This is a genomic window from Sphaerisporangium fuscum (genome assembly GCF_018531465.1).
Lineage (GTDB): Bacteria > Actinomycetota > Actinomycetes > Streptosporangiales > Streptosporangiaceae > Sphaerisporangium > Sphaerisporangium fuscum.
The window spans coordinates 230,687-288,357 of the sequence record NZ_JAHDTF010000011.1 but is presented as its reverse complement, the minus strand read 5'-3'; the positions used below and the strand labels follow the sequence as shown (position 1 = coordinate 288,357).

The window sequence follows — 57,671 nt, the reverse complement described above, 5'->3', positions numbered from 1 at the left end:
TACACCGGCACCCGAGGGCGCCGGCGTGCCCGCGCCCGGCGACGGCGCGGCGACGGGGGCGGGTGGGGGTCGCTCAGAAGGTCGCCATCTCCTCGCCGGTGAGCCAGGATGCGCGGACCAGGGCGTGTTCGGTGGCCGCCAGGTGGACGGCGGCGGCCAGCCACGCCCAGGCGTACCCGTCGGCGCCCGGATCGGTGAGCCGTCCGAACACGTCGCGGCCGCGGCGATCGGCTTCCGCGGTGAACGCGGTGGCCAGCCGCGCCGCGGTCGCGAACCCGGCGCGGCGCAGCTGAGCAGCCTGCGCGTCGGCCTCGCCGCCCCGGGCGGCCTCGGCGGCCGCCCGGCGCCCGCCCGTCACGGCGAGCTCCACCAGACGGCGGACCCGCCAGAGAGGGGAGTCGGCCAGCGGGTCCTGCTCCGCCCCGGCACCGGCCGCAGGCGGCGAGCACGCGCCGGGCGACGGGAGGTGCGCCCCCTGCAGCCGGTCGTACCCGAGGTCCGCGTGGCCGCCCAGTTCGGGAGGAAGGCGCAGGGTCGCCTCGGCGCCCGGCACCGGCCCCACCGCGAGCGGACGCAGCGTGGCGGTCCGGTCGGGCTCCAGCCAGCCGACGACCCGCACCAGCAACCCCGGGCACGACGCCAGCCGGCGAAGGTTGGCGACATGGGCGAGATCCGGATGGGAACTCGCCGGCACCAGCCGCACCAGCGGCCCGCCGACGACCATGTCCTCGCCGTCGAGCACCGCGTGCGTCCCTCCATCGCCGGGCGCCGATGTGCCCTGTGCGCCTGGCGGGGACGGAAGAGAGCCGGCGGGACGGCCTCCGACCGGCGTGGCCGTGGCGGGCAGGACCTGGCGGGCGAGGACGTGGCCGCCCGCGGCACCGAGGATGACCAGATCACAGCCCAGCGGTTCCCGCGCCGTCTCGGCCGTCTCCGAATCGCTCCACGACCGCGCCGAAAGCCGCTCGGTCACCACCTCGCCGAGCGGGCGGGTGAAGAACGTGGCCAGGGGACCGGCGGACCACGGCAGGCCGGGAACGGGGGTCGCCCGGACGCCGCGGCCCGCTCCGAGACGGCCGTCGGCGGACACGGTGGCTCCGGTGACCAGGAGCCCGCCCCGGGCCAGCCCCGCGTGGTCCACGGTCGCCGAGCCGATGGCCACCGTGGCGGCCCCGGCACCCCTGGCCCTGGCGGAGCCGCCCGGCTTGACGTCGGCGATCGACAACCAGCGGCCGTCGTCGGTGACGAGGTGGGTGACCACGCCCGCGTACCCGGTGGCGCTGATGACAGGCTCACGGAAGACGCCGTGCACCCGCAGCGCTCCGCCCGGCTGGTAGCTGCGGCGCGCGGTGCCGATCAGCGCCGGGTCGGGGTCGGCGGCGGCGAGCATGCCCGCGGTGAGCAGCAGTTCGCGTAGCGCGGAGACGAGGTCGGCGAGGCGGTGGCCGTCGTGGCGGGCACGGGCGGCGCGGACGCCGCGTACCACCCGGAGCGCGGCGGCCTCCGCCCGGACGAGTCCGGCCAGCCGAGCGGTGTGCGCGGCCCTGAGCAGCTCGGCCTGCGGAACCGCCCCGGCGGCCGGCAGTCCGGCCGAGAGCAGTGCCGCGGCGGCTCTCCACAACCCGGCCGCGGCGGCCACCTGCGCCGCCGTCGGAGCCGAGCCCAGGCCGTTCCCAGAGGATCCCCGCACCTCCACCCCGGGCCCGGCCCCGCTTTCCCCGCTCGCCTCCGCCGTCCGCCCGATCCCGCCTTCTCCGCTCACCTCCACCGCCGGCTCGGTGCCACTTCCTCCCGCCGCCGCCTCGGCCCCGCTTCCCCCGCTCGCCTCCGCTGTCCGCCCGATCCCGCCTTCTCCGCTCACCTCCACCGCCGGCTCGGTGCCGCTTCCGGCCTCCGCTCCCTCTGCCGGGGGCGTCCCCGTGCGGTGTCCTTCACTTACGTCCCGTTCCGCCTCGGCGCCGGCGGCTCGGGGATCCTCGTCCGGATCGGGGTCGGCCGGTGGCGCGTCGGCGACGGGACAGGCGCTGAGAACGGCCGCCCGGTGCAGGCAACGGGGCGCCAGCAGGCAGCTGCACCGCACGGCCTCGTCCGAGGCCACCACACCGGCCGGCCCCGGCGAGAGGGTCACGACCGCGTCCTCGCCGCACCGCACGTGGACGCCCTCGTCGTCGGTGACCGGTGGCACCGCGGCGTACTGCTCGACCGCCGCGTCCAGCTTCTTGCGCAGCCTCGTGGTGAGGCCTTCCACGGCGGCGGCCACCACGTGCGGCAGCGCCGGGGGGAGGCCGGCGGCCGGCGGAGTGTCGGAAAGAGAGGAGGTCAACGGGGCTCTCCACGAAGGCGGTCGCCCACCCATCGGGCGAGGGCGACGGGGCTGAGTGCGGCGACCGGCATGCCGGCCGCGACGAGTTGCCGGGCGACGGGAACGGAGTAGCGAGGCACGCCGCCGTCGTCCAGGGCGGCGCAGCCCAGCAGGTGGACGCCCGAGGCGGCCAGCGAGCGAACCTCGCCGAGCAGGCCGCCGAGCGGATATCCCTCCTCGAAGTCGCTGACCACGACCATCAGCGTCCGGCTCGGCACGGTCACCAGCGAGCGGGCGTGGGCCAGCCCGGCCGCGATGTGGGTGCCTCCGCCGACCCGCACCTCCAGCAGGAGCGACAGGGGGTCGGCGACCTGATCCGTCAGGTCGATCACCTGCGTGGAGAAGGCGAGGAAGTGCGTGGACAGCGACGGCACCCCGGCGAGAACCGCCGCCGTCAGCGCGGACCAGACGACCGAGGCCTCCATCGAGCCCGACACGTCGACCACGAGCACGAGCCGCCAGTCGGCCTCCTGGCGGGCGCGCGTGCTGAACACGGGCCTTTCCGGGACGACGACGATGCGGCCGTCGCCGAGGCGGCGCGTGTACGGGAGGTTGGCGCGCAGCGTGCGGGGCAGGTCGAGCCGGCCGCCCGGACGGCGGGTGGGCCGGGGCGTCGCCAGCCCCGTCAGGGCGGGACGCAGGCGCGTCGCGAGCTGCTTGGTGAGCTCGGCCACCAGCTGCCGGACGAGGGGGCGGAGCTTGGCGAGCCGCTGCTCCGGCAAACCTCCCGCCAGGGACAGCACCGAGGTCAGCAGCTCCACCGACGGCCGTACGGCGCGCGGGTCGAGCTCGGCCAGCACGTCGCTGCGCCCGGTGTCGGCCGCCGTGGCGAGCACCTCCTCGCGGACGTCCTTGCCGAACAGCGCCTCGAGCTCCTGCGCCCACTCTCGGGCGGTGGGGAAGGACTCCCTCTGGCCGCCGCGGTCGCCCGTGCCGTGCCCGAAGTCGGCCGCGCCCTCGCCACGGCCCGAGCCGTACAGCTCGTCCAGGGCCCGCGCGTATCGGCGGGCATCGGACGGCAGCCGTTCGGGCTCCCGGCCGAGCAGCAACCGCCAGCGGTCGGCGGAGGCGAGCCGCCGCTCCCCCGCCTGTGGTCCCGCCCCGCCCTGGGATCCCCCGGCGGAGAGGGAGCGGCCCGCACCGGCCGGGCCGGCCGGCGGCGTGACGGTCCCGGGCGCACCGGCGGGCAGAGGAAGCCGCAGGGCTTCGAGGGTGGCGAGACCAGCGGCGTCGGCGGCGGCCCACATCGCCAGCAGCCGGGGCGGGGCCGCGAGGGTCAGGTCGGGCCGGTCGCCGAGGCGTTCGGCGACGACGTCCATCAGGCGGGCCCGGCCGGCGGGGGCCAGGGTGTCGAAGCCGCCTCGCAACGCCGGCAGCCGCTCCAGGAACGCCTGGTCGCTGAGCCCGTCGACGCGGTCCAGCAGCGGGCCGAGCGCCGCGGGGGCGGACTCCAGCAACGGCCCGGCGGCGGCCAGCACGCCGGCCAGCAGGCGGCCGAGGCGGCGGCGCCCCTCGGGCCCGGTCGCGGTGTCGACCCACCCTGCGGCGCGGGCTCCGAGGGCCTCGGGAGGCTCCAGGTCGAGCAGCACCCTGGCCGCCAGGGCCGCGCCCTGGACGAGCGGCGAACCGGTGCGGACGAGCCCGGCGAGGGCGTCGTCGATCCGCAGGCCGAGGCGCTGTTCGCCGGCCTTCGCCGCGAGGGCGATCAGGGCGGCGGCGTCCTGCTGCTGGTCGCTCCCGGCGAGCCCGGGAAGCGCGCGGACGACCGCCTCGAGGAGGGCGACCGCCAGTTCGGCCGCCTGGTCGCGTGCCTTCGCCGTGGCGCCGGGAAGGTGGCCGCGCCGCAGCGCCTCCAGCAGGTCGAGAGCCGCGAGCAGCTCGGCCGGCGTGGCGGAGGCGGGAAGTACGACGGCGGCGTCGGCGAGACGGTCCGAGACGAGCTCGGGCAGGTCACAGCGTGCCGCGGCACCCAGGGCGTTCAGGATCAGCGCACAGGTGGGGCCGCCGTCGGCCGACTCGCGGCGGAAGGTCTCGCCCAGCGTCCCGGCGGCCGCCTGGGCGGCGGTGACGCCTCGCACGCCGGCGAGGTCGAGCAGGGCGGGGACCGCCGGTGTCCAGCGGAGCCGCCAGCGCGTGGTGAGGGCGGTCGAGTCGCCCGTCGCCGCGACCTCGACCGGTTCGCCGTAGCCGACGCCGCAGACCAGCAGTCGTTGCAGCAGGATCTCGCGGCGGGCGTCCAGGTTGGACCGCAGTGGGTCGAGGCGTACCTCACGTGTGCCGGGATCCTCCGGGCACGGCAGCCGCAGCGCGGTGAGTTCGGCCTCGACGGACGGACCGAGCCCGGAGCGGGGCGTACCGGGCGCGGTGCGGCCCCGGCGGTTGCCGACGAGGATCGTCTCCAGGGCCTGGGCGATGGCCCGGCCGCGCCCAAGAGGCTCACCCTGGCCGAGGACGGCCGTGATCGCCTCCAGCAGCTCACCGCGTCCGGGCGCGGGCAGGCCGCGCAGTCGTGCGAGGTCGGAGGCCATGCGCAGGGCCTCCGCCGCCTCGCCGGTCCCCGCGGTGTGCCCGGCGGACCGCAGCTCCCGGCAGATGTTCGTGATCGCCGCGGCGGCGGCGTCCCGCACCCGGACGGGGTCGCCGCCCGCCTCGAAGACGGCCTGCTGCCAGAGTGGGTCGCGGATTCCGGCCGGGTACCCGGACCGGGAGTCGAGCAGATCGAAGGCGTACGGGACGAGCGAGGTGACAGGCGAGGCCCCGCCACGCTCGGCGACCGCCGCGTCTCGCCCGCGACGCCCCGCCCCCCTCAGCCCGTCTCCGGCTTCCGGCCCCCGCGAATCCGCCCGCTCGGACACACCGGCCGTACCCTGCTGCGAAGGTGGGCGAGCGTCGGCGAATGCGGGGTGGGGATCGACCAGGGCCGGGGCGTGGAAGGCGCCGATCACCGCGGCCACGCGGCGCCCGCCCGCGGCCGCTCGAGCGACGACCTCGCGCATGTGCGCCTCGCGGGCGAGGTCGACCGCCGGCACGCCGCCTTGGTTCTCGGCGTCCTGACGCAACGCCCATCCGACGCCGAGCGCGGCGCGCCGTACGGCCTCGGGTTCGCACCCGGGGGCGCGCACCTCGACGGCCCGGTCCCACAGGTCGTCGCCCTCGCGGCCGGTGCCCGACGCCGCCAGCGCGTCGGCGAAGACGGCGCGTGCCGCCGGTCCATCCCCTGCCCCGGCCGTCGGTCCATCCCCTCCCCCGGCCGCCGGGCCGGACGCGTCCCCAGCCGCCTGGCCGGACGCGTCCCCGGGCGTCGGGCCGGACGCGTCCCCGGCCGTCGGGCCGGACGCGTACCCGAGGGCCTGGTCGGGCATGTCCCCGGCCGCCGGGCCGCTCGCGTTCCCAGCCGCCGGGCCGGACGCGTCCCCGGGGGCCTGGTCGCCGGACGACGGGGACGGCGTGCCGGTGGCGTGCCAGCCGGGATCGGACAGCGGCAGGTCGCAGCACAGGACCTCTGCTCCGCGCTCGTAGGCCCAGCGGATGGCCGCCAGCTCCGGAGAGAAGTCGGCGAAGGGGTAGAACCCGAGGCGCCCGTCCTCGCCGGCCCCGGCCAGCGCGACCGGTGCTCGGGTGCCGGGATCGGCCAGATGCGGCAGCCATCGCTGGAAGTCGGCCGGTAGCTCCACACAGACGGCCTCGGCTCCGGCGGCGTCCAGCAGCGCGGGCACCACCGCGGCCAGCGCGGGACTGTGATGGCGCACCCCGATGAGGTACGGCCGGGGCGAACCGGCCAGCGCGTCGACGGCCTGGCGGGGGTCGTTCAGCGTCGTTGTCACCGCAGGGTCTCCCGGAGGTCCCAGAGGCGGCGCCACATCGCCGAGCCGTCTTCGGCGCGGCGGCGCACCGGGCCGTCCCAGTACCCGAGCAGCCGGCCGTGGTCCGCCGGGTCGTCCTTGCGGACGACCCCGAGGAGGTGTCCGGGCATCAGGTCGAGGACGTCGCCGTTCGGGAGGTAGGCGGCGGCGACGCCGAGTGAGGCGGCCACCTGGACGGCCTCGGCCGTCGACATGACGGTGCCGGGCCGTTCGACGTCCCAGCCCTCCGCCGACCGGCCCGAACGCAGGTCGCGGAAGACGGTGACCAGCGCGTCCAGGACGGCGTCGTCGACCTTGAACGCGGCCCCGGCGCGCTGCACGACCGCGGTGGCCTGGCGGCGCACCAGGGTCATCTCGGCGTCGGCGTCCGCGATGGGCTCGATGGTCTCGAAGTTGAACCGCCGCTTGAGCGCGGCCGACATCTCCGACACGCCCCGGTCCCGGAGGTTCGCCGTGGCGATGACGGTGAACCCGGACGTGGCGGCGACGTGGGCGTCGGCGGTGCCGGCGAGCTCGGGGACGCTCAGCCTCCGGTCCGACAGGATCGACACCAGGGCGTCCTGCACCTCGGGGAGGCAGCGGGTGATCTCCTCGACCCGCGCCACCCGTCCGGTGCGCATGGCGGTGAGGACGGGCGAGTCCACCAGCGCCTGCCGGCTCGGGCCCTGTGCCAGCAGCATCGCGTAGTTCCAGCCGTACCGGAACGCGTCCTCGGTGGTGCCGGCGGTGCCCTGCACGGTGAGCGCGCTGGTGCCGCAGACCGCGGCGGCCAGGAGCTCCGACAGCATCGACTTGGCCGTTCCGGGCTCGCCGACCAGCAGCAGCCCGCGCTCGCCGGCGAGGGTGACGACGCACCGCTCCACCAGCGCGCGTTCGCCGACGAACTTGGCCGGCACGGTCAGCCGGGCGGGCAGCGTGTCGTCGGCAGTGGAGCGGCGGTTCTTCGGCAGCTGGAGCGCCTCGCCGTCACTGCCGCAGATGAAGGTGACCACCGCGCGGGGGGTGAGCACCCAGCCGGGTGGCCGGGGCCCGTCGTCGTGGGCGGCGAGGAAGGCGATCTCGGTGGCGTACCGCTCCTCGGCGGACAGCACCTGCGGTGCCGGTGAATGCTCGGTCAAAGTCATCGTGTAAACCTCGTGGTGATCGGAGTTGTCGGTCGCACCGCCGGCCCGCCGGTTCGGTCGTGTCCCGTACCGGCAGGCCGGGCGTCCCGCACCGTGGCCGTCCGCCGCCCGAAGCCGGACGCACCGGACGGCCCTGCACAGCGCCGGGTCGAGCGGACGGTGGCCCTGCCGCGCCGGGACCTCCGGGAACCCGGGTGGCCATGGGCGCGGGGCCGCTGAGCGGCCGGTGACCCGCCGCCCGGAACCGGACGGCTCTGGGCGGGGGCCGGTGACCCGCCGCCCGGAGCCGCACGGAACCCGGACGGCCCTGGGTAGGGGCCCGTGACCCGCCCCCCGGAACCGGACGGCCCTGTGCGGGGGCCCGTGCCCCCCGGACCGACGGCCCTGTGCGGGGGCCGGTGACCCGCCGCCCGGAACCGGACGGAATCCGGGCGGCCCGGCGGGCGGACGGGGGCGTGGGGCAGGAGAGGCGGATCAGCGGCGCCGGGGGCGTTTCGTTCTCAGCTCCTCGAAGCGCGGGCCGTCGCCGTCGCGGACCCGTTGCCACGCCCTGTGGTACAGCGCGGCGGCGGGCTCGGCGGGCAGGATCACGCCCAGGGGCGCCGACTGTCCGGCGACGAGGTCGAACAGGGGAAGCTTCCACTGCTCCAGCGGCAGCCGTGGCGCCTTGAGGTCGACCCAGCCGCCCGGGAGGAACAGCGAGCGTCCGGCCCGGGTGCGGGCGGCCTGGACGACCAGGTCGGTGGCGGCCAGCTCGGCGCGGGCGGCCTTGAGCCGGGCCGGTCTCCAGCCCGTCCACCGGGCGACGGCGCGGTCGGTCGGATCGGGCATCGCCAGCAGCGTCAGGTAGAGCGCGGCCGCGTCCTCGCCGAGGCCGTGCTCCTTGGCCGCCTCGCCCACGAGCTCGGGAACCGAGCGGGTGGGGTCCTGCGGCCACCAGGTGCCGTCGGCGTCGCGCCGCCCGGCGAGCGGGGCTCCGGGGTCGGCCAGCAGGGCCTCGAACCGCGCGTCGCGCGCCACGCGCAGCGCGAGCTCGGCCGGGAACGGCTCGTCGGTTCCGTGGACGGCCCGCAGCGCGGGCAGGTAGGGGTCGTGACCTGCGGCGTCGAGCAGGGCCGTGCGGACGCCGGGTGCCGGCCGGTCGTCGTAGGTGGCCATGATGACGGCGCCGTAGCGCTCGAAGCCCTCGCCGACCTCGGTGGGCGCTCCGGCCACCTTGCGGAATTCGGAAAGGCTGACGTAGGGGCCGAGGTCGAGCATCAGGCCGGGGTTGTCGAGCCGCCGCCTGATGGTGGCGAGCGCGACCGGCAGCGCCGAACGCAGGGCGTGCCCGGCGGGAAGCCGGTGGGCGAGCCAGGCGGCCATCGCGACGGCCGCTACCAGGGTGCCTGAGGTGAATCCGGTCGCGTCTTCGTCGACGGGACGGACGCGGTCGCCACGGACCGCCCACACCAGGTCGGTGCCGAGCTCGGGGTCGCTCTGCGGGTCGAGCAGCGCGGGCAGCGCCCGGGACGGCACCCAGCCGGGTTTGACGGCGGACGCGGCCTCGGCGCGCAGCCATTCGGGTACGGCGACCCGGCGCCCGACCTTGTCGTTCCACAACGTGGCGGCGGCCGCGACGTCCGGCCCGTCGGTCCACAGCCGGGCCGGGTCGGCGGGGAGGAGCGCGGCGACGAGCGCGCGCCGCAGGCCGACGTCGAGCTGCCGCAGCTCGTCCTTGGCGATCGCCGCTTCGGCGACCTTCAGCCCCAGGGTGGCGCGTGCCGCCTTGGGCAGGAAGTTCTGCTCGTAGCCGCCGATGTTCGGCAGGCCCGCGGTGACGAGCCGGGCGAGGGTCGCCGAGACGCCGGTCAGGCGGGCGAACTCCTCCGCCGCCTCCGGCCGCCACGGGGCGGGGCCGCGCGCGGCCAGCTCGCCGAGGGACGCCGACAGCCAGCCCGCCTCGCGGCCCTCTCCCACGGGGGACGACGACCGGACGACGTACGGCTGCGGGACCTCGAAGCGCCCGGCCGGGTCGTGGAAGAGCGCGGCGAAGTCGCTGCCGCCGTTGTCGCTCGCCCAGGTGTCGACGAAGGCGATGAACGCGCCGTCGTCCAGGGGGAGCACGCCTCGCCACGCCGGTGTGCGGTGGGCGGCCCTCCGGGGATCGAGGTGGCGCACGTCGAGGTGGAGGAGGAACCGGCGCCAGCGGGCGGGCTCGGCGTCCGCGAGACCCAGCGTGTCGATCAGTCCCAGGATCTCGGCCAGGGCCTGCCGGTGAGGCGGTTCGGTGAACTCCGAGGCCGCCCGGAAGGCCAGGGCCGCGCACTGGTCGAGCAGGGACGCCCAGTCGACCGTCGAGTTCGGCAGCGGGGGCCCGTCGAGGTGCAGGCCGGCGGCTCCGCCCGCAGTGCCGGCGGCACCCCCCGAGGCCACCCCATCCGCGGCGCCCACCGCACCCCCGGCGGCGCTCCCGGAGGTCATGCCGTCCGCGGCCGCCGTGCGGGGCTGACCGGCCGCGTCCGCGACCGGCTCCTCTCCGGGGCCGCCCGCCGGACCGGCGGCCGCCCGGCGCAGGGTCTGCAGCTGGCGGAACGCGCCGTCGGTGTCACCGCCGTACCGGGAGTAGCCGCCGACGAGGCCGTCGAGGGCCTCGGCGAGGGTGCGGTCGGCGGGCCCGGCCTGGTCGTGGTGGTGCTCGCCGGTGAGGGCTTCGGCCAGCCGGACCGCGACGGCGTCGAGCGCCGCCCGCTGTCCAGCGGCGAGCCGCGCCACCCCGGCGATGCCGGCCACCAGCGCCTCGTCGCCGACCTCGGGGAACAGGGCCCGCACCTGGGCGTGCAGCGCCTCGTCGCCGGGGGCGTCGGCGGCGGCCTTGAGGAGAGCGGCGGCGGTGTCGTGACCGACGTGGCGCAGGGCCGCCGATCCGCGCGGGTCACGGGGGCGCAGGAAGTGCCAGAAGCGCAGGGGCGGCAGGATCAGCGTGCCGGCGGCGAACGTCCCGGGCGTGTCGTCGGTGCGGGCCTCGGAGGTGACCACGCCGTCGGTGTCGGCCAGGTGAACGCGGTAGGAGCCGTGCAGCACCGCCCGGGGCCGGTCGTCGCCGGGGAAGGTGAGAGCGTGCACGGGAGGCGCCGTGTCGTTCCCCAGGGTCATCACCCGCCCGGCGAGGTCCTCACCGCGCAGGGATCCGTCGGGCAGCCGGACGACACGCCAGCCGAGCAGGCCGTTCGCCGGGACGGCGGCGGGGGTGGCCTCCGCCGTAGGGGCCGGGAGCATCCAGCCGGAGTGGAAGTCGCTGCCGGCGGGGACGTCGCGCAGCGCTTCGGCCAGGAAGGCCGGCTCGCTCCTGCGGCCGAGTGCGCCGCCGGCCGGGTCGTATTCGTACCATCCGGGGGCGGCGCCGCCGTGGCCGTCCCAGCTCCACAGCCAGGAGGTGACGCCGTCGCTCACGAGCGGTCGCTCGTCGGGGATCGCGGTGTCGCCGGGGTGCAGGACCCCGGTGCCGGTGGTGCGCCCACCGCCGGGCAGCGGCAGGGTGGCGGGCTCGTTGGCGCGGTACCAGCCCATGCGGGTGCCGCGTGGGGCGCCCTCCAGCGGCTGCGGCCGGTCGGCGGAGGTGTGCCAGTAGCCGAGCAGCCCGCCGTCGCGCCGGCTGGACCTCCAGTAGACCAGCAGCTCGCCGTCGACGTAGTGGAAGCTCGGATCGCCCCAGGCGTCGTCGGCGGGGATGCGCAGGTCGTGGGTGAGGACGACGCCCTCGGGGCCGATCACCCTGGCCTGTGCGGGGCCGGCGACGATGAGGTAGGGCCAGGCGTCGGCGACGACGAGGTCGTCGACGTCCTTCCCGGCGATGAGGGTGGCGGCGGCGTCCTCCCAGTCGGGCCAGCCGAGCTCGTCGAACAGGCCGGCCCTGAGCGTGCGGGCGAGCACCGGCGCCAGGTCGGCCCTGGCGGCGTCGCGCACGGCGTCCTCGGCGAGGACCAGCGCCTCCCCGGGCAGCCACCCCAGCCGCCGCAGGGCCCCGGGCAGGCCGGGCAGGCCGGCCGCGGACGACGCGCGGGCCACCTCGCGGACCCATTCGGCCAGCATCGGCCGCCCGCCGGGCGATGCGGCGAGGTGGCGGAGGGCACGATGACCGTCGGTGTCGTCGCTGAAGCGGTAGGCCGCCCTGTGGAAGGCGGGCCGGAACCGCGGGTCGGCGGCGAGGGCCAGCAGGTCACGGCGTTCCTCGCCCTCGGCCCACTCTTCCAGCCACAGGAAGGTGCGCTCGCCCGGGTCGGCGACGGGGATGCCGAGCGCCAGCAGCAGGTCGAGCAGGTCGACGTCGTACTTCACCGTCAGCGCGTGGCCCCGCCCGGCCAGCTCGGCGCGCAACCGACCGGCGAGCCGTTCGACCAGGGAGTACAGGGCGGGCAGGGCCGGAGGAACGCCCGGCGCCGAATCGCGGGCCGTCAGGAAGCGCTCGAGCCACCCGGAGGTGCCGTCGGCGGGCCGCTCCTCCTCCGCCGCCTCGCCGCCCAGCCCCGCCAGGGCGCCGCACGCCCCGAGAAGATCGAGCCACACGCCGGGGAACTCCTTGCCGGAGAAGCGCGGCATGATGTCGAGCAGCCTGCCCCGCACGGCGGGGTCGCGGTGGGCCAGCCGGACGACGGCCGGTGTGTGGGCCTTCCACCAGGCCGCGGGGGCGCGCAGGGTGGCCGGCAGGCCGAGCAGCTCGTCGAGGTGGGCCTCCTCGACGGCGTCGGCGTCGGCTCCGGCCGCCCGGGCGAGTCTGCGCAGGTCGGTGGCCATCTGGGCCGACGGCGGCAGCCCGCCCGCCGAGCGCCGTAGGCACAGCCGGACGTAGCGCCGCAGGGCCTCCTCGGCGCCCGTGCGGGCGGCCAGCTCCTTGGCGTACGCCGACAGGACCTTCACCGGCAGGGCGCCGGCCAGCGCGAACTCCAGGAACACCGCGTCGAGCCGGTCGTCGTCGACGGCGAGCCCGTGCTCGGTCTCGGCCCTGCGCGCGGCCGAGAACATCTGCGCGGCGTAGGTGGCGTTCTCGACGGTGAGGAACACGCGCCCGGCCTGCTCGTAGAAGGTGGGCAGGAAGTGGGGGACGGCCGCCGCGAGCCGGGCGGCGAGCGCCTGGTAGGCCTCCAGCGCCGCCTTGGGCTTGGTCTTGGCCTGCCGGGCCGCCCGCTCCAGCTCGGGCACCACCGCCAGCGCGTGGTGGCCGTCGCCGGGGTGGTGCACCAGCACCCACTCGGGGAACCCGAGCGAGCGGCGCGCGCCCAGCCCCACGACGACCGGCTCGCCCTGGGGCTCCAGGCCGAGGAATCCCGCCGCGAGGTCTTCGGCGGCGCCGAGCTCGTCCGCGACCAGGCGCACCACCACGCGTCCGTCGAGGCCCGGATGCCGGTAGGCGCGGGCCGTCAGGGGAACCGCGCGATCTCCGCCCTCGGCTCCCGGCGGCAGCACCGCCCCGGCCTTCAACAGCTCCTCGGCCTCGGCCGCCAGACCCGTGGCCGCGGCCCCGGCCTCCGGCGGCACCGTCGCGGCGTGGGGCCGCTGCGCCCGCTCCTGTGACGTCGCCCCGCTCACGCGTCCTCCCCCTTCTCGATGTCGCGGCCCGCGTACAGCGCGGCGGCCATGCGCATGCCCTCCGACCAGGCCACCGGCCCGACCTCGCTGAGCGGCAGCGACCGGCCGCCGGCGTCGTGCCAGGTGAGGGCGCCGGTCGCCACCCCCTCGTCCCAGTAGGGCTCACCGATCCACACCGCCCCCTCGACGGTGCGGCCGGCGTCGCGCACGCGGCAGGTGGCGTAACCTCCTGACACGCGGTAGCCGAGGGACGTCGCGCGGGCCGCCAGGCCGAAGCGGGAGCCGAACCTGCCGCCGGAGAACTCGGTGACCTCGGTGGCATTCGCGGGCAGGTCGCCGGGTCCGCGCCACACGGCCCGGTGGATCTGCTCGACCTTCTGCGTCACACCCAGCTCGGCGGCGAACTCGCGCAGGTCGTCGAGGTCGGGCAGCAGCACCGGGTGTGGCAGCGTCACCGTCACCGGCGACAGCCGGACGGTCTCGCCGTCGAGGTTCACCACGCGCAGCTCGCCCTCGTCGGTGGCGTCGCGCAGGAAGCCGGCCTCGTCGGGATCGTCGCCGACGACGACCATGTCGCGCAGCGCCGACCGCCAGGCCTCGTCGGGCCACACCCGGGCCAGCAGCACGGTGGGCACCGGCAGCGACGACACCATCCAGGCGTCGACCTGCGCGACGCAGGCGGCGGCGTGCCGGTCGAGCCACTCGGCGAAGCGGCGCAGCCGATCGACCTCGGGATGGTCGCGCAACGCCTTCGGCAGCGACTTCAACGGCCGCCCCGCCGCGCGGCCGGACGTCGCCCGCGCGGCCACCCGGCCCTCCAAGAGGGCGACTTCATACCCCTCGCCCACCGACAGCCAACCCACCTGTCCCCCACCTTTCACCGGACATGGTTCATCGATTCCACGAGGCGTTTCGAAGATCTCGCCGACGTGATTGCGCGGAACGTTAGCGGCGGCCACCGACAAACGGCCACACCGCGATGACGGGCCCTTCTCAGGCCCCGTCCCGCGCGCGGCGGTGGCGCCGCGGCCACCGGTCTGGTGAGCGGAGGGTCACCTGGTGGGCGGGGGGATCTCGCCGGAGCCGCGGACGACGAGCTCGATCGGGACCGACACCCGGCGGCTCGGGCGGGAGGGGTCGCGCAGCCGGGCGAAGAGCAGTTCCACGGCCGCGCCCGCCAGGCGGGCGATGTCGTACCGCACCACGGTCACGCCCGGCCTGAACACCTCCGCCATCTCGAAGTCGTCGAACCCGACGAAGGCCGGCGCGGGCCCGGGGTGGTCGCGCAGGGCCTGCAGCAGCCCGATCGCGGCCCGGTTGTTGGTCACGAAGAACGCCGTCGGCGGCTCGGGGAGGGCGAGCAGCCGCAGCACCTCCTGCTGGACCCGCCACGGCTCGAACACGCCGGTCACGCACAGCACCGGATCCACCTCGACGCCGGCCGCGCGCAGCGCCGCCCGGTACCCCTCGGCGCGGGCGTGCACCGAGCTCAGCGGGTCGTTGTCGGAGATGAGGGCGATGCGCCGGTGGCCGTAGGCGAGCAGGTGCTCGGTGGCCATGCGGCCGCCCGCCTCGGCGTCGAGCAGCACGGCGTCGACGTCGGGCAGCCCCTCGGGCACCCGGTCGACGTACACGGCGGTGAGCCCGCCCGCCATGTACTCCTTGAGCCAGCCGTGGTCCCCGGCGGTCGGCACGATGACCATGGCGTCGACGCCCCGGCCGTACATCGTGTCGACGAGCATGACCTCGCGCTCGGGCTGCTCCTCGTAGCTGCCGAACACCACCAGGGCCTCGTGGGCGGCGGCCGCCGTCTCCACGGCCTTGGCCAGGCGGGAGTAGAACTCGTTGGAGATGTTCTCGATCACCAGGCCCAGCGTCAGGACGGAGCCGCCCCTGGCGAGCCTGCTGGCGGCCTCGTTGCGCCGGAACCCCAGCTCGGTGATCGACGCCTGGACGCGCCGTACCAGGTCCTGCCGGACGTGCGGCTCCTGGTTGACCACGCGGGAGACGGTCTTCAGGCTGACCCCTGCGTGGCGTGCGACGTCGGCCATGGTGGCCCTTCGGCGGCTCATCCCACTCCTTCACGACGGCGGCGCGGGCGGCCCGCCTGAGGCATGTTGTACCTTGCGCAGTTATGTACGAACACATGGATGACGCGTGGATCTGCGGCCGGCTCGGCGAGGACGAGTCCTGGCAGCTCGGCGCGGTGAACCCTCCGGTCTACGAGACCTCGCTGTTCACGTTCCCCACGGCGGGCGCACTCACCGAGGGCCTGTCGGCCGAGGACGAGAACTACGTCTACTCGCGCGGCACGAACCCGACGGTCGACGTGCTGCAGCGCAAGCTGGCCGCGCTGGAGCGGGCCGAGCGGGCCAAGTGCTTCGGCTCGGGCATGGGGGCGATCTCGGCGACGATCTCGTCGCTGGTGTCCGCGGGCGACCACGTGATCGTGCTGGGAGCGGTCTACGGGCCGACGACCCAGTTCCTCCGTTACCTGGAGAAATTCGGGGTGTCGCATACGACTGTGCACGCCGATAATCCTGCCGCTCTTGACAGCGCTGTCAAGCCCACCACCCGTCTCCTCTACCTCGAGTCGCCCTCCTACATGCGCTACGGCATCATCGACATCCGCGCCTTCACCGCCTGGGCCCGGGGGCGCGGCATCACGACGGTGATGGACAACACCTGGTCCACCCCCATCTTCCAGAAGCCGCTGACGATGGGCGTCGACCTCGTCGTGCACTCGCTGTCGAAGTACATCGGCGGGCACAGCGACCTGGTGGGCGGCGTCGTGGCCGGGCCCGCGCGCCTGGTCAGGCCCATCGCGCAGACCGAGTACCAGCTGCTGGGCGCCGCCCTGTCGGCCCACGAGGCGAGCAAGGCGATCAAGGGGCTGCGCACCCTGCCCCTCCGCATGCGGGCCCACCAGGAACGCGGCCTGGAGGTCGCGGAGTTCCTGGCCGGGCACCCCGCCGTCCGCGCCGTCAACCACCCCGGGCTGCCCTCCCACCCCGGGCACGCGCTGGCGCGCACCCAGATGACCGGTTTCTCCAGCGTCTTCAGCGTCGAACTCGGCACCGAGGACCTCGCCACCGTCGCCCGGTTCGTGGACGGCCTGCGCCACTTCCGCACGGGCGTCTCCTGGGGCGGATTCGAGAGCCTCGTCAACGCGCCGGCCCTGACCACCCAGGAGTCGGTGCGCGCCACGATGGGGATCCCGCTCGGCCTGGTGCGCCTGTCGGTGGGCCTGGAGGACGCCTCGGCGCTCGTCGCCGATCTGGCCGGAGCCCTCGAGACGTCTTGACGCCTCACCGATGGCGCGATGTAGCATCCCCGTCATCCACAGCGGTGACAGCGCTGTCAAAACCGAACGCCCCCCGATGAGCCAACCCCCTGGGGAGAGGCATGAGAACATCCCACAGGCTCGCCGCCCTGCTGGCCGGCGTCCTCACCATGACACTGGCCGGCTGCGGCGGCTCGGACGACGCGCCCGGCACGGTCCGCCTGCGCATGATCGAGAGCCTGACCAGCCCCGACCGTACCAAGCTCATCAAGAGCATGATCGCCGACTTCGAGCGGCAGAATCCGGGGGTCAAGGTCGAGCTGATCTCGCCGCCGCTGGAGAGCGCCGACCAGAAGATCACCCAGGTGCTGCAGACGAAGAAGAACCTCGACGTGCTGGAGGTCCGCGACCTCACCGCCAAGTCGTTCTCCAACAACGGATGGCTGGCCGAGATCCCCGTCGGCTCCTGGCCCGGCTGGAACAACCTGACCGACCTGGCGCGCAAGAAGGCCACCGAGGTGGGCGGCAAGCCGTACCTCATCCCGTACGGCTTCTACGAGAAGGTGCTGTTCTACCGCTCCGACCGGCTGCGCGAGGCGGGTGTCGCGCAGCCGCCCGCCACCTGGCAGGAGTTGTACGACACGGCCAAGAAGCTGACCGACAGGAGCAAGCACCGCGCCGGCTACTCCTTCCGCGGCGGCAAGGGCGCCTTCGACTACGCCGTCCTGATCGTCAGCGCCTTCAACGGCGACAAGGTGAACCCCGAGAAGTCCTTCTTCCTCAAGGACGGCAAGACGATCTGGTCCTCCCCCGAGGCCGCACAGGCCATGGACCTGTTCGTCCGCCTGTTCAAGGACGGCTCCCCCGCCGACTCGGTCTCGTGGAGCTACCCCGAGATGGTCCAGGGCTTCACCTCGGGCGTCACGGGCATGCTGATCCAGGACCCTGAAGTGATCAAGACGGTCGAGGAGAGCGGCGTCCCCAAGGACGGGTGGAGCACCGCGCCGATCCCGAAGGGCCCCGGCGGGTACGCCCTGCAGCCCGTCGGGTACGCCGGCTGGGGCGTCACGTCGTTCAGCGCGCACCGGAACGAGGCCGCGAAGCTGGTGGAGTTCCTCAGCGAGAGCGCGCAGAGCACGAAGTTCGCCAAGGGGAACTCCCTGATCCCGATCTCCAAGGACGCCCAGCAGGACCCGCAGTTCTCGCAGGGCGCCTGGAAGGCCTACCTCGACGCCCAGGGCGACGACAAGCAGATGATCACCATCCGCCCGGTCGACTACCCCGGCTGGAGCCAGTGGCAGCAGACCGCCGACAAGGACGTCCAGGCCCTGCTGACCGGCGGCAAGACGGCCGCCGACGTCCTTCGCGAATGGGACGCGTTCTGGACCGACCAGGCGAAGAAGGTGTCGTGACCGCCGTCAGGCGGACGGGCTCGCGCGGGCGGACGGCCGCCCGCGCGGCCCTGCCGGTCTTCAACCGGCGGCGGGCCCGCTTCATCGCGCTGTGCCTGCTGCCCGGAGTCGTCTTCGTCGCGGTGTTCACCTACTACCCGATGATCCGCGGCGGCGTCATCGCGTTCCAGCGGTACGACCTGTTCGACCTGACCTCCACGCCGTTCACGGGCCTGGCGAACTTCCGCGCCGTGCTCGCCGACGCCCAGTTCTGGACGGCGCTGCGCAACACCGGCACCTGGGTCGCGGTCTCGCTGCTGCTGCAGTTCACGCTCGGCTTCGGGCTGGCCCTGCTGCTGCGCCGGCACTTCCGGGGCCGCGGCCTCTACCAGGCGTGGGTCTTCTTCCCGTGGGCGATGTCGGGCTTCCTCATCGGGCTGCTGTGGCGGTGGATGTTCAACGGCGAGTTCGGCGTGGTCAACGATCTGCTGGTCAAGGCCGGGCTGGTCGACGAGCCGATCGGCTTCCTGTCCACGCCCGGCTGGGCCATGACGGCGATCATCATCGCCAACGTCTGGTACGGCGTGACGTTCTTCGCCATCATGATCATCGCAGCGCTGCAGTCGGTGCCGCGCGAGCTGTACGAGGCGGCGGCCGTCGACGGCGCCTCCCGGTTCGGGCAGTTCCGCAACGTGACGCTGCCGTCGATCCGCACCACGCTGGTGCTGATCGTCCTGCTGCGCGTCATCTGGATCCTGAACTTCCCCGACCTCATCTACGCGATGACGGGCGGTGGCCCCGCCGGGAGCACCCACATCGCCACGACCTACCTCATCGAGCAGGTGCAGAACGGCGACTACGGCAAGGCGGGCGCGGTGGGCGTCTTCGTCCTGGGCCTGCTGCTGTCGTTCAGCATCTTCTACCTCACCGCCACCCGGTTCGAGAAGGCGAGGGACTGACCCGTGGACCGCCCGGCTCCCCTCATCGCCCGGATCGCCAAGGCCGTCGTCCTCGGCGTCTGGCTGCTGATCACGGTGTTCCCGCTGTACTGGATCGTGGTCACCTCGCTGAAGCCCACCTCGGAGATCTTCGCGGTGCCGCTGCGCTACCTGCCCGGCGCGGCCACGCTCGACCACTACCGCGAGCTGTTCTCCTTCTCCAGCTTCGGCACCTATCTGCTCAACAGCCTGGTCGTCTCGCTGGTGTCGGCGGTCGTGGTGACCGCGACCGGCGTGCTCGGCGGGTACGTGCTGGCGCGCTTCCACTTCCCCGGACGCGGCGCGCTCATGCTCGCCTACCTGGTCACCCAGATGATCCCGCTGTTCATCGCGCTCGGGCCGCTGTACCTCATGATGTCCCGGCTGGACCTGCTGAACCGGCTCGGCGGGCTGATGCTGGTGTACGTCGCCATGCTGGTCCCCTTCTCGACGATCATCATGCGCGGCTTCTACGAGCGGGTGCCCGCAGCGCTGGAGGAGGCCGCGATGGTGGACGGCTGCTCCCGGCTGACGGCGATGCTGCGCGTGGTGGTGCCCGTCATGCTGCCGGGCATCACCGCGACGTTCATCTTCGGCTTCGTCCAGTGCTGGAACGAGCTGTTCCTGGCGATCACCTTCATCGACAGCGAGGACTTCAAGACGATCCCGGTCGCGATGAACTCCTTCATCACCCAGTACGACATCGACTGGGGCCCGATGGCCGCCGCGACGGTGGTGTCGGTCATCCCGACGCTCGTCCTGTTCTCCTTCGCCCGCCGCTACATCGTCGAGGGCCTGACCTCGGGCGCCGTCAAGGGGTGACCCCGCGTACGTGCTCTCCGGGCAGCGAGAGGCGGACGCCGGTGAGCCGCTCGGACTCCTCCCACAGGCGGGCGGCCACACCGGTGTCCCGGGCGTGCCCGGCGACCGGCACCTTGCGGGGAAGTCCCTTCACCTGGCCCACGCCGTCCGGTCCCACGACGTCTCCCCCGCCGGCGCCGGGGGCGGTGGCGGCGTACAGCGTCGGCAGGGCGCCGCGCTCGGGGGTGTTCGCCATGACGCGTTCCAGCATGCCGACCAGGACGTTGCCGCTGGGGTTGGTGGTGGCCCAGCCGGGATGGGCGGCGAGGCTGCGCAGGCCGAGCCCCGCGGCGCGGGCCCGGCGCGCCAGTTCGAGGGCGAACACCAGTTGCGCGAGCTTGGAACGGCCGTAGGCGCGCGAGGGGCGGTAGCCGTTACGGCTCTGCAGGTCGCCGAAGTCGAGCCGCGCCTGGCGGTAGGTCAGGCTGGTGACGGTCACGACGCGGGGCTCGGGCGCGGCCAGCAGCGCCGGCAGCAGCAGGGCGGTCAGCGCGAAGTGGCCGAGGTGGTTGGTGCCGAACTGGGCCTCGAACCCGTCCGCCGTGGCGCGCCATTCGGGCACCATGATCGCCCCCGCGTTGCCGACGAGCAGGTCGATCTTCTCCCGGTTCGCGACGGTCTTCGCGGAGAACTCCCGCACCGACGCCAGGCTGGCCAGATCGAGGAGGCCGGGCTCCGCTTTCGCGTCCGGCACCTCCGCCCGGACGCGGGCGACGGCGGCCTCGGTCCTCTCCAGGTCACGGCCCGCCATCACGACGTCCGCACCCCTGCGGGCGAGTTCGAGCGCGGTGACGAGCCCGAGCCCCCGGTTCCCCCCGGTGACGATCGCCGTTCTCCCCCGCAGATCCGGGATGTCGTTCGCCGTCCAGCCAGACATGATCTTCCTTACCGCAAGGGGGCAGAGGCTACAGATGATAGTGGGGTATCACTTAGCTCGCGCGTGCCGCACGCCCGGTACGCCTGGCGGGTTCGCCACCTTGCCGCCCCTTGAAGGCCGGCGCGCGAAGTGCGGGCGTTGAATGCCATATCAGCCAGAATGCAATCCATCAGGGAAAGACCCCGCATTGGCACCACGATGCGATAGCGCCTCGAAGACCAGCCTCGAATTCGCGCTGGCAGCCCATCTATTCATCCCAAAACTCCCAGATCACTCCTTAGTCGTGAATTGCGGATAATACCCGCCATACCCAGCAGAAGTAATCCGCTACGGCGGACATGACGACGCCTTTCATGGTTCACTTTCCTGTAAATGATCCTTTACAGGCGAGAGGACTTCGATGCGGGAAGAAAAGCCCGCACCTCACGAAGAGGTGCTCTATCTGACCGCCGGTTTAGGCGATCTTCTGGTGGAGGGGCTGCGAGGCGTGACCCGTCGTCTCCCCGGCCTGAGCCAGGTGCGCCACGAACTGCGCGCTCGCGGCGAACTGGCGGTCAAGCGCATGCGAACGACACCGGAGCCGCATCTGGAGCTGCTGGCCCGGCAGGTCGTCGAGCGCGGTCCGCATGAGTGACCTTCGGCTCCGGGTGGACCGGGCGCTGGAGCGGTTCGTCGAGGGGGAGATCGCCGAGTTGCTCGCACTGGACGCCGAGCTGACCCCCGTCGCCGAGCAGGTGCGCGTCTCGGTCGCCGGAGGCAAACGGATCCGCCCCGCCTTCTGTTACTGGGGATGGCGAGCGGCGGGCCAGCCCGACACCGACGCGATGGTCCGCGCCGCCGCGGCGTTGGAACTGGTACACGCCGCCGCCATCGTCCACGACGACCTCATCGACCGCAGCCCGCTGCGGCGCGGCCGGCCCACGGCCCACGAGAAGCTCGGCGACGCCCTGGCCGTCATGATCGGCGATCTGCTGACGGCCTGGGCGGGGCAGCTTTTCCACACCTCGGGCCTGCCGCTGACATTCCTGGCCCGGGCCGTGCCTCTCTGGACGGCCATGGGCCGCGAGCTGGTGGCGGGTGAGTGCCTGGAGATCCTGCGCACCGGAGGTCCCCCCGACCTCGCGCGGTCGCTGACCATCGTCCGGTTCAAGACCGGCTCCTACACCGTCGAGCGGCCGCTGCAGATCGGCGCCGTGCTCGCCGGCGCGGACCCCGCGACGCTGAACACGCTGGCGGCCTACGGGCGTCCGCTCGGCGAGGCGTTCCAGCTACGGGACGACCTGTGGGGCGTGTTCGGCGACCCCGAACGAACCGGGAAATCGGCCCTCGACGATCTGACGGGCCGCAAACCGACCGCCCTGCTGGCCCTGACCGTGGAACGGGCGCCCGAGCCCGACCGGCGGCGGCTGCGCGACCTGCTCGCCGGACCGCCCACCCCGGCCGGCGCGGCAGAAATACGGGACGTCATGCGGCGGTCAGGAGCCGTCGCCGCGGTACGGCGGATGATCGACGAACGCGCACGGGCCGCTCGGGCGGCGATCGACAAGGCACGGCTGACGCCGGAGGCCGCCGAAGCCCTGACCCGGCTGATATGCGAGGTGATCGCGGATGCATGACCACACCGAGGAGTACATGGACGGGCTCCGCCTCCAAGGCGATCGGCTGGCCGACGCGACCGTCGAGGCCCTGTTCGCCGGCGGTGACGTGGGCCGGTTCAACACCCTCATGCGCTGGTTCACCGCCTCCGGTCAGGCACTGCCCGAGGGCCTTCCCGACGCCGCCCGCGACTACCTGGAAGCCACGGCCACGCCACCGGAGTGGATCGACTGGACGGTCATGGAGCAGGCCCGGCGGTTCTTCATCGACAACGACGTGCACATCTCCACCGCCCTGTCGTTCGCGGCGATGCCGGCGTGTTACATGATCCCGCAGGTGGCCAGGCTGCTGTCGGCGACGCACTCGCTGGCCTACCCTTCCCGGCGGATGGCCGAGACCGGCCAGTTCACCGTCTACCTCATGCGGCCCGACGCGTTCCAGGCGCAGGGGCGGTTCCTCCCGGCCGCGCAGAAGGTACGGCTCCTGCACGCCTCCATCCGCCGCCACCTCAAGCAGGAGGGACGGTGGCCGGAGCCCGTCCCGATCTGCCAGGAGGACATGCTCGGCGGGCTGATGATGTTCAGCCTCCAGGTGCTGGACGCCCTGCACCGGATGGGCGTCCACATCAGCCCTGACGGGGCCGAGTCGTACTACTACGCCTGGAAGGTCGTCGGCACGATCCTGGGCATCGATCCGGCGACCATCCCCCCGGACCTGGAAGCGGCCCGCCGGTTCTCCGACCGGTACATGCTCCGTCACATGGGGCCCTCTCCAGAAGGGGCGCACCTGACGCGGCAGCTGATCGACATGTACGAGCAGGTCGTCCCCGGAACCTTCCTGGATCCTGTCGTCCCCGCCCTCATCCGCTTCCTGATCGGCGACACCGCGGCCGACTGGCTTCAGGTCCCCCGCTCCCGCTGGGACTCCATGGTCAAGATCGGTCCGCTGCTCCTGGACGCGCTCGAACGGTTCGAAGACAGCGGTCCCTGGACCGAGCAACTGTCCGACCGGCTGGGCCGGTTGGCCACGAAGCTGGAACTGTCGTCGCTCACCCGGGGCCGCGTCATGCACTACGCCATCCCCGAGGAGCTCAAACCCGACTACGGGATCGCCCCACGAGCAGCGCGCTGGACCCCGCCCGCCCCGTCCGGCCCCCCGCAGAGCACCCGCGGGTAGACGGGCGATTCGGTCAGGCGCGGTCCAGCCAGGCCCGCAGGGCCATCCACCAGCGCATCGCGTGGCCGAGGGCGTCGTCCGGGCTGGACGGCCCGCCGAACGAGGTGATCTCGGCCAGCCGCCGCAGGCGGTACTTCACGGTGTTCGGATGCACGTGGAGACCGGCCGCGGTGAGGTCGGCCCGGCTGCCGTGCATGAGATAGGCCAGCGCGGTCCTCGCCAGCTGGCGATGGGTCTCGTCGGCCGGGTCCAGGCCCGCGAGCAGGTCGGCGGCGAGCAGGTCCGCCAGGCGCGGATGGCCGTCGGCCATGACGGCCGTGGCGAGCTCGGTGAGCGGGCGAAGGCCCGTCAGGCCCCTCTTGCAGGCGGCGCCGCGCGCCAGGCGGCACATGTCGTACACGCCGGGCAGCTGGTCGGGACGTACGCGCGGGGCGGCGACCACCAGGACGCCCTCCAGCGAGGCCGCGTCCGGCAGCCGCCCCGTGACCGCGCACAGGTAACCGTCGACCATGCCGGCCAGCCCGTCCAGCGCGGCGAGGACGGGTTCGGCGCGCCGCGCCTGCCGGGGGTCGCTGACCCCGGTCACCAGGCAGTGGTAGCGCTGCGCCGGGTCGAGCCCGGTGTCGGCGATGCGGGAGGCCGGCCCGTCGTGGAGCAGGATCCGCAGCGCCTCCAGCCGTGCGGCGTGGGCGGTGCGTGTGAGGCTCAGCTCGGTCTCCCGGTAGGCGTGGATCAGCCGGTTCTGCATCTCGTTGGCGTAGGCGTCGAGTTCGATGAGGGCGTCGATGAGGTGGCCGGTGGGCACCTGCCGCGCGCCGGCCCGTTCGACGACCTGCCGCAGTACGTAGATGCGGCCGGCCTGGAAGCCTTCGAGCAGCGCCTCCAGGGGGATGCCCTGCATCGCCCGGTCCACCGCGAGCCTGTCGGCGGCCTCGACGTCGGCGGGGGCCAGCCCGGTGGAGTCGATGAACGCCGAGGACACCGCGGCCAGCACGGGGGCGATGCGCCGCTGCACCTCCTCGCGCGGCAGCGCGGCGACGGACGGCGCCTTGGCCCGGGCCGCCTCCACGACCCCCTGCAGGGTGTCGGGGTCGGCGCGCATCTGCTCGATGAGGCGCCGCATCGCGGTGCGGCCGACGGCATCAGGCACCAGGGCCTCCTGCGTTCCTCGGCGGCGGTGACCGGTCTGGTGGGCCTCGAGCCGGTCCGCCTCCGTTCTCGCCATGAGGGAGCCATGGCGGCGTCGCTGCACCGCCGCCATGGCAGGGAAGGTATCAGCCCGCGGCCGGGGACAGGGAGTCCAGCACGTCCTGGGGGACCCTGCCCAGGCGTTCACGCTGCGGGAAGGCGCCGACCCTGACGCGCGCGACCTCGGTGGCGGTCCGGTAGTCGACGACCGACACCGCGTTCTGCCCGCTCAGCGTCACCAGGCAGTGCTGCCCGTCGGCGCTGCTGGTCGCCCAGTAGGGGATGCTGCCGATCGGGTAGGTGACCGTCCCGGCGGTGGTGAGGCCCGGGCGGGAGATGACGGCGGTGTAGTCGTCGATCGTGCCGACGTCGCACAACCTGCTCTCGTCACCGGACAGCGCCATGCCGTGGTGGGCGGAGTTGTTGGGGTACTTGTCGGGCGCCAGCGCCGCCCCCGCCGCGCTGAACGGCATCTGCACCGTACGGACGATCTTCCCGGTGGCGAGGTCGAACTCCACGAACCCGTTGAGGTACGACAGCTGGATGTAGGCGGTCCTGTTGTCCCTGGTGAACGCCGCCGGCCTGACGCCGTGGCCGAAGGTGTAGGTCCTGATCACCCTGAACGTCGCTGGGTCGACGACGGTGAGCTGCCGGGCGCCCTTGAGGGGCTCCAGCACCTGCGACAGCGCGGTCACCCCGATGCTGGAGTTGTAGAGGTACTTCCCGTCCGGGGAGTAGTCGTTGGCGTGCGGATAGGTGCCGGTGTGGAACTCCGCCGCGAGCCTCCCGGTCGCGGTGTCGATGACCTGTGCCTTCTCGGCCGTGGTGGCGGAGACCGTCAGGCGGGTGCCGTCCGGTGACAGGGCGGCGTGGTCGGCCTTGAACCCGTCGACCTGGAAGCGCCACAGCATCTGCCCGCTCGCGATGTCGAACGCCGCCACGTCGTCCAGGTTTCCGCGCGAGACGTACAGACTGCGGCCGTCCGGGGAGACGTAGACGTCGTCGGCGAACCGGTCCCCGCCCTCCTGCTGCTTGACGACCTCGTAGGCGGCGCGCTGGACGACGTTCATCGCGTCCAGCCGCTGCTTCAGGTCGGGGATCACATTGAAGGAGCCGAGGTTCTGGAACGTGCGGCCGTCGAGGAAGCTGACCGTGCCCGAGGCGCTGTTGCCGACGAGCACGACGTCCCGCCCGCCGTCGGCCCGGACGGGAGCGGCCCCGACGAGCGCGAACCCGCTGATCGAGGCGACGAGAGCAGCCACACCCTTTGCCAATCGGTTCACGTTTCCCGCTCCTGTCTGGTCGGCCGGTGAGCTGCGTCAAGTCTGGGAAACCCGCCCCCCACCGGCCAAGAAGCCGACCGCCAACGTTCCCCACCCCGACTGTCGCCGACCGACAACACGCGGCGCCCTCCGCAGAAGCCCGCCCCAAGCGGGCCGCTAACGCTCCTTAACTTCGTGCCAAGCGGTGGTTCTTACCTTCTCTACGGGTGTCCGGGCGGACGCCCGAAGAAGTTCGGATTCGTGAAGGAGACACACCATGACGTCGATGAAGTCCCGTGCGGTCGGTCTCGCCGTCGCCGCCGTCGTCAGCGCCGGAGCGACCGGGGTGACCGCGGGCGCCGCGCGGGCGGACGAGGCGCCCGTCTCGACGAGCGTCCAGTACACCTGGGGCACCACCAAGAGCACCCTGTCGAGCGGCTGCGCGAGCACCGAGGTCTGGGGGGTCGCCGCGCCGGGCTCCCCCGAGCGTGAGCGGGGCAACTACCAGGTCTGCCACTACCTCAGCAGCGACGTCACTCTCGGCTCGCTGGACGGCCTGGACGAGCAGACGACGCAGACCATCAAGGGCGAGGTGCGCCGGGGCTTCCACGGTGAGTCCACGGCGAGGGAGTGGCTCGGCTACTGCACCTACTGGCTGCCGGCCGGGCCCGACCGGGCGGCGCTGATCACGTACACCACCCAGCCGGTGGGCATCAAGGTGACCTCGCGGTACGCCGACGGCCACGTGGAGGAGAGGAACGGCACGGGCCTGTACCAGAGCCAGCCGATCATCAGGTGGACGCCGAGCTGCTCGACCCGCTGACACGGGCGGAGACGAGAGACCACCGCCGGCCTCCCTGCCTCTGACCAGCCACAACAGTTCTCGACAGCCGGATAAATGAGTTGTGGGGCGGGGGGCCGGTTGTTGTAATTGTCGCCGGCAGCCGATCGAGCTAGGAGGAGAAATGCGCACTGCGTTCATGTCCCCACTGGAAGCAATCCTCCGCCCACGACAAGGACATGACGCTTCGTGCGAACTCTCAACCTGGGGATCCTGGCTCATGTAGACGCCGGTAAGACAAGCCTCACCGAGCGGCTGCTGTTCGCCGCCGGTGTGATCGACGAGGTCGGCAGCGTCGACGACGGCAGCACCACGACCGACTCCCTGGCGCTGGAACGGCAGCGCGGCATCACCATCAAGTCGGCGGTCGTGTCGTTCACCCTCGGCGACGTCACGGTCAACCTGATCGACACTCCCGGCCACCCCGACTTCATCGCCGAGGTGGAGCGGGTGCTCGGCGTGCTCGACGGAGCGGTGCTGGTGGTCTCCGCCGTCGAGGGGGTCCAGGCGCAGACCCGCGTCCTGATGCGGACGCTGCGACGGCTGCGCATCCCGACGCTCATCTTCGTCAACAAGCTCGACCGCGGCGGCGCCCGCCCCGAGGACGTGCTGCGGGACATCGCCGCGAAGCTGACCCCGGCCGTCGTCGCCATGGGCTCCGCCCGCGGGCCCGGCACCCGCGACGCCCGCTTCGTCCCGTACACCGAACGCGACCACGGGTTCGTCACGCGCCTGGCCGACGTGCTCGCCGAGCACGACGAGGGGCTGCTGGCGGCGTACGTCGGCGACGAGGCGAGCGTGTCGTACGGACGGCTGCGCCGCGCGCTGGCCGCGCAGAGCGGGCAGGCCCTGGTGCACCCGGTGTTCTCCGGGTCGGCCATCACCGGGGCCGGCGTCGACGCCCTCATCCGCGGCATCCGCGAGCTGCTGCCCGCCGCCGAGGGCGACGCCGGGGGGCCGCTCTCCGGCACGGTGTTCAAGGTGGAACGCGGCCCCGCGGGCGAGAAGATCGCCTACGTCCGCCTGTTCTCCGGCACCCTGCGGACCCGCGACAAGCCGCGGTTCGGCGGCGGCGACGAGGCCAAGGTCACCGCGATCGGCGTCTTCGACGCCGGTTCGGTGGCGCGCCGCCCGTCCGTCACCGCCGGCCGTATCGGCAAGGTGTGGGGGCTGGCGGACGTCCGCATCGGGGACACCCTGGGGACGCCGCGGGGGACGCCCGGGGAGCACCATTTCTCGCCGCCGTCGCTGGAGACGGTCGTCGTGCCGTGCCGTGCCGGTGACAAGGGCGCCCTGCACACCGCCCTCACGCAGCTCGCCGAGCAGGATCCGCTGATCGACCTCCGTCAGGACGACGTCCGCCAGGAGATCTCGGTCTCGCTGTACGGCGAGGTGCAGAAGGAGGTCATCCAGGCGACGCTCGCCGCCGACTACGGCATCGACGTCACCTTCCGCGAGTCGACGACCATCTGCGTCGAACGGCCCGTGGGCACCGGCGCGGCCTTCGAGATCATGAAGGGGGACGGCAACCCGTTCCTCGCGACCGTCGGCCTGCGCGTCGAGCCCGCGGCCGAGGGCAGCGGCGTCGGGTACCGGCTGGAGGTCGAGCTCGGGTCGATGCCGTACGCGTTCATGAAGGTCGTCGAGGACACCGTCCGGGAGACCCTGGCGCAGGGGCTGCACGGCTGGGAGGTCGTCGACTGCACGGTGACGCTGACCCACTCGGGGTACGCGCCCAGGCAGAGCCACGCGCACCAGGGCTTCGACAAGAGCATGTCGAGCACCGGCACGGACTTCCGCGGCCTGACCCCGCTGGTCGTCATGGAGGCGCTGCGCGAGGCGGGCACGCGGGTGTGCGAGCCGATCCACCGCTTCCGCCTGGAGATCCCGGCCGAGCGCCTCGGGCAGATCCTGCCCGTGCTGGCGGGACTGCGCGCCGTGCCCGGCCCGGTGGAGCCGCGCGGCGCGGTCTGCGTACTGGAGGGCGAGATCCCGGCCGCCCGGGTGCACGAGCTGGAGCAGCGGCTTCCCACGCTGACGCACGGCGAGGGCGTCCTCGAGTCGGCGTTCGAGCGCTACCGGCCGGTGAGCGGCCCCCCGCCGTCCCGCCCCCGGTCCGACCACAATCCCCTCGACCGCAAGGAGTACCTCCTGCGCGTCCTGAGGGGGGTGTGAGGAATGGCCGCGAACCCGCGCGGGGGCCGGGCTGAGGCGCGAGGATCGGGCCGGGTGGGAGCGGTACGGGCCGGGGGCGGCGGGTCTCAGGGGCGGAAGGCGGCGGCGTGCTCGGCCGCCCACTGCCCGAACGTCAGCCCCGGGCGGCCGGTCACCTTCTCCACGACGCCGGTCACGGTACGGCCCGCCTCGTGGTCGCCGCCGTACACCCGGAGGAGGAACTCGACCATCTCCCGGGGTCCCACCTCGGGATCGTCGCCGAACACCTTGAACAGGAGCATCTCCGGCGGCCTGCCCTCCTCGGCCCACTGCCTGCGCGTCTGCTCGGGGGTGAGCTCCTCGAACCGCAGGTCGCGACCGGTCGCCTCGGCGAGGACGCGGATCTTGTCTCGCGGGGTGAGCACCTCGGGGCCGGTGATCGTGTACGTCCGGCCGGCGTGGCCGTCCTCGGTCAGGGCCACCGCCGCCACGGCGGCGATGTCGGCCTCGTGCACGGGCGCGCTCCGCCGGTCGCCGTACGGCTCCCGGATCACGCCCTCGGCACGGAGGCGTGCGGCCCAGTCGTGCAGCGTGTTGCCCATGAACTCGCCCGGCTTGAGGTGGGTCCACTCCAGTCCGCTCTCCCGGACGGCGGGCTCGAGGGTGCCCTCCTGCCAGCCGCCCAGCAGGGTGACCCTGCCGACGCCGGCCCGTACGGCCGCCTCGGCGATCCGCGGCCCGTTCGGCAGCGGCCGGTAGTCGCCGCCGAAGTTGATCAGGTGGGCGGCGGCGACGCCGTCGAAGGCCGCCGCCAGGGTGGACACGTCGGTCAGATCGCCGGCGACGACCTCCGCGCCCGCGGGCAGGTGGGCTCTGGAGGGGTCCCGGGTCAGGGCCCTCACCTTGTGTCCCTCGTCCAGCAGGCGCCGGACGAGACGACTTCCGACGGTGCCGGTGGCTCCGGTGACCAGAACGATCATGACGACACTCCTCGCGATGCCTTGGGGGCGGTCCGCGCACCCCGGTCGCCATCCAAGAGGGCCGGGCGGCGGGTGTGACACCGGCCACCGCGACTGAGACGCAGGTCACACTCTCCGCCCCCATGTCACACTTCGGAAGGCTCACGCCTCTCGGAAGGGAGCAGCCGACAGAAGGACCTCTCATGCCCCAAAGCCCCGCAAGCACCGGAAGCACCGCGGACGACGCCGCCACGCGGGTGTTCGCCGACCATCGCGAGCTGCTGTTCTCGATCGTGTACAACCTGCTCGCGAACGTGGCCGACACCGAGGACGTCCTGCAGGACACCTGGATGTCGTGGGCGTCCAGGAACCGGGCGCCGGCGGAGGAGGTCGCCAGCCCCCGCGCCTATCTGGTGCGCGTCGCCGTCAACCACGCGCTCGCCCGGCAGACCGTCATCCGCCGCCGGCGCGAGACGTACGTCGGGCCGTGGCTGCCCGAACCCCTGCTCACCGACACCACCCCCGACTCCGCCGAGCCCGCGCTGCGCGCCGAATCGGTCTCGATGGCGCTGCTGGTCGTGCTGGAGACCCTCACTCCGCTGGAGCGGGCGGTGTTCGTCCTGCACGAGGTGTTCGCCTACACCCACACCGAGATCGCCGGCATCCTCGACCGCACCCCGGCGGCCGTACGGCAGCTCGGCCACCGGGCGCGCGAGCACGTCCACGCCCGCCGTCCCCGGTACGAGGCCGACCCGCGCGTCCAGCAGGAGGTCACCGAGCGGTTCCTCGCCGCGGCGCTCGGCGGGGACCTGGACGCCCTCATGCTGATCCTGGCGCCGGACGTCACCATGTGGACCGACGGCGGCGGCAAGTCCCGCAGGGCGAGCCTGCGCCCCGTGCGGGGCCGCGACAAGGTCGCCCGCATGATCACCGGCGTCACCTCGCGGGCGCCGGAAGACCTGGAGGTCCGCTACCGGACGGTCAACGGGGACCCCTCGGCGGTGCTGTTCTCCGACGACGCGCCCTTCGCCGTCATGGTCCTGGACCTCAGCCCGGACGGGGAGCGGGTGACGGGCATCTACTCCGTTTCGAATCCGGACAAACTTCACCGGATCCAGGATCCGCCGGAGGCCGAGGACGGCTGATCAGCCGCCGACCACACCGTCGACGTACACCCAGGCGCCCTCGTGCCGCTCGAACCGGCTCTTCTCGCGCAGCTCGCCCGGCTGCCCGCGGTAGGCGTAGCGGGCGCGGAAGGCGACGGTGCCGGCGGTGTGGAACGAGGTCCCTCCGGAGACCTCCTCGATCTCCAGACCGGTCCACCGCATGCCCCGCTCGAACTCCACGCGCGGCGGCCGGGTGCCGGGATGCCAGGTGCGCAGCAGGTAGGCCTCGTCCTCCACGGCGAACGCCGCGTACCGCGACCGCATGAGCGCCTCCGCCGTCGGGGCGGCCTGCCCGGCGTGGAAGCGGCCACAGCACTCGCCGTAGGAGGCGGGCAGCCCGCAGGGGCAGGGCTCGGCGCCGGCACGCGACGCCGTACGACGGGGACGGGAACCATCTTTCACCCTGCCGAGGCTATCCCGCCACGGGCCCCGGCTCTGAAAGTTGCACGCCGCCGCCGTCGTCGGGCCAGCTCAGGCCGCACCCACCGCCCGGGCGCTTGACCACGTCGCACACCCCGATCACCATCGCGGCACATCAAGATCCTCCCGGAGAGGGACCTTCATGAGCACGAGCAGGCTCCGCGCCTCCAGGCTGCGCACCGCCCTCCTGCTGGGCGCCGCCGTCCTGACCCCGATACTGGCACCGGTGAACCCTCCGGCGGCGAGCGCCGGCACCGCGGGCGTCACGGTCACCGTCGACACCAAGGCGGCGCTGGCCACCGTCTCCGACACGGCGGTGGGCGTCAACCACGCCATCTGGGACAGCGCGCTCGGCACCGACGACACGGCCGACCTGCTGAAGAGCGCCGGCGTGAAGATGCTGCGCTATCCGGGCGGCTCCTACGGCGACATCTACCACTGGAAGACCCACACCGCGCCAGGCGGGTACGTCGCCCCCGGCACCGACTTCGACACCTTCATGGGCGCGGCCAGGCGCACCGGCGCGCAGGCGATCGTCATCGCCAACTACGGCACCGGCACGCCCCAGGAGGCCGCCGACTGGGTCCGGTACGCCAACGTCACCAAGTCGTACGGCGTGAAGTACTGGGAGATCGGCAACGAGAACTACGGCAACGGCCACTACGGCTCCGCCTGGGAGGCCGACGACCACGCCGACAAGAGCCCGGCCGAGTACGCCCGCAACCTGGTGGCCTACGCCGACGCGATGAAAGCCGTGGACCCTAGCATCAAGATCGGCGCCGTGCTGACCACCCCGGCCAACTGGCCCGACGGCATCGTCGGCGGCGGCGATCAGGCGACCTGGAACGACACCGTCCTGTCCGCCGCGGCGTCGAAGATCGACTTCGTGATCGTGCACTGGTACCCGGCCGACAGCGGCGTCGCCGACGTCCTCACCAAGCCCGGCCAGATCGACGACATGATCTACCTGGTCCGGCGGCAGATCGCCCGGTACGCCGGGTCCCGGGCCGGGGACATCGGCATCGCGATGACCGAGACCAACAGCGGCGTCGCGCCGAACACCCAGCCGGGCGCGCTGTTCGCCGCCGACGCCTACGCCGGGCTGATGGAGAACGGCGTCTTCACCGTCGACTGGTGGAACGTCCACAACGGCGCCGGCACGATCTCGACCGTCGAGGGGCAGACCGACTACGGCGACTTCGGGCTGCTGTCCAGCGCCACCTGCACCGGCGAGACCTGCGAACCCCCGCTGAACACGCCGTTCGCGCCCTACTACGCGCTCACCATGATCAGCACCTTCGCCCGCCCCGGCGACCAGCTCGTCCGCGCGGCCACCTCCGAGCCCCTGGTGAGCGCTCACGCCGCCCGGCGGCCCAACGGCGACCTCGCGCTCCTCCTCGTCAACCGCGACCCCGCCTCGTCCCACCCGGTCACGATCGGCTACACCGGCTTCACCCCCGCCGCCGAGGCGCCCACCGTCTACTCCTTCGCCAACGGCGCGACCTCGGTGACCAGCGAGCGGAGCGGCAGCGCCACCGCCCGGACCCTGCCGCCGTACACGCTGACCACCCTCCTGCTCCACCCCGCCTCGGCCGCCACCGGCGCCCCCACCGCCCCCGGGCAGCCCACCGCGAGCGGCGTCACCGACCGCGCCGCCACCATCGCCTGGCCCGCCTCCACGCCCGGCGGCCACCCCATCGCCAAGTACGAGATCCACCGGCAGAACGGCGCCGTCACCGAACAGCTCGGCGAGACCACCGGCACCTCCTTCACCGTCGGCAACCTCACCCCCGGGAGCCGCTACACCGTGAACGTCGTCGCCCGCGACACCGCCGGCGCCGTCTCCTGGGCCTCCCCACCGCTGACCTTCACCACCGGCACCCCCGCCCAGAGCACCTGCACCGTACGCCTGAAGGACGTCAACGACTGGGCCAGCGGCTTCGTCGGCTCGATCGACGTCACCAACACCGGCCCGGCGGCCCTCGACGGCTGGACCCTGCACTTCACCTGGCCCACCGCCTGGCAGACCGTCAGCAGCGGCTGGAGCGGCACCTGGACGCAGGACGGGACCTCGGTCACCGTCACCAGCACCCCCGACAACGGGAAACTGGCGGCCGGCGGCGGCACCACCTCGGTCGGCTTCGTCGGCGCCTACAGCGGCCCCAACGTCCTGCCCACGGCCTTCACCCTGAACGGGACCGTCTGCACCGCCCTCTGACCCTCGACCGGCCGAAGGGGGTTCCCGCGAACCCCCTTCGGCCGGTCGACGACGGCGGGCCCCTGCCGTCCGGCGAGCATCCTCCGGCCGCTGACATCACCGGCCGGACGCCCTAGGATCGCCGCCCGTACCCGAGCTTTCGGATCGTCCCGAAAGGCCCGGGAACCAGAAAGGCAGGCCCCCCTTGATTCCCGATAGACGGTCCGCGCCGGGTGCGGAAACCCTGGCGTCGTTGCCCCTGGAAACCCTGCTCAGCAGGGATTACGACGTGAGCCCCGCGCTCGTCCACGAACAGCTGCGCGCCAGGTACGGCCCGGTGGCCCCGATCGACCTCCTCGGCGTGCCGGCCTGGTTCGTGCTCGGCTACGACCAGGTGCTGTCGGTCATGCAGAACGTCGGCGACGTGTGGAGCAAGCGCGTCGACACCTGGCGCGCGTACACCGAAGGACGCGTTCCCGCCGACTGGCCGCTGCTCGCCCTCCTGCAGGCCGACAACATGGGTTTCGACGACGGGGAGAGACACCACGCGCTGCGCGCCGCGTGGGACGCGGCACTGCGGCCGTACCAGGACCCCGCCCACCCCCAGGCGCAGATGCTCGAACGCGCCATGCTGGGGTTCTGCGACGAACTGATCGGCGTGATGACGGACGGCACGTCGGCCGGATGGGCCGACCTGTGCACCCAGTACGGGCGGCCGCTGCCGCTGATGGTCGCCAACCGCATGCTCGGGGTCACCCTCGAGCGCGGCGAGGACATGATGATGGATCAGTGGCGCCTGCTGGACGGCCCCGACTCGGCCGGGGCGTACCAGCGGCTGTACGCCGCCCTCCTGGAGCTGGCGACGGCCAAGCGGCATCAGCCCGGCGAGGACCTGCCCTCCTACATGCTGGCGGCCAAACCCGACCTCACCGACGAGGAACTGGCCCGTGATCTGTTCATGCTGCCCGGCTTCCTGGACTTCACCGGCAGCCTGATCTGCAACGTCATCGTCGAGCTCATGACCAACCCGCAACTGCGGGCGGGCCTGCCCGCGGGGGCGGTCGAGGAGACGGTGAACCGCGTCGCCCTGCTCAACCCGGCGCTGGCCAACCTGACCTTCCGCTACGCCAGGACGGACGTGCGGCTCGGGCGCTTCACGATCGCGGCCGGCGATCCCGTGATGCTGTCCATCGCGGCCGCGCACGCCGACCCCCGGTTCGCCGACGCCCTCAGCCGGGACCCCCTGCGCAGCACCCGGGCCCACCTGGCATGGGGCGCCGGCGCGCACGGCTGCCCGAGCCGGCGGCTGGCCACCAAGATGACCACGATCGCCGTACGGCGGCTGCAGGAGCGGTTCTCGACCCTGAAACTGGCCCTCCCGGCCGACCAGCTCCCGTGGCGCGCCTCCCCCTTCGTGCGCGCGGTGCGCACCCTCCCCGTCCAGTACGAACTCAGCCCCGGCTTCACCCCCACGGCCACCCCCACCGCCGCCCCGGCCGAGGACGCCGGCGAGGGACGGCAGCCCTCCCGCTCCGGCTTCTGGACGTTCCTCCGAAAGCTCCGCCGCACCCAGTGAGCCCTTCCCGCCCCCTCCCCTCCACGACCGGGCACCCCCTCGCCCCCAAGATCGGGCACCCCTTCGACTCCAAGATCGGGCACCCCTTCGACTCCGAGGCCGGGCACCCCCTCGTCTCCAAGATCGGACACCCCTCGCTTTCAACGTCCGCAGCCCTGGACGGCTCCCGCCCTGAGCCCCCCGGAGACCGGTCCCGTAGGCCCATCCGGCCTACGGGACCTCCTGATCAACGAACCCCCCACTCACCGGCCGTGGTAGTGTTTACCTCGTTCGAAGGGACGGGAACACCGCCCCAGACGAGCACCGGGACGTAGCGCAGCTTGGTAGCGCACTTGACTGGGGGTCAAGGGGTCGCAGGTTCAAATCCTGTCGTCCCGACCAGATACACGCTGGTCGTAGGGGTTTCGGAGCTTCTCCGGAGCCCCTTTTCCGATTTTAGGGAGCCAGCCAGAGTCAAGTGCACTCAGGATGTTCGCGTGTGGCGGGTTGCTCGTCCGAATCTGTCCGATCTATCCGGACTCTTGGCCTGTGATCGGTAGTCGAGCATCGACGGCGCTGGTTGCCGCGGTTCACCAGGTCCTTCAGAGACCTGACGGGTGTGTGGACAGCCAGGTGGGGTGCCGGTCCTTGAGGGCATCACGTTCGGCACGCGTGGGCAGGATTACGTCGGCGCCCCCATTGTAGGGGTGGTACAGCCAGCGGAGATCCGCAGGGCCGAGGAGCACGTTGCTGATCTCGTCGTCTGCGATCGCTAGAAGGCTGCAAAGGTTGCTGACCCCGACCGCTGAGGTCGACGCCGCAGCCGAGGGCTTCATCACCTCGTTGGCGGCATTCGAGGTGAAAGTCACGCGTTGTAAACCACCGTGCCCCACGGGCCGACCGGTCAGTAGGTTGCGCCGACGCTGAACTCGGCGCACGGGGCGGTCCGCGTGCGTCTGGAGCGGGGTCGCGGTGTTGATGACCGAACTGGAGGCCGTCGGGCACGTGACGTTCGGTGGACGGCTGGCGAAGGGGGCGCGGGGCTTTCTCGCCTCGCTGCTGTCGAAGTCCATGGCGGGTGACTACCGCGACCGCAACCAGGTCACGACCTGGGCGAAGAGCATCTCGGCCCAGCTCGGCTGACCGCCCGGCCGAAGACGGATGGACGGCGCGGCACGCGGGATGGCGGCCGGCGCCCGAACCGGGAGAGAAGTGAGATGAGCGTCAAGCGAATCGTCATCGGGATCGATGGCAGCGCGGAGTCGCGCCGAGCACTGGCCTGGGCGGCCGCGGAGGCATGTGAGCGCGACGCGGAGCTCGCCGTCGTCCACGCCGCGCCGTACGCGCCGGTCCTGCGACGTGGTCAGGAACGCCAACGGCTCGCCACGGAACTGCGGCCGTCGCAAGAGGCCGTCTCCGCCATCGAGGAGCGCTACCCACATCTACAGGTCCGCCGCTACATCGCCCTCGGCAATCCCGCCAAGGAACTGCTGCGTCATAGCCAAGGCGCCGAACTACTGGTGCTCGGCTCGTCCGCGCCACGAACCCCGGATCGGTATCTCGGTCCGGTACTGCTCGCGTGCCTCCCGTGCACCTTCTTCTTCTCCCTACCCGTCACTGAGCACCGGATCAGCGACGACGAAGTCCGCCGGCCAGCGTCCGGGACGCACAGGTTGAAGATCGATCTAGCGGTGCGCCGCCAGGGTGTAGGCGCCCCGGGTGCAGCCGGTGATACGCCAGCCGCCGGGTGCCTGCCGGGCGGCGACGCTCGTGATTCCGGTACTACGGACGACCGGCCGGGTGCCGCCGGGGAACCAGACGTCGAGGCCGCACCCGATGCCCTCGCCCTGGGCCGTGAGGCTCACCTGATCCGACATCAGGCCGATCAGCCGGCCGGGGGCGGAGCGTGGGTAAGGACGTGAGAGCTCGGCGACGTATTCGGGGGTCGGCGGCAGGTCCTTCCCAGTGGGGCAGTCCTCGATCATGAGGTTGCCGCCGGTCTTGGATCCGGCTTCGGCGTGGGCGTCGCCGCAGGACTGTTTCCAGACCCAGAACGCGCCGCCGATGCGGCGCCGGTCCTCTTGGTCGGTGTACCTCCTGATCGGGGCCGAGGTGGCGTCGCCGAACCAACCCCACTCCCCCGACCAGAGCCCGGCGCCGTAGTACGCCGCCGCTCGGCTCGCCAGGTCGAAACCGCGCTCGATGCTGGTGATGGTGAGGCCGGTGCCCTGGTCGATGGTGATCGATTCGTTGTAGAGGTGGGGGGCGAAGACGAGCAGCCGATCGTCGGTGAAGTCCTTGGGCACCGGAACCTCGAAGCCGAGACCCGACCAGAGCACGGACGGCTCGAAGAAGATCAGGTGCGGAAAGCCCCGCTTCTCTCCCGCCCTGATGGCGTTGATCGCCCGGTCGTAGTAGCGGCCGAGCAGGACGCCGGATGTGATGGGCGGGGCCTCGCCGAACCCGGGCTCGTTCAGCAGGTCGTATCCGGCGACCATCGGCTCGCTCGCGAACCGCTCCGCGAGCATGCCCCAGGCGGCGACCAGGCGGGTCTGGATACCGTCTCTGTCCTGGTAGAAGTTGGTGAAGGCACGGGCGACGGCCGGAGAGATGTCGCGTCCGGTGAACTCGCACCTGGGGGCGCCGTCGAAGCGGTCGGCCCAGGTGGGGGCGCCGTCCCAGCCGTGCATCGGGGAACCGTTCTCGCAGGTGGTGCCGGGGGCGGCGTTGACACCCTTGCCCCAGGCGTCCTGGTGCATGTCGATGACCGTGCGCAGGCCGTGATTGGCCGCGGTCTCGACGGCCCAGGAGATCCTGGCGAGGTAGGCCGGGTCGTAGTGGCCGGGCCGGGGTTCCAGAGCCGACCAGGACAGGGCGAGGCGGATGACGTTGAAGCCCATCTGTTCCATGCCGGCGAAGTCGCCCTCGGTGAGCGGTCGTGTCACCGCCTTGTCTGGAAATCTCTGGAAGTAGTCTTCGAGCTGATTGACGTTCACACCGCGCAACAGCACCTCGTTGCCGTCGGCGTCGACGATCCTGCGGTCGGCTGAGAGCGTCAGGCCCTTGGTGCGTGGTGGCTGCGCGACGGTGGTGCCGGGCCGCAGGAGCGGTACGGCCAGCGCCGCCGCGGTCACGACGGCCGCCACCCCTCTCGGCACGGAAAGGGCGACGCCCTTACGTGCCGGGGGGAAGGCGGGTCTTGGTGCCGGCAGGGTGGCGGGGAGGAGTGCGACGAGGGCTGCCGTCACGGGGGCGAGGAGAGCGCCGAAGGAGAGCGCCGGGGCGAGGCGGAGCATGATCGCCGGTGCCCAGAACGTGTCGCCGCCCGCCAGGTCGCCGGGGAGTCCGATGGCCACCTCGAGCAGGCCCAGTGTCGCGGCCGCTCCCAGCGCGGAGATCCCGGCCTCAACGGCCCGCGGCGAGGTGGTGGTACTGAGCCGGCGGTTCAGCGCCCACGTCGTCACGCCCAGCAAGGTGACGGCGGCGAGGCAACCCAGCGGTCCTGCCTCGGGCGCCGGGGCCAGTGGGGAGTCACCGATGGCGTACCCGACGGGTGAACCGCCCCACCACACTCCACCCACCAACGCACCCAAGACCACGGCCACCCCCGCCGCCACCGGCCCCGAAGCCGGCGGGAATAACGACACCGAGGCCACAGCGGGCTCAGTGCCCGCCCCTGGTGAGGACGATGCGGTCGAGCTAGAAGGGGGTGAGGTGAGGCGGCGGCGCAGGAGCTGCGTGAGCCAGGTGGCCGCCAGGACCGGCAGGCCGAAGACCGCCGCCTTGACGCCGGTGAAGCCGGTCGACCATGTCAAGTAGACCACGTCGCCGAAGGCCATCACCAGCGACATCCCCAGCTTGGCCGCCATGGCGGACCACACCACCGCGCCCCACACCAGCAGCGCCGTACGCAACGGGGCGTTCCCGCACGCGACCACCCACGTCAACACCCCGACCCCGGCCAGCAGCAGCGGCACATAGACGGCCGGCGCGGCCACCTGCCAGAGTCCGGCGACGGGTAGCAGGTCGGCTCCCGTCCACGTGTACGGAGCGGCCAGTCCCGACGGGTCGAACACCGCTCCCAGCACGATGACGGCGGCCAGCACCACGACGGCGATCGGCGACAACCAGCGGTTCCTCATAGTGCCAGCGACCATACATGAGCCCTACTCGCATATGAAGGGCCGAATCCGGACGACAGGGCCCGGCCAGTGATCGACGCTGCCTCTCTTCCGATGGTGACGGAGCGTTAGGGAAGGAACACACGGCGGCGAAGCAGCATGAAGCCGGCTCGGCCGTGCGTCCGGCGCATGATGGTTCGGTCTTGGTGGTCACACCTTGGTGATCTTCACGGACCACCCGGGCCTGAGCGACCTCGGACTGTGACCCCGGGCCCGCACACGCCGTACCACCGGGACGGCCGTCCACCACCGACATCGCGGCGCGCACGACGCGGTCGATCATGAGCACGGCGGACGGTTCCGCCATGGTCCGGCCTACCAGGCGGATCCCGGCATCGGTAGCATGCTCTCCTGTACCCCGGCCGTCACCGGGCTCATGGGAGTGGCCGGCGGCGTGGAATGCTGGAGGAGGCAGGGATCGGACGCGTCCGCGCCAAGCCCGCCGCCCTCACCGGGGTGGCCGTCGCCCTGTACGACGAATGGCTCGCGCCCCTCGGATTCACCCTCACCTCACTGCGGCGGGACCCGGCACGCGGTGGACAGGTCACGGTGTCGCATCCGAAGGCCGCGGACTTCGCCGACATCCTGATCGACGACGGCGTCATCGTCGGCTTCCGCGCTCCGGACGGGGTCCGCCCGGACCTTTCTCCACTGTCGACGAGCTCCACCGAACTGTGGGCGGCGCCGGGCCGCGCACCGGTACTCGCGACGGAGGTCCCGACATGAAGGAACGACACCACGACCTGCACAGGGCGCTGAGCCGCCGCCAGATGGCGCTGCTCGGACTGGGCTCCGCGCTGGGCACGGGCCTGTTCCTCGGCGCCGGGTCGGCCATCGCCGTCGCCGGCCCCGGCGTCCTCATCAGCTACCTCGCCGGCGCCCTCATCGCGCTGACGGTGGCCTTCGCCCTCGGCGAGATGGTCAGCGCCATGCCCGTGCGAGGCTCCTTCGGCGCCATCGCCACCCGCTACCTCGGCCCGTTCGCCGGGTTCGCGGTGCGCTACATCTACTGGCTCGCCCTGATCGTCGCCATCGGCAGCGAGGTCGTCGCCGCGGCCATCTACCTGCGCTTCTGGTGGCCGCAGATCCCCCTGCCGCTGACCGTCCTGGCCCTCGCCGCCGCGGTCACCGCCGTCAACGTGACGACAGTGGGGTCCTTCGGCTCGGCGGAGTCGGTGCTGAGCACGGTCAAGGCGTCCGCGGTCATCGCCTTCATCGGCATCGGCGGCGTCCTCATCGTCTTCGGCCTCCCAGGGCGACCGGCGACCGGTGTGGGGAACTGGGTCTCCCAGGGCGGATTCCTGCCGCAGGGCGGCCTCGCCGTGTGGCTGGTCATGGCTATCGTCCTGTTCAGCTTCGCCGGCGTGGAACTGGTCGCGATCACGGCTCCGGAGGCCAGGGAGCCGGGTGCCTCGCTACGCGGTGCACTGCGCTCGCTGATCCTCCGGCTGACCTTGTTCTACCTCGGAGCCATCGCGGTGATGCTGGCCGTCACGCCGTGGCGCGATCTGGCCTCGCACCACGGCGTGACGGCCAGTCCGTTCGTGATGATGTTCGCCGCCGCGGGCATCCCGGCCGCCGCCTCGATCACCAATTTCGTCATCCTGGTGACCGCGCTGTCGGCCTTGAACGCCAACCTCTACGCCGCGGCCCGGATGCTGCATTCCCTGGGCGGCGACCGGCTGGCACCGGCCGCGCTGGGCAGAACGACCGCACGCGGCGTCCCCCGGACCGCCGTCCTGGTCTCCTCGCTCGGTTTCCTCGCGACCGCCGGCCTGACCGCCCTGTTCGGGGCGCGGGTGTTCTCCATCCTGATGTCGCTGGGCATATTCGGCCTCATCGCCGTATGGGTCACCATCCTGGTCACCTTGCTGGTGTTCCGGCGGGACGCGAACCGGCCGCCGTCCACCATGCGCCTGCGCGGCGGGCGACTCGTCCCCCTGCTCGGCATCGCGGCACTGCTGTCGGTGTACGCCACCGGCGTCTTCGTCCCTGACATGCGGATGGCGTGCATGGTGGGTGTGCCGGCTCTCGCCGTTCTGGCGGTGGCCTACTGGCTGCTGAGCCGGCGCCGGCCAGAGCCGGACTCCGCCCCCCTTCCGGTCGGCGCCCCTGCATCGAGGGACGTCCTTTAGCGAGCCGTGCGAGAGCTACTCCGGTATGTCACAAAGTGCTGAGCCGGATGGTGAACCAGGTGGTTCCTGTCCGGTGGGTGCCCCATCGCTCGGAGATGGCGTCCACGAGCAGGAGTCCTCTGCCGCTCTCAGCGGGCGGGTCCTGGCGCACCCGTGGTTGCTGGAGGGAACCTGGGCCGGTGACCGCGACGCGGATGCCGCCGTCGACCTGGCTCACCTTCACTTCGAGCTGCCCGCGGCCGTGTGGGTTGGAGTACCTGACGCTCTCGGCCACGAGTTCGGAGACCACCTCCTCCACAACGGGGTGGGCCTCCCCCAGCGTCTCCCACACGAAAGCACACAGCGGTCCGCCCGCCGGGAGAGCGTGCTCTGGTCCAGCTACGCCGGATCCGTCACTTCCCATGGGCGAGAACGCGCGTTCTCATCCTCGGTACAGTAGCTTAGAGAACGATGGTTCTCAACGCAGGAGGCCTGATCGAAGGAGGTCGGGTGATGGACGCGCAGACGGCCACGACGCGCCTGCTGGACGCCGCGGCGGAGCTGTTCTACGGCCGGGGGATCCAAGCGGTCGGCATGGACGAGATCCGCTCCGCCTCCGGGGTGTCGCTCAAGCGTCTCTACCAGCTCTTCCCCTCCAAGGAATCGCTGGTGGACGCCTACCTGCGACGGCGTGACATCCGATGGCGGGAATCGCTGGAAGGCCACGCCGACGCCCAGGCGACGCCCCGGGAGCGGATCCTGGCCGTGTTCGACTGGCTGCACGACTGGTTCGGCGAAGCCGACTTCCGCGGATGCGGCTTCATCAACTCCTTCGGGGAGCTCGGAGCCACCTCCCCGGCCGTCGCCGAGATCGCCCGCGTCCACAAGGACGCCTTCCGCCGCTACATCGGCCGGCTGGTCACCGCGGCGGGGGGCGAGCCCTCCCTCGCCGACCAGCTCGCCCTCCTGGCCGAAGGAGCCATGACCACCGCCGCGATCCACGGCTCCTCCGACCCCGCCCACCAGGCCAAGGACGCCGCCCGCGTCCTGCTGGACGCGGCGGGCGTCAAGGGGTGAGGGCCCGGCTCGGAACCCTCCCGGCGGCACCCCGGTCGCGGCGCCCCTGGACCGGGATCATGGCCGGGCCGGTCAGCGGGGTCCACCGCCGCCGGCCGGCCCTCCGCACCTCACTCCGCCGGCGGCGTCGCGCCGAATGGTCGTGAGAGCGGAAGGTAGAGGCGGCCGCCGGACGCGGTGAACTCGGCGGCCTTCTCGCGCAGTCCCTCGGCCAGCGCCTCGGCGTCGTCCAAGCCACGCTCGGCGGCGTACGCCCGCTAGTCCCGCGTGATCTTCATCGAGCAAGAATGCGGGCCGCACATCGACCGCCTGCTCAGTCCTGACGACGAAGCCTTCGTCGCGCAGACGGCCATCACCCGCCCCGCCGAGCTCGGCCAGCCCTTCACCCGCTGGTCCATCCGCGAACTCCTGGACTACCTGCACCGGCTTCCTGGCCGCACCATCACCATCGGCCGGAAAGCCTTACGCACCCTGCTGGCCCGGCACGGCCTGGGCCAACCCGATCGAGGCGCACTTCGGGCCCTTGCGCCAGTTCACCTTGGCCGACTCCGGGTTTGTGGAAGCACTGCGCGAAGCGTCGAGGCATGCTGGGCTGCCTCGTCCACCGTCGTCGGGTCCGGGGAGTTGTCGTGCAGGCTGGGATGATCATCGTGGTGGCGGTCTTCTTTTTCGGGATGGGTGTGTTCGGGTTGTTCGCGCCCGCCGCCCTCATCAGGCGGTTCCGGATGATCGCCGACTCGGCCGAGGCGCGCAGCGAGGTCCGGGCGGTGTACGGCGGTTTCGGCGTGGCCGTCGGCGGACTGTTGCTGATGGCGCTTGCCGGCGCGGGCGGGATGCGCGCGGGAGTGGTCGTCACCGTTGCCGTGTCGCTGCTGGGCATGGCCTTCGGGCGGCTGGTGGGGCGGGCGGTCGAGCGGCCGGCGGCGTTCTATCCCGTCTGGTGCTACTTCTGGGTGGAGGTCGCCGCCGCCGGCGCGTTGCTGGCCGGCCTCAGGTGACGGCGGCAGGTGACGGGTCCAGGCAGCGGATCGTCAGGTCCTGGGACAGCAGGGCGCTGGGCGTGAGGCCGAACATGGCGTGGAACGCGGTGCTCAGGTGGGACGGGCTGGCGAAGTAACCGTCCGCCGACGCCCGGGTGAGATTGTGGCCCTCCGCCAGCGCCCGCGCGGCCCGGTGCATCTGCGCCCACAGCCGGAAGCGTCGGTACGACGTACCCGTGCCGTCCCTGAACAGCCGCAGGAAGCGGGACTCAGACAGCCCAAGCTCGGCGGCCAGCAGCGCCGCGGGCAGCGGATGGCCGGCGCTGATGAGCCGCCGGGTCGCCACCGTGATCCGCGGGTCGGCGTACGACGTCTTGGCGTGGCCGGTGGCCTTGGTGATCCAGGCGGTGATCTGCGGGATGGGAGTGTGCGAGGACCACTCCGCCGCCTGGGCGAGCAGGTCGTCCTCGTGCCGGTGCTCAACCAGGATCTTCTCGCGGCTGGTGGCGAAGCCGGTGCGGCACGCCCGGTCGTCCGCCGAGCCGGGGTCGAGGTAGAGGAACACCATGCGGTCGCCGGACGCCGTGAGCTGGTGGCGTACACGAGGGGCGAGGAGCGCGGTGCGTGCCCGCAGTTCGCCACCGCTTGTCGGGTGAATGGTGAAGGGCGCGTCCACGCCCACGGCCAGGCACGCGACCGCGCCGGAGTGCGGTCCCAGCCGCAGGGACGGCCCGGCGTACAGGGCGCGGCCCGGCCACAACCACACCACAGCCCCGGCGGCGGCGCGACGGGTTGGTGGAAGCGCCGGCATCAGAGTCTCCTGCAGGCTGAGCGGAAAGCCGAGAACGTGTGAAGGAGGATACGGTGCGCTCCGCTGCCCGCATCACGGGGATTCTGCTGTTCGTCGCCGTGGGACTGCTCAACCTCGCACCGGGAATCGTCGCGCTGGCACCGTCCCGGCTCGCCATCGTCTACGGAATTGTGGACGCCGACGTGACCAGCACGCTGCTGCTGCGGCATCGCGCGGTCATGCTGGCGCTGCTCGGCGCCGCGCTCCTGGCGGCGGCCGCTGCACCGAACTGGCGCAGGCCGGTGCTGATCGTCGCCGTGATCGGCAAGGCGTCCTTCATCGTGCTGGTGGCGACGACCGCAGGCACGCACCCGAAACTGATTTCGGTCGCATTCGCCGACGTGGCGGCGTTGACCGCGCTGGCGGTGGCCGCCGTCCTCACGCGCGCCTGGACCACCCGCTCGCCGACCAGCGGATGAAAGGCTAGTCGAACCTGGTCGGTCGCGTTTTCCGGATCACGCATGTCATCCACATTTGACCGGCGAGGACGGCTCCACGCGAACCGGCGATCGTTTCCGGTCACGGCATCAGTACTACAACAACAGTTCGTTGTTTCTGATGTATCTGCGCTGGTGGTGGGCCTTGCGGGCTCGGGTTTGATAGAGGCGGCGCAGGCGGGACCAGGCCAGGACATGGTCCAGGGACCGGGTGAGGGTGCCGGTCAGGTGTGCCAGGAGACGACGGATCTCGGCGGGTGTGAGGCGGACCAGGCCGCTTGGGCTTTTGGGGCGCCGGCCGCTGTGACGGCGAGGAAGGCATGGGCGAGCATGGCCAGGGTGATGTGCCGGTACCAGGCCGGGTAGCGGCGTACCTGGTAGTGATCCAGGCCGGTCTCGTTCTTGGCCGAGGCGAAGCACTCCTCAATGGCCCAGCGGGCTCCGGCGACGCCCACCAGTTCCTCAACGCCGATGCCGATCGGACCATGGGTCAGGTAGAAGGCCACCTCCTCGGGAGCGGTGGCGCTGCGGCGGATCAGGATCCACCGGGCGAAGCCGGGTTCGGCCTCCCAATGCAGCATCCCGGCCGCCCAGTCGTACAACCGCGGCCCTTTGGCGCCGTCACCATCCCAGGCGAGATCGTCGTCGGCGACCCAGCGTGCCGCCCAGCGGTCCGCCTCGTCCCGGCTCATCCGTCCATCGAGAACCGCGATGAAACACTGCTCGATCTCCTCCAGCCCCGGCTGCTCGTCGCCCTTCATGAGCCGACCGTACGTCGAACAGGGGCGAACGTCGCCTGATGCGGCACTGGCGAACTGTTCTGCCTACCTCAGGCCAGGTCTTGAGGTAGGGCGACACCTGGCCTGATGCCGGGCGGCAGTCTTCGCGACGACAGCGAGCCCACAGGCCTTGGCGACGAGTGATCAGCTCGGCTGGGCGGCCTGTACGCGCTGGAACGCCTGGCCCAGGACGCCCCGGCGCTGCGGCAGACGATCGTGGATGTCATCTGCGCGACCCGCTCAATAACGAGGTGCGACGGACACGCGGTTCGGGTGAAGATGGCCGCGCCTGGCTGTGGGAGCCGGTACCCCCGGATGAGGAGCCTGCCATGAGCGCCATCGGATCCGCAGACCCGGAGGTCCGGGTGAGCACGGGACGGCTGCGTGGGCGGTTGGAGGACGGCGTGGCCGTCTTCCGCGGCGTGCCGTTCGCGCGCCCGCCCGTGGGTGCCCTGCGGCTGGCCGCACCGGTACCGGCCGAAGCATGGGACGGGGTGCGCGAGGCCGCGGTGTTCGGTCCGCCGCCGCCGCAGTCCAGGCTGCTGGGTTCGTCCAGCGCGTCCGGCGTGGACGGCGACTGGCTGACCCTCAATGTCTGGACCCCCGACCTGGGGGACGCCCGGCTGCCGGTGATGGTGTGGATTCATGGCGGGGGTTACATGTACGGGTGGTCCGGCGACCCCGTCTTCGATGGGCGCGTGCTCGCCCGTGACGGCGTCGTGGTGGTCACCGTCAACTATCGGGTCTCCGCCGAGGGGTTCGGACACTTCCACGGGGCGCCGGCCAACCGCGGGTTGCTTGACCAGGTGGCCGCCCTCCGCTGGGTGCGGGACAACATCGCGGCCTTCGGGGCAGATCCGGACCGGGTCACCGTCTTCGGAGAGTCGGCCGGAGCCGGGAGCATCGCGGCGCTGATGGCGATGCCCAGCGCCACCGGCCTGTTCCGCCGGGCGATCGCGCAGAGCGTGCCGGGCCTGTTCTTCTCCGCCGAGCTGGCCGCCGACATCGCCACCGCGGTGGCCGGCGAGCTGGGGCTGCCCCCGCTCGCGGGCGAACTCGCCCGCCTGTCGCCGGAGCGGCTGATCGACGCCGGGGACGCGGTGGCGGGCAAGATGGACGGCTGCCCGCAGTGGGGCGTCGCCGCGCACGTCCGGACGCCGTTCGCGCCGGTCGTGGACGGCGAGGTGCTGCCCGCGGTGCCGTGGCGGTCACTGGTGGACGGGGCCGCGCGCGAGGTGGAGCTGATCGTGGGTCACAACCGCGACGAGTATCGGCTGTTCATGGCCATCAGCGGCGACATCGGCAACATCGCCGCCGAGCGGGCGGCGACCGCGCTGCGGGTGCTCGCCCCGGACCCGGAGGCCTACCGGGCCGCCTATCTGGGAGCCGGCGAGGAGCGGCTGTACGAGTTGGTGCACTCCGACTGGTTGTTCCGGATGCCTTCCGTACGGCTGGCCGAAGCCCGCCAGCGGCACGGTCGCGCTCACCTGTACGAGTTGACCTGGCCGGCGCCCGGCATGGGCGGAGATGTCCTCGGCGCCTGTCACGGGCTGGGCCTGCCGCTGACGTTCGGCAACCTGACCGCCGGCGTGGCAAGACTTCTGCTCGGACAGGAGCCACCTCCGGCCGCGGCCGACCTGTCGGCCCGGGTCCGAGCAGCGTGGACCGCCTTCGCGACTTCCGGAGACCCGGGCTGGCCGGCGTACGAGCCGCACAACAGGCACACCTGGATCGTCGACACGAAGCCGCGCACAGCGGCGTACCCGGAGGAGACTTCCCGTGAGCTGTGGGCCGGGCACACCTTCGATCCCCTTGCGTTGGGGGCGCGGCCATAGCCGTTCCGAGCCGAGGCCCGGCCTGGTACCGCCGCTCATGCCGGCTGCGGTTCCAGATGGCCGGCGCGCGGCGCGGCCTCGTCGGCGGCACCACCCGCCGAGGAGCGCTTCGACGAACGCCGGCGGCCGACGTAACGGCGAGCCGGGCTGGAACAGCCACCGCGTGCGGCGCGGCGCGGGGTGCTGCCTCCGGCGGGGGCCCTCCGGCTCCGGGATGGTCTCGACACGCGTGCGGGTTGTGGGGTGGCTGGGGTAGGTGCCATCCCGCTCGCCGTCGCCCCCCGGCAAGCCCAGCAGCTGCGACTTCGGCCGTACACGCAACCAGATCGCCAGCAGCGACATCCTGGACCGCGACTCCGAGGACGCCTGCTCCCGCTGCGGACCGATCAGACCGGACCCACCCGTGGCAAAGACATGCAAGGAAAGCTCCGAGAGAGTGAGCGGCGTGGTGTGACAGCCGAGCGTGGTCAGACGGGCTGGCCCATGGGCCGGATGGTCAGGGTGTTGAGGTCGACGCCCGCCGGCTGGTCGAGGGCGAAGCAGATGGCCTCGGCGATGGGCTGGGGAGGCAGGGCGAAGGGGGGAACGCCGGCGCCCTGCCAGAAGGGTGTGTCGATCATGCCGGGGTTGACAAGAGTGACACCGATGCCGCGGGTCGTGGCGTGCAGGCGCAGGTTCTCAGCGAGTCCGGTGGTAGCCCACTTGGTGGCCGAGTAGAGATTGGCGGGAGAGTTCTTCAGCCCGGCGACGCTACCGATGAGCACCAGCCGTCCGCCAGTGGCCTCAAGGTGGGGCAGGGCGGCATGGGCCAGCAGGGCGGGGCCGAGGACGTTGGTGAGGACCATGGGCGACCACAGTGTCGGGTCGCCGGCCCCGATGGAGTCACCGGACATGAATCCGGCGTTGGCCACCGCCGCGTCAAGGGCACCGAAATGCTCCACGGTGCGAGTCACGACCGACTCGGTGGCCTGCCAGTCCGCCGCGTCCGCGACAAGACCCAGCAGACGGTCGGGGTGGCCGGCCTCGTCGAGGAAAGTCTTCAGTTTGCTCTCGTTGCGGCCGGTGATCGCCACACGGTGGCCGCGGTCGAGGAGCAACCGCGCGGTGTGGGCGCCGATACCGCTGGTCGCGCCGGTGATCAGTACGGTCTTGCTGGCCATGGTCATCCTCCTGAGGAATGGGCGGGGGACGGCGGACGGCGGCCCGCGATGAAGGAGTGCCGTTCAAGTCCGCCGACCCCATGAAATCCGCCTGGCCGCGCGCGAGGCAGAGCGCCTTTATGGGGGGACAAGCTCAACCCCCTTACCGCCGCCACTTGCCCGAACCCTGCGGCTACCGTGGAGGGCGTGGACCACCGGCCCGACCACCGCGCCCAGATCCGGGACTTCCTCGCCACCCGGCGCGCCAAGCTCACCCCGGAGCAGGTCGGGCTGCCCACCAGCGGCCGGCGCCGGGTCCCCGGGCTGCGTCGCGAAGAGGTCGCGGTGCTGGCCGGTGTGAGCACCGAGTGGTACACCCGGCTGGAGAAGGGCCACATCGGCGGCGTATCGGAAGAGGTGCTCGACGCGGTGGCCCAGGCACTGCGCCTGGACCAGGACGAACGCACCTACCTGTTCGACCTGGCCCACGCCGCCCGGCCCGCCCGCCGCGCGCCCTCACGCCGCACGGACGTCCAGGTCCCGCTGCGGGTCCAGTGGCTGCTGGACTCCATGACGATGTCGGCGGCGTTCGTACGCAACGGCCGCCAGGACATCGTCGCCTGCAATGCGCTGGCCCGGGCCCTGCTCGCACCGGTCTTCGACAGCCCCACCACCACGCAGCACGGCCGCGCCAACATCGCCCGCTACGCCTTCCTCGACCCGGGCTCCCAGCAGTTCTTCGTCGACTGGGACGAGGCCGCCGTCGTCAGCGCCGCGCTGCTGCGCGCCCAGGCCGGGCGCGAGCCCCATGACCGGGCCCTGCGCGACCTCGTCGGTGAGCTGTCCACGCTCAGCAGCGGGTTCCGCAGCCAGTGGGCCGTCCACGCCGTGCGTATCCGCCATGACGGCAGCAAGCGGCTGTGGCACCCCCAGATCGGCGACCTGGAGCTGACCTACCAGTCTCTCGACCTGCCCATGTCCAACCGGGCGGTGTACGGCCTCACCATCTACACCGCCGAACCGGGCAGCACCTCCGAAGAGCGGCTCAAGCTCCTGGCCAGCCAGGCAGCCACCCAGCCGGCCCGCAGATCGGGCAGCATGCCGTAGATCAGGCCCTATGGGGCAGAGGTCAAGGGGGCGCAGGTTCAAATCCTGTCGTCCCCACCAGATATACGCTGGTCGTAGGGGTTTCGGAGCTTCTCCGAAACCCCTTTTCCATCCTCGGGGCCGAACGGTCAGACGGACCGGCCTCTACGGCTCGGCAATCCTCATCGGGTTTGCGCCCGAAATCCGACATCAGCCCCGCCACCAGCTCTTCGTTCAGGATGCTCTCCAGCTATCCCTGGGAGGGTCGACTGTTCGGCTCCGGTTCGTCAGGTCGGTCGGTGACGTTCGGAATGGCGCGGTAGATGAATATGGAGATATCGGAGAAGGTGTTCTCCACGACACCCCTGGTTCCCGGGAGGTGTTTCAGCGCGCGTAGTTTCGGCAGGACACGGTCGAGGTCGAGCGTGGCGTACATGCGGGCGAGGTGCCCCAGGCAGGTGATGGCCAGTTGGCGCACCTGAAGGTCGGGGTGATCGCACAGTTCCAGGCATTTGTCCTGAACCCAGCGCCGGTCGTACCCACCGAGAGTCACCCAGACCAGGTTTTGGAGTATCCGACTGATGTCGTCGGCCTCCAGGGCCAGCAGGAGGCTCTCAGGAGTTCTCTCCTCGGGCTCGGTTTCCATGTCTCGCAGAGGACCACCTTCCGTACGGCGGAGCGTTCGTCGCCTCCACGAAACGGACCACAAGATCATATCGTCGGCTGTACGTGCTCGCCCAGGGGCCCGGCCGGTCGCGACGTCCCTCTGGGGCACCTCCGGACGGCTGCGGGCGAATCCCGAAATGGCCGTCAATTTGACCAGGACGACCGGCGATCATCGAGTGGCGTTAACGAAGGGATATGCGGAAGAAAAAAGGCGTCGATCGCCGTTCACGGCTCAAGCGAACGGACCACGCCTCCAAGGAGAATGTCCGCCAGATGTTCCCGAACGACACTCATTCGATTACGGGAAAGCGGCACCTTCAAGGGGGAGAAAGTGGTCAACTGTCCTACTGCGGTCAGGTTCCTTGCGGTCAGCGTCGCATTGACCGGTGGGGCCATAGCCTCGACCGCTCCGGCCATCGCCGCCCCCGCCCGGGGCACCCTCGTGATCGGCCGGGGCGTCGATCACCGAGACGTGCGGGAATCGGACCCGCTGCCCACCTCGCCGGCGCCGCCGGGGGATCGGGCCGCTGAGGCGATGCGGGTCTATCTGGAGGATCTGGCCGCGAAGAAGAAGTTCACCGGCTCGGCGCTCGTGGTGCGGCGCGGGGAGGTGCTGGCGCGCTTCGCCGCCGGCGAGGCCGACGAGGAGAAGCACATCCCCATCCGGCCGGACACGGTCTTCCGGGTCGCCTCGGTCACCAAGCAGTTCACCTCGATGGTCGTGCTGAAGCTGCGCGACCGTGGACTGCTCGGCCTGGACGACACGATCTGCCCGTACCTCGTCCCGGCGTACATCAAGACCTGCCCGAAGGCGTGGCGGCCCATCACGATCCGCGAGATCATCACGCACACCTCCGGCATCCCGGACATCCAGAACCTGCCCGGCTTCTACGCCAGGCTCTCGCAACCGACCACGACGCGGAGGCTCATCCAGCGGTTCGTGGACGTGCCGCTGGACTTCAAGCCCGGCACCAGCTGGGAGTACAGCAACTCCGGCTACATCCTGGCCGGGGCGATCATCCAGAAGGTGACGCACAAGCCGTACGGCACCGTACTGCACGACGAGATCACCGGCCCGCTGGACCTCCCGCACACCGGCTACAGCAGGGGAAATCCGCCTGACGGATACGCGAAGGGCTACTTCACGGTCGGGTCGCCGGCCCCGCCCATCAACGGCTCCGAGGTGTTCTCCGCGGCGGGCCTCTACTCCAACGTCGACGATCTCGTCCGCTGGGACCGGTCGTTCGGGGCGTACCTGGTCGCGCCGCCCGCCACCGACAGGCTGGCCTTCACGCCGCAGGCGAAGTGTCCTCCCAACGGCTGCCTCAACCTGCCGTCGAGCGCGTACGCCTTCGGGTGGCTCGTCGACCGCCTCGACGGGCACCGGCTCCGGTACCACCCGGGGCTTCTCCAGGGCTACGCGGCGAGCAACATGTACCTGCCCGATGACGACATCGAGGTGGTCGTGCTCAGCAACGTGCAGGACACCGACACCAACGGCATCGCCCGCCACCTCGCCACGCTGGCCCTGGCGCCTTTCGACTGCGATCTCTGAGGTCGGCGGGACACGGGGATCTTGTCGGTGAGGTCTGGCAGCATGCCGTGGCATGACGACCGACCTCCTCGCCCCCTACCGCTGGCTGCAAGCCCCTGACGGGAGCACGCAGAACCCCCTGGGCGACATCTACTGCGTGTCGTTCTTCCGCGGGCTCGCCCCCGCCGAGGTGCTGCGGAGGTTCGGCCCCGAAGGGGCGTCCGGGCGGCAGATGACCTTCCAGGAGCTGAACGAGGAGGTGTTCGAGTTCGTCCAGGAGACCGCCGGTGGGCTGGGCGGCGGTCACGTCGGGGTGGTTCGGACCGGCGGCTGGAGCGTGGCCGTCGAGCCGTGGGGCTGGTGCGCGACATTGTGGGAGACCGCGCCCAGGCTGTCCCGCGGGTGCGAGATGGTGGCGGTCGGGCGGCACGACTACGCGGAGGACTCGTTCGTCCATGCCGTCGGCGGCACGGTCGTCACCGGCTTCATGCCCAACCGGCCCTTCGATCGGCACGGCAGTGACGCCGACCGGCTCAACGAGGTGATGCGCGAGGTCGGGCTGCCGACGCGGGAGCCTGAAGACGACGCGACATCGGACGGCCGGGTCGAAGACGGACTGGCGCGCGTGTTCGCGCTGGCGGCCGGAATCACCGGCGTGCCCATGACTCCTGACCTGCTCGACGGTCCCTTCCTCGTCGGTCCCGTCGACCAGGCTCTCAGCTAGACGACGCGGCGCAGCCGGCCGGTATTCGACCGGCCGACGTCGTTCACGGCGACACGGCGTAGACCTGCGGGAACGTCAGCTGTGGACGGCGTCCGAGGCGTCCTCTTCGAGGAGGAAGCCGCCGGACTGGTGGTGCCACAGGTTGGCGTACGGGCCTTGGGCCTGGACGAGTTCGTGGTGGCTGCCCTGTTCCACGATGCGGCCCTGGTCGAGGACGACCAGGCGGTCCATGCGGACGACGGTGCTCAGCCGGTGCGCGACCACGAGGGCCGTACGGTCGCGCATCAGGCCCCACAGGGCTTCCTGGACGAGGATCTCGCTCTCGGAGTCCAGGGCGCTCGTGGCCTCGTCCAGCAGCAGGATCGGCGCGTCGCGCAGGATGGCGCGGGCGAGGGCGACGCGCTGCCGCTGGCCGCCGGAGAGCTTGACGCCGCGCTCCCCCACCAGCGTGTCGAAGCCGTTCGGCAGGGCCTCGGCGAACTCCGTGACGTGCGCCGCCCGCGCGGCCCGGTGGATCTCGGCGTCGGTGGCGCCCGGCCGGGCGAAGGCGATGTTGTCGCGCAGCGACCGGTGGAACATGGCGGGCTCCTGCGGGACGTACGCGATCAGGCCGCGCAGGTCGGCCTGGCGGAGCCGGGCGATGTCCTGGCCGCCGATCAGGATCCGGCCGCCGTCGATGTCCATGAGACGGAGCAGCAGCCGGGTGAGGGTCGTCTTGCCGCCGCCGGACCGGCCGACCAGGCCGATCTTGGTGCCGCTGGGGATGTGCAGGTCCAAGCCGTCGAACAGGAGCGGGTTGCCGGCGTGCGCGAACCTCACCCGCTCGAACCGGACGCTCGCGTCGGCCGGGCGGAGTGGTTGCGGGTCCTCCGGGTCGACCACGCCCGGCGGTGTGAGAAGAAGCTCGGTGAACTGGGCGGCCTCGGTGAGCACGCTCTCCATGCGACGGTAGATCTGGTTGAACTCGAACATCATGCTGATGGAACTCGTGTAGTAGCTGAAGGTCACCACGATCGCCTCCACGCCCAGGCCACCCCGGAGGACGACAGCGAGCAGCAGGCCGATGGTGCTGGTGAGGACCGACAGCGGCGCGACGACGGTGTCCACCCGGAGATTGCCGTAGTCCCAGGAACGCAGTGACAGCCTGCGCTGCTCGGCGAGCCGGACTCGGTGCTCCACGGCCTCGCGCTCCTCGGCGGCGAACGCGCGGACCGTGTCCATGTTGCCCAGCACGTCGGCCACGTGGCCGGACACCCGGACCTTGGCCGCCTCACGCTGGTCGACCAGTGCCTGACGGCGCCGGATGAGCGGGGCGATGAGGAAGCCGGTGAGGACGATCAGGCCCAGGAGGACGAAGACCAGCAGCGGGTGGTACCGCCACAGGACCACCGAGGCGAACGCCAGCGGCACCACCTTGGCGACGATCGAGAACGCGAGCGTGTCCACGAAACCCTCGAACCCGCTGGAGAAGTTGAGGACCCGTTTGGTCAGCGAGCCGGCGAAGTTGTCGTGGAAGAACGCGGCGTCCTTGGCGAGCAACTTGTCCATGCCCACCACACCGAGGTGCTCGATGCCCCGGGCGTCGGTGCGGTTCATGAAGTGCAGGCCCACCCGCCACAGCACCTCGCCCAGGAGCAGCAGCGCGCCGAAGCCGAGCACGTACGGCAGGAGCACGCCGACGGTGCCGCCCCCGCCGTCGGACAGGCGCCCGACGATCCCGCCCACCGCCAGCGGCGCCAGGTAGAACAGGGAGATGTTGCCCAACGCCGGCGAGACCAGGCCGGGCACCGCCACCCGCCACTGGTTCCGCAACTCCCCGACGTAGTACCGCAGCGCCAGCAGAATGGCCGGCCTTCGTGCGGAGGGTTCGTCCTGTCGAGGAGTAGTAAGTAATCCGAGCACAGTCATCCGCCCCTCTGAATGCTCCCGCCATGGCCATGTTGACGCAGGACGGGCGCGGGGAGCCAACGATTTTCCGGCCCGGCAACCGGAAGAACCTTGCCCGGAAATGAGGGTAAATGCCGTGCATGTCGGTGTAGGAAATTTCCTATTAGAGCCAGATATGCAGGCTTTTTGGGCCGCGCTCTGGTCTCCTGAGGGGCATGCGTCGCGGGCATGAAATAAGGCGTTTCCGCAAGCCGACCGGAGGCCGGGGGCGTGATGGCCGCCTGTGGGAAGGCGCCGCCCGGGAACTCAGGAAGCGGCCGGGCGGATCCTGGTGAATCCGGCGCGAGCCGCCGTCACGAGATCAGGCCGAAGCCGCGGATCGCCCGCGCGTACTGGACGGCCAGTTCCTCGTCGATGGCCGCCGACGCCGCCGGATCCAGCAGACTCCTCTCACCGGCGGAGGTGTCCTCGTCCTGCTGATCCGAGCGGGTCAGGGCCGCCTGGCGTATCTCGGCCGCGCTCGCCCCTCGCAGGACCGCCGCCTGGACGGGCGCCAGGAAGTACCTGTCCCGCATCAGTCCGGCCAGCCGGGTCGCCTCCGCTTCGGTCACCATGCCGGGGCGCCGGACGGTACGGCCGTCGCGCTCGCGGGTCAGCCGGAGCAGGAGCCGTTCCAGCAGGAGTGCCGGCCAGCCGATCACGGCGCCGACCACCAGGCCGAGCGTGCCGGCGGCCTGGTACGACCCGGGAGGCGCGAATCCGGCGAGGACGCCGACCACGTACGTGTGCGCCTCGTCCCGCTTTTTGAGGGGGCCGCCGCCGCTCATCGACCCGCGCCACTGCGCCAGCGTCCACAGGGCTCCGCTCACCAGCAGATCGTGGCCGCTCCGCTCGGCGCAGGTCAGGGCCAGCAGCACCACCCGCTCCCTCGGGGACAGGACCAGCCAGAGGGGCAGGCCGACCACGAGAACGGGCCGGCGCCACCAGCCCACCTCGGCGTATTCGCAGGCCACCGCGAGGTCCCTGACCGTGACCGCCGCCGGCGGTCGCGCGCCCACCGCCTCGGCGACGCGGCGCGCCACCCCGTACGTCTCCGGGGCCGAGGAGGGGGTCAGCATCTCGGCGTCGGCGGGGAGGCGGCGCGGCCGGGGGAACAGCAGGATCCCGAGCCCGGCGAACAGGCCGCCCAGCAGCCAGGCGGGCAGGAAACCCGGGGCGGCGTAGATGATCAGCACGCCAACCGTGATCATCGCGAGGGTCAGCCCGTGCACCACGAGGGAGATGCAGACGGCGGCGGTCCTCTTCACAGTGATCACGTCTGAGAGCAGGCCTTTCCGGGCGGATCGCGACGACCGTACCGCGTGCGCCCGGCGCACCGGAAGCGCCTGCCTCCTCCGTTGCCCCGGGACGGCCACGAACCGCTCGTGGCGGGTCCGGGATGCGGGCAGGATGGGGGCATGGGGCGGAAGGCTGCTATCGATCGGGACGAGTTGCGGCGGCTGGCGGGCGAGGGGTGGTCCAACGCCGAACTGGCCGGGCACTTCGGGGTGAGCGAGTCGGGGATCCTGCAGGCCAAGCGGGCGGCGGGCCTCGCCAAGCCGATGCTCGACCACAGCAGGGCGATCCCGTGGAAGCTGAACAGGGCCCACAACCAGACGGGCCCCGCCACCAACCTGCGGAACCTGTCGGCCGTCGCCCAGGGCGGCGCCGTGCCCCAGGTGAAGATCAATACCGCCGTCCGCTGGGCCCGGCGGCTCGTCGACGGCGGCCTGGACGTCGCCTACAGCCCTGAGGCGGGGTTCTCGGAGGTCCCCGCCGGGGGCGCCTCCCACGTCCGGTCGGTGCTGAACGACGCGCTGGAGGCCCTGCGCGAACGTGGTCAGGTGCCCGAGGACGAGTGACGTCCCGGCGGCCGGTGCGCGTCCTGTTTCGGGGTGTCCGTCCAGGGCAGTCGGGGGGTTACAAAGGCAGACATACCGGAGGCAGAGATGACCATCACCTGGGTGGCCGTCGTTGTAGCCGCGGTGGTGGCGATCCTGGCCGTCGGCTACCTCGTGGCGCAGCAGCAGCGCAGACGCCGGCTTCAAGAACGCTTCGGGCCGGAGTACGACCGCACGGTCCGGGAGCGGGAGAGCCGCAAGGAGGCGGAGCAGGAACTGCTCGAGAGGGAGCAGCGCCACGCCAAGCTCGACATCAGGCCGCTCCCCGCGGAGGCCCGCGCGGCCTACGCGAAGAAGTGGACCGAGGTGCAGGAACGGTTCGTGGACGCTCCCGGCTTCGCCGTGACGGAGGCCGACCATCTGGTGACCTCGGTCATGGCCGACCGCGGATACCCGACCGAGGGGTTCGAGCAGCAGGCCTCCGACCTGTCCGTCGCCCACGGCCAGGCGCTGGAGCACTACCGCGAGGCCCACGAGATCAGCAGCCGCGCCGCCAGGCGGGAGGCCTCCACCGAGGAGCTCCGGCAGGCCATGGTGCACTACCGCGCCCTGTTCGAGGAACTCCTGGAGGACACCACCGGCGCCCGCCGCGACGAGCGCGCGCGGGAGGACGCGGCGACCTTCCGGCGGCACGAGGACGCCGCCGGCTTCGACGGTGAGCGTCGCGAGCCGGTGGACGGCACCGGCTTCGGCCGGGACGGCCGCGAGACCGTGGGGACCGACGCCCGCGCCGCCATCTCCCACCGCGACCCGCAGAGAGGCTGACCACCGATGGAACCGTATCGCCGAGACGGCGTGGACCAGCCGGTCCGCGAGCACGAGAACGGCCACTCCTTCGAGCAGGACACCCGCCGCTGGGACTGGAACGGCGGCGGCCACGACACCGACCCCGATCCCGCGCACGACTCCACCACGGCGGACGTCCTGGACGGCGCCGGGCCGCGGACCCGCCCGGACATCGGCTCCACATCCGGCACGACGGACGGCGTCGACCGCGACAGGCCGCAGCCGGAGCGTCCGGACGTGATCGTGTACCCGACGGAGAACGACCACTCGTCCTGGTCCGGCCGGGACGGCGGAGCGGACGGCGTCTCCGGGGCGGGGCCCGTGCCGGTGATGGACGCCGACGAGGCCGCCCTGTCGGAGGAGACCGAGGACACCGTCCCCGCGCGCGGGGCGGGCACCGCGCCCGCGACCGGCACCGTGGCCGGTACGGGCGCCACCCCGGCCGGCGGCCTCGACGCGGAGCCGGACTTCCGGCAGCGCTGGCGCGAGATCCAGGCCGGGTTCGTCGACGACCCGCAGGACGCCGTCCGGCAGGCCGACCAGCTCGTGGAGGAGGCCGTGACCGCCATCGCCTCCCGTCGCGAGGCGCTGGCCGGCCGCTGGAAGGACGCCGACCGGAACGACACCGAACAGCTCCGCCTGGCCCTGCGGGACTACCGCTCCCTGTTGGAGGATCTCGTCGGGCTCGCCCACAACCCGGCCGGGGACGGAGGTTCCCCGGCCCGACACGAAGCGAGGTAACCGATGCTTGCCATCGTCGCCGCGATAGTTTTCGGCATCGCCTTCCTGTTCAGCCTCATCGGCACGAGTATCGGCATCTCCACCACGGCCATGATCGC

At 72.1% G+C, this 57,671-nt stretch carries 47 protein-coding genes, 1 tRNA gene and 2 pseudogenes (1 of these 50 cut by a window edge); 29 read left to right on the top strand and 21 right to left on the bottom strand.

Translation table 11 applies throughout. From position 1 onward, the window contains the following. Positions 1-73 precede the first annotated feature (73 nt). The 6 genes from KIK05_RS14940 to KIK05_RS14915 all read right to left on the bottom strand — a co-directional run bounded on the left by KIK05_RS14940 (position 74) and on the right by KIK05_RS14915 (position 14,986). A complete protein-coding gene (locus tag KIK05_RS14940) occupies positions 74-2,323 on the bottom strand; it encodes an SWIM zinc finger family protein (protein WP_214411288.1) in 2,250 nt (749 codons plus the stop codon). Continuing rightward, on the bottom strand, positions 2,320-6,186 hold the full coding sequence (locus KIK05_RS14935) for a DUF5682 family protein (protein ID WP_308249921.1): 3,867 nt from the start codon (positions 6,184-6,186) through the stop codon (positions 2,320-2,322). The genes KIK05_RS14940 and KIK05_RS14935 overlap by 4 nt, the downstream gene beginning before the upstream one ends. Then, a complete protein-coding gene (locus tag KIK05_RS14930) occupies positions 6,183-7,349 on the bottom strand; it encodes an ATP-binding protein (protein ID WP_214411286.1) in 1,167 nt (388 codons plus the stop codon). Before KIK05_RS14930 ends, KIK05_RS14935 begins: the two co-directional genes overlap by 4 nt. Positions 7,350-7,823: 474 nt before the next feature. Then, positions 7,824-12,914, bottom strand: coding sequence for a DNA-binding protein (locus tag KIK05_RS14925; protein WP_308249920.1), 5,091 nt, complete (start codon positions 12,912-12,914; stop codon positions 7,824-7,826). Then, a complete protein-coding gene (locus KIK05_RS14920) occupies positions 12,911-13,777 on the bottom strand; it encodes a DUF4132 domain-containing protein (protein ID WP_214411285.1) in 867 nt (288 codons plus the stop codon). Before KIK05_RS14920 ends, KIK05_RS14925 begins: the two co-directional genes overlap by 4 nt. A gap of 189 nt (positions 13,778-13,966) precedes the next feature. Then, on the bottom strand, positions 13,967-14,986 hold the full coding sequence (locus tag KIK05_RS14915) for a LacI family DNA-binding transcriptional regulator (RefSeq protein WP_214411284.1): 1,020 nt from the start codon (positions 14,984-14,986) through the stop codon (positions 13,967-13,969). 74 nt (positions 14,987-15,060) lie between these two features. Between KIK05_RS14915 and KIK05_RS14910 the strand changes: the two genes are divergently transcribed. The 4 genes from KIK05_RS14910 (at position 15,061) to KIK05_RS46895 (ending at position 19,387) form a co-directional block, all read left to right on the top strand. Continuing rightward, positions 15,061-16,218, top strand: coding sequence for a trans-sulfuration enzyme family protein (locus KIK05_RS14910; RefSeq protein WP_214411283.1), 1,158 nt, complete (start codon positions 15,061-15,063; stop codon positions 16,216-16,218). 101 nt (positions 16,219-16,319) lie between these two features. Next, on the top strand, positions 16,320-17,609 hold the full coding sequence (locus tag KIK05_RS14905; RefSeq protein ID WP_214411282.1) for an ABC transporter substrate-binding protein: 1,290 nt from the start codon (positions 16,320-16,322) through the stop codon (positions 17,607-17,609). Continuing rightward, a complete protein-coding gene (locus tag KIK05_RS14900) occupies positions 17,606-18,547 on the top strand; it encodes a carbohydrate ABC transporter permease (protein ID WP_214411281.1) in 942 nt (313 codons plus the stop codon). Before KIK05_RS14905 ends, KIK05_RS14900 begins: the two co-directional genes overlap by 4 nt. Before the next feature lie 3 nt (positions 18,548-18,550). Continuing rightward, positions 18,551-19,387, top strand: coding sequence for a carbohydrate ABC transporter permease (locus KIK05_RS46895; protein ID WP_214411280.1), 837 nt, complete (start codon positions 18,551-18,553; stop codon positions 19,385-19,387). Here KIK05_RS46895 and KIK05_RS14890 read toward each other — a convergent pair. Beyond that, entirely contained in the window at positions 19,377-20,303 is a 927-nt protein-coding gene (locus KIK05_RS14890) for an oxidoreductase (protein WP_214411279.1), read from the bottom strand. The two genes, KIK05_RS46895 and KIK05_RS14890, sit on opposite strands and share 11 nt — an antisense overlap. Before the next feature lie 400 nt (positions 20,304-20,703). Here KIK05_RS14890 and KIK05_RS14885 point away from each other — a divergent pair, with 400 nt between their 5' ends. The 3 genes from KIK05_RS14885 to KIK05_RS14875 are packed head-to-tail and all read left to right on the top strand — an operon-like array spanning position 20,704 to position 23,075. Then, positions 20,704-20,937, top strand: coding sequence for a hypothetical protein (locus KIK05_RS14885; protein ID WP_214411278.1), 234 nt, complete (start codon positions 20,704-20,706; stop codon positions 20,935-20,937). Beyond that, positions 20,930-21,919, top strand: a complete 990-nt coding sequence (locus KIK05_RS14880; RefSeq protein WP_214411277.1) for a polyprenyl synthetase family protein — start codon at positions 20,930-20,932, stop codon at positions 21,917-21,919. Before KIK05_RS14885 ends, KIK05_RS14880 begins: the two co-directional genes overlap by 8 nt. Beyond that, positions 21,912-23,075: an oxygenase MpaB family protein gene (locus KIK05_RS14875; protein WP_214411276.1), complete on the top strand. Its 1,164-nt coding sequence runs from the start codon at positions 21,912-21,914 to the stop codon at positions 23,073-23,075. Before KIK05_RS14880 ends, KIK05_RS14875 begins: the two co-directional genes overlap by 8 nt. 13 nt (positions 23,076-23,088) lie before the next feature. Here the strand turns inward: KIK05_RS14875 and KIK05_RS14870 are convergent, their stop codons facing one another. Both KIK05_RS14870 and KIK05_RS14865 read right to left on the bottom strand, forming a co-directional pair. After that, positions 23,089-24,225 (bottom strand): RsbRD N-terminal domain-containing protein, encoded by a 1,137-nt coding sequence (locus KIK05_RS14870; RefSeq protein WP_308249919.1) that lies wholly within the window; start codon positions 24,223-24,225, stop codon positions 23,089-23,091. 124 nt (positions 24,226-24,349) lie between these two features. Beyond that, complete coding sequence (locus tag KIK05_RS14865) at positions 24,350-25,546, bottom strand: YncE family protein (protein WP_214411275.1); 1,197 nt, start codon at positions 25,544-25,546, stop codon at positions 24,350-24,352. A 256-nt stretch (positions 25,547-25,802) separates the two neighbouring features. Here KIK05_RS14865 and KIK05_RS14860 point away from each other — a divergent pair, with 256 nt between their 5' ends. Together KIK05_RS14860 and KIK05_RS14855 are read left to right on the top strand one after the other, a co-directional pair. Then, positions 25,803-26,348 carry a hypothetical protein gene (locus KIK05_RS14860; RefSeq protein WP_214411274.1) on the top strand — a complete coding sequence of 182 codons (546 nt, stop codon included), beginning with the start codon at positions 25,803-25,805 and terminating at the stop codon, positions 26,346-26,348. Positions 26,349-26,555: 207 nt separating this feature from the next. Further along, positions 26,556-28,541, top strand: coding sequence for an elongation factor G (locus KIK05_RS14855; RefSeq protein ID WP_214411273.1), 1,986 nt, complete (start codon positions 26,556-26,558; stop codon positions 28,539-28,541). Between the two features lie 86 nt (positions 28,542-28,627). Here KIK05_RS14855 and KIK05_RS14850 read toward each other — a convergent pair whose 3' ends face one another. Then, positions 28,628-29,500, bottom strand: a complete 873-nt coding sequence (locus KIK05_RS14850) for an SDR family oxidoreductase (protein WP_214411272.1) — start codon at positions 29,498-29,500, stop codon at positions 28,628-28,630. Between the two features lie 182 nt (positions 29,501-29,682). On the opposite strand from KIK05_RS14850, the gene sigJ reads away from it, so the two are divergent. Beyond that, a complete protein-coding gene (gene sigJ, locus KIK05_RS14845; RefSeq protein WP_214411271.1) occupies positions 29,683-30,624 on the top strand; it encodes an RNA polymerase sigma factor SigJ in 942 nt (313 codons plus the stop codon). On the opposite strand, the gene KIK05_RS14840 is transcribed toward sigJ, so the two are convergent. Continuing rightward, a complete protein-coding gene (locus KIK05_RS14840) occupies positions 30,625-31,047 on the bottom strand; it encodes a YchJ family protein (protein ID WP_308249918.1) in 423 nt (140 codons plus the stop codon). It abuts the gene before it with no gap. Between the two features lie 160 nt (positions 31,048-31,207). Here KIK05_RS14840 and KIK05_RS14835 point away from each other — a divergent pair, with 160 nt between their 5' ends. The 3 genes from KIK05_RS14835 to KIK05_RS14825 all read left to right on the top strand — a co-directional run bounded on the left by KIK05_RS14835 (position 31,208) and on the right by KIK05_RS14825 (position 35,219). Then, positions 31,208-33,283: a cellulose binding domain-containing protein gene (locus tag KIK05_RS14835; protein WP_214411270.1), complete on the top strand. Its 2,076-nt coding sequence runs from the start codon at positions 31,208-31,210 to the stop codon at positions 33,281-33,283. A 232-nt stretch (positions 33,284-33,515) separates the two neighbouring features. Continuing rightward, positions 33,516-34,838, top strand: coding sequence for a cytochrome P450 family protein (locus tag KIK05_RS14830; protein WP_214411269.1), 1,323 nt, complete (start codon positions 33,516-33,518; stop codon positions 34,836-34,838). 304 nt (positions 34,839-35,142) lie between these two features. Next, positions 35,143-35,219, top strand: a tRNA-Pro gene (locus tag KIK05_RS14825). A gap of 200 nt (positions 35,220-35,419) precedes the next feature. Here the strand turns inward: KIK05_RS14825 and KIK05_RS14820 are convergent. Then, positions 35,420-35,686 carry a DUF3885 domain-containing protein gene (locus KIK05_RS14820; protein WP_214411268.1) on the bottom strand — a complete coding sequence of 89 codons (267 nt, stop codon included), beginning with the start codon at positions 35,684-35,686 and terminating at the stop codon, positions 35,420-35,422. A 103-nt stretch (positions 35,687-35,789) separates the two neighbouring features. Between KIK05_RS14820 and KIK05_RS14815 the strand changes: the two genes are divergently transcribed. Together KIK05_RS14815 and KIK05_RS49405 are read left to right on the top strand one after the other, a co-directional pair. Further along, positions 35,790-35,960 carry a hypothetical protein gene (locus tag KIK05_RS14815; protein ID WP_214411267.1) on the top strand — a complete coding sequence of 57 codons (171 nt, stop codon included), beginning with the start codon at positions 35,790-35,792 and terminating at the stop codon, positions 35,958-35,960. Positions 35,961-36,034: 74 nt separating this feature from the next. Beyond that, positions 36,035-36,370 (top strand): annotated as a pseudogene (locus tag KIK05_RS49405) (universal stress protein); the annotation flags it as partial. 132 nt (positions 36,371-36,502) lie between these two features. Here KIK05_RS49405 and KIK05_RS14810 read toward each other — a convergent pair. Further along, positions 36,503-38,959, bottom strand: a complete 2,457-nt coding sequence (locus KIK05_RS14810) for a glycoside hydrolase family 5 protein (protein ID WP_214411266.1) — start codon at positions 38,957-38,959, stop codon at positions 36,503-36,505. 438 nt (positions 38,960-39,397) lie between these two features. Between KIK05_RS14810 and KIK05_RS14805 the strand changes: the two genes are divergently transcribed. After that, positions 39,398-39,724 carry a kynureninase/PvdN C-terminal domain-containing protein gene (locus tag KIK05_RS14805; RefSeq protein WP_214411265.1) on the top strand — a complete coding sequence of 109 codons (327 nt, stop codon included), beginning with the start codon at positions 39,398-39,400 and terminating at the stop codon, positions 39,722-39,724. After that, complete coding sequence (locus KIK05_RS14800; RefSeq protein WP_214411264.1) at positions 39,721-41,133, top strand: amino acid permease; 1,413 nt, start codon at positions 39,721-39,723, stop codon at positions 41,131-41,133. The genes KIK05_RS14805 and KIK05_RS14800 overlap by 4 nt, the downstream gene beginning before the upstream one ends. Positions 41,134-41,161: 28 nt before the next feature. Here KIK05_RS14800 and KIK05_RS14795 read toward each other — a convergent pair whose 3' ends face one another. After that, positions 41,162-41,464 (bottom strand): ATP-binding protein, encoded by a 303-nt coding sequence (locus KIK05_RS14795; protein ID WP_214411263.1) that lies wholly within the window; start codon positions 41,462-41,464, stop codon positions 41,162-41,164. 161 nt (positions 41,465-41,625) lie between these two features. Here KIK05_RS14795 and KIK05_RS14790 point away from each other — a divergent pair, with 161 nt between their 5' ends. Then, the gene (locus KIK05_RS14790) at positions 41,626-42,189 is read left to right on the top strand and encodes a TetR/AcrR family transcriptional regulator (RefSeq protein WP_214411262.1); all 564 of its coding nucleotides are present in this window, start codon (positions 41,626-41,628) and stop codon (positions 42,187-42,189) included. 110 nt (positions 42,190-42,299) lie between these two features. Here KIK05_RS14790 and KIK05_RS48115 read toward each other — a convergent pair whose 3' ends face one another. Further along, a complete protein-coding gene (locus KIK05_RS48115) occupies positions 42,300-42,422 on the bottom strand; it encodes a hypothetical protein (RefSeq protein WP_284681315.1) in 123 nt (40 codons plus the stop codon). 34 nt (positions 42,423-42,456) lie between these two features. Between KIK05_RS48115 and KIK05_RS14780 the strand changes: the two genes are divergently transcribed. Both KIK05_RS14780 and KIK05_RS14775 read left to right on the top strand, forming a co-directional pair. Further along, positions 42,457-42,834, top strand: coding sequence for a hypothetical protein (locus tag KIK05_RS14780; protein ID WP_214411350.1), 378 nt, complete (start codon positions 42,457-42,459; stop codon positions 42,832-42,834). Beyond that, entirely contained in the window at positions 42,831-43,187 is a 357-nt protein-coding gene (locus KIK05_RS14775) for a DUF4345 family protein (RefSeq protein WP_214411261.1), read from the top strand. The genes KIK05_RS14780 and KIK05_RS14775 overlap by 4 nt, the downstream gene beginning before the upstream one ends. Here the strand turns inward: KIK05_RS14775 and KIK05_RS14770 are convergent. Beyond that, positions 43,180-43,980, bottom strand: coding sequence for a helix-turn-helix domain-containing protein (locus KIK05_RS14770; protein ID WP_214411260.1), 801 nt, complete (start codon positions 43,978-43,980; stop codon positions 43,180-43,182). The genes KIK05_RS14775 and KIK05_RS14770 overlap by 8 nt on opposite strands. A gap of 53 nt (positions 43,981-44,033) precedes the next feature. Here KIK05_RS14770 and KIK05_RS14765 point away from each other — a divergent pair, with 53 nt between their 5' ends. After that, the gene (locus KIK05_RS14765; protein ID WP_214411259.1) at positions 44,034-44,438 is read left to right on the top strand and encodes a hypothetical protein; all 405 of its coding nucleotides are present in this window, start codon (positions 44,034-44,036) and stop codon (positions 44,436-44,438) included. Positions 44,439-44,680: 242 nt separating this feature from the next. Here KIK05_RS14765 and KIK05_RS14760 read toward each other — a convergent pair. After that, positions 44,681-45,082, bottom strand: a pseudogene (locus KIK05_RS14760) (IS701 family transposase); the annotation flags it as partial. 482 nt (positions 45,083-45,564) lie between these two features. On the opposite strand from KIK05_RS14760, the gene KIK05_RS14755 reads away from it, so the two are divergent. After that, entirely contained in the window at positions 45,565-47,070 is a 1,506-nt protein-coding gene (locus KIK05_RS14755; RefSeq protein ID WP_214411257.1) for a carboxylesterase/lipase family protein, read from the top strand. A 467-nt stretch (positions 47,071-47,537) separates the two neighbouring features. Here the strand turns inward: KIK05_RS14755 and KIK05_RS14750 are convergent, their stop codons facing one another. Next, entirely contained in the window at positions 47,538-48,230 is a 693-nt protein-coding gene (locus tag KIK05_RS14750; protein ID WP_250562776.1) for an SDR family oxidoreductase, read from the bottom strand. 186 nt (positions 48,231-48,416) lie between these two features. On the opposite strand from KIK05_RS14750, the gene KIK05_RS14745 reads away from it, so the two are divergent. Continuing rightward, on the top strand, positions 48,417-49,316 hold the full coding sequence (locus KIK05_RS14745; protein WP_214411255.1) for a helix-turn-helix transcriptional regulator: 900 nt from the start codon (positions 48,417-48,419) through the stop codon (positions 49,314-49,316). A 229-nt stretch (positions 49,317-49,545) separates the two neighbouring features. Here the strand turns inward: KIK05_RS14745 and KIK05_RS14740 are convergent, their stop codons facing one another. Continuing rightward, positions 49,546-49,941: a hypothetical protein gene (locus KIK05_RS14740; RefSeq protein ID WP_214411254.1), complete on the bottom strand. Its 396-nt coding sequence runs from the start codon at positions 49,939-49,941 to the stop codon at positions 49,546-49,548. A 492-nt stretch (positions 49,942-50,433) separates the two neighbouring features. On the opposite strand from KIK05_RS14740, the gene KIK05_RS14735 reads away from it, so the two are divergent. After that, complete coding sequence (locus tag KIK05_RS14735; protein ID WP_214411253.1) at positions 50,434-51,516, top strand: serine hydrolase domain-containing protein; 1,083 nt, start codon at positions 50,434-50,436, stop codon at positions 51,514-51,516. Between the two features lie 52 nt (positions 51,517-51,568). After that, positions 51,569-52,219, top strand: coding sequence for a DUF6461 domain-containing protein (locus KIK05_RS14730; protein WP_214411252.1), 651 nt, complete (start codon positions 51,569-51,571; stop codon positions 52,217-52,219). Positions 52,220-52,294: 75 nt separating this feature from the next. On the opposite strand, the gene KIK05_RS14725 is transcribed toward KIK05_RS14730, so the two are convergent. Together KIK05_RS14725 and KIK05_RS14720 are read right to left on the bottom strand one after the other, a co-directional pair. Continuing rightward, positions 52,295-54,127: an ABC transporter ATP-binding protein gene (locus KIK05_RS14725; protein WP_214411251.1), complete on the bottom strand. Its 1,833-nt coding sequence runs from the start codon at positions 54,125-54,127 to the stop codon at positions 52,295-52,297. Between the two features lie 332 nt (positions 54,128-54,459). Next, positions 54,460-55,422, bottom strand: coding sequence for a M48 family metallopeptidase (locus tag KIK05_RS14720; protein WP_214411250.1), 963 nt, complete (start codon positions 55,420-55,422; stop codon positions 54,460-54,462). 141 nt (positions 55,423-55,563) lie between these two features. Between KIK05_RS14720 and KIK05_RS14715 the strand changes: the two genes are divergently transcribed. The 4 genes from KIK05_RS14715 to KIK05_RS14700 all read left to right on the top strand — a co-directional run. Then, on the top strand, positions 55,564-56,007 hold the full coding sequence (locus KIK05_RS14715) for a hypothetical protein (RefSeq protein ID WP_214411249.1): 444 nt from the start codon (positions 55,564-55,566) through the stop codon (positions 56,005-56,007). Positions 56,008-56,094: 87 nt separating this feature from the next. Further along, the gene (locus KIK05_RS14710; protein ID WP_250562775.1) at positions 56,095-56,811 is read left to right on the top strand and encodes a hypothetical protein; all 717 of its coding nucleotides are present in this window, start codon (positions 56,095-56,097) and stop codon (positions 56,809-56,811) included. A gap of 6 nt (positions 56,812-56,817) precedes the next feature. Beyond that, complete coding sequence (locus tag KIK05_RS14705) at positions 56,818-57,573, top strand: hypothetical protein (protein ID WP_214411248.1); 756 nt, start codon at positions 56,818-56,820, stop codon at positions 57,571-57,573. 3 nt (positions 57,574-57,576) lie between these two features. Continuing rightward, a protein-coding gene (locus KIK05_RS14700) for a hypothetical protein (protein ID WP_214411247.1) crosses the window boundary here: on the top strand, positions 57,577-57,671 show its 5' portion. It continues 91 nt past the right edge of the window; the window shows 95 of its 186 coding nt (coding positions 1-95); its start codon is at positions 57,577-57,579; its stop codon lies beyond the right edge, outside the window.

What these genes read in the sequence shown, in the direction of transcription:
- KIK05_RS14930 (WP_214411286.1), bottom strand. Translation starts at nt 7,349, where the DNA reads ATGACTTTGACCGAGCATTCACCGGCACCGCAGGTGCTGTCCGCCGAG.
- KIK05_RS14915 (WP_214411284.1), bottom strand. Translation starts at nt 14,986, where the DNA reads ATGAGCCGCCGAAGGGCCACCATGGCCGACGTCGCACGCCACGCAGGG.
- KIK05_RS14910 (WP_214411283.1), top strand. Translation starts at nt 15,061, where the DNA reads ATGGATGACGCGTGGATCTGCGGCCGGCTCGGCGAGGACGAGTCCTGG.
- KIK05_RS14905 (WP_214411282.1), top strand. Translation starts at nt 16,320, where the DNA reads ATGAGAACATCCCACAGGCTCGCCGCCCTGCTGGCCGGCGTCCTCACC.
- KIK05_RS14890 (WP_214411279.1), bottom strand. Translation starts at nt 20,303, where the DNA reads ATGTCTGGCTGGACGGCGAACGACATCCCGGATCTGCGGGGGAGAACG.
- KIK05_RS14885 (WP_214411278.1), top strand. Translation starts at nt 20,704, where the DNA reads ATGCGGGAAGAAAAGCCCGCACCTCACGAAGAGGTGCTCTATCTGACC.
- KIK05_RS14880 (WP_214411277.1), top strand. Translation starts at nt 20,930, where the DNA reads ATGAGTGACCTTCGGCTCCGGGTGGACCGGGCGCTGGAGCGGTTCGTC.
- KIK05_RS14875 (WP_214411276.1), top strand. Translation starts at nt 21,912, where the DNA reads ATGCATGACCACACCGAGGAGTACATGGACGGGCTCCGCCTCCAAGGC.
- KIK05_RS14860 (WP_214411274.1), top strand. Translation starts at nt 25,803, where the DNA reads ATGACGTCGATGAAGTCCCGTGCGGTCGGTCTCGCCGTCGCCGCCGTC.
- KIK05_RS14850 (WP_214411272.1), bottom strand. Translation starts at nt 29,500, where the DNA reads ATGATCGTTCTGGTCACCGGAGCCACCGGCACCGTCGGAAGTCGTCTC.
- sigJ (WP_214411271.1), top strand. Translation starts at nt 29,683, where the DNA reads ATGCCCCAAAGCCCCGCAAGCACCGGAAGCACCGCGGACGACGCCGCC.
- KIK05_RS14835 (WP_214411270.1), top strand. Translation starts at nt 31,208, where the DNA reads ATGAGCACGAGCAGGCTCCGCGCCTCCAGGCTGCGCACCGCCCTCCTG.
- KIK05_RS14810 (WP_214411266.1), bottom strand. Translation starts at nt 38,959, where the DNA reads ATGAGGAACCGCTGGTTGTCGCCGATCGCCGTCGTGGTGCTGGCCGCC.
- KIK05_RS14805 (WP_214411265.1), top strand. Translation starts at nt 39,398, where the DNA reads ATGCTGGAGGAGGCAGGGATCGGACGCGTCCGCGCCAAGCCCGCCGCC.
- KIK05_RS14800 (WP_214411264.1), top strand. Translation starts at nt 39,721, where the DNA reads ATGAAGGAACGACACCACGACCTGCACAGGGCGCTGAGCCGCCGCCAG.
- KIK05_RS14790 (WP_214411262.1), top strand. Translation starts at nt 41,626, where the DNA reads ATGGACGCGCAGACGGCCACGACGCGCCTGCTGGACGCCGCGGCGGAG.
- KIK05_RS14775 (WP_214411261.1), top strand. Translation starts at nt 42,831, where the DNA reads ATGATCATCGTGGTGGCGGTCTTCTTTTTCGGGATGGGTGTGTTCGGG.
- KIK05_RS14770 (WP_214411260.1), bottom strand. Translation starts at nt 43,980, where the DNA reads ATGCCGGCGCTTCCACCAACCCGTCGCGCCGCCGCCGGGGCTGTGGTG.
- KIK05_RS14755 (WP_214411257.1), top strand. Translation starts at nt 45,565, where the DNA reads ATGAGCGCCATCGGATCCGCAGACCCGGAGGTCCGGGTGAGCACGGGA.
- KIK05_RS14750 (WP_250562776.1), bottom strand. Translation starts at nt 48,230, where the DNA reads ATGGCCAGCAAGACCGTACTGATCACCGGCGCGACCAGCGGTATCGGC.
- KIK05_RS14740 (WP_214411254.1), bottom strand. Translation starts at nt 49,941, where the DNA reads ATGGAAACCGAGCCCGAGGAGAGAACTCCTGAGAGCCTCCTGCTGGCC.
- KIK05_RS14730 (WP_214411252.1), top strand. Translation starts at nt 51,569, where the DNA reads ATGACGACCGACCTCCTCGCCCCCTACCGCTGGCTGCAAGCCCCTGAC.
- KIK05_RS14725 (WP_214411251.1), bottom strand. Translation starts at nt 54,127, where the DNA reads ATGACTGTGCTCGGATTACTTACTACTCCTCGACAGGACGAACCCTCC.
- KIK05_RS14715 (WP_214411249.1), top strand. Translation starts at nt 55,564, where the DNA reads ATGGGGCGGAAGGCTGCTATCGATCGGGACGAGTTGCGGCGGCTGGCG.
- KIK05_RS14710 (WP_250562775.1), top strand. Translation starts at nt 56,095, where the DNA reads ATGACCATCACCTGGGTGGCCGTCGTTGTAGCCGCGGTGGTGGCGATC.
- KIK05_RS14705 (WP_214411248.1), top strand. Translation starts at nt 56,818, where the DNA reads ATGGAACCGTATCGCCGAGACGGCGTGGACCAGCCGGTCCGCGAGCAC.